The following is a 57,671-nucleotide window of genomic DNA, read 5'->3' on the forward strand; positions in this document are numbered from 1 at the left end:
TGCGCGGCCTGCCAAATCCGCCATGCTGGCGAGGCCGCGCAACCGGCCGTCTCAAAGCAGGCTACCGAGCGGGCCGTTCATCCTACGAGCCACGCCTGCCGCGCTGCTCCAGCGAGAAAGACGAAGCCCCTGCGCGAGGATGACGGGCCGGCGTCAGGGAGCCCGCCACAATGATTAACGACCGGCCGCCTGCGACCGAAGGCCGCCCTTGCTCTCGATGAAGCTTATGATGCGATCGAGGCCGTCGCTCTTCTTCAGGTTGGTCATCACGAAGGGCCGCTCGCCACGCATTCGCCTGGCGTCGGTGTCCATCTTTTCCAGCGACGCGCCGACATAGGGGGCGAGGTCGATCTTGTTGATCACCAGCAGGTCGGACCGCGTGATCCCGGGACCGCCCTTGGAGGGAATCTTGTCGCCCGCGGCAACGTCGATGACATAGATCGTCAGGTCGGCCAATTCCGGCGAGAACGTCGCGGCGAGGTTGTCGCCGCCGGATTCGATCAGCACCAGGTCAAGATTGGGAAACTTGGCCCGCATGTCGGCGACCGCCGCGAGATTCATCGAAGCATCCTCGCGGATCGCGGTGTGCGGGCAGCCGCCGGTCTCGACGCCCGCGATACGATCCGACGTCAGCGACCCCGACCGCACCAGGAACTCGGCATCCCATTTGGTGTAGATGTCGTTGGTGATCGCGGCGATGTCGTAGCGTTCACGCATTGCCTTGCAGAGCAGATCCATCAGCGCGGTCTTGCCGGAGCCGACCGGGCCGCCGACACCGACGCGCAACGGACCGTGGGAAGTGGGCATGTGAGATTCTCTCTCCGTTATCGTCGTCCCTGCGAAAGCAGGGACCCATAGCCACCGAATTCCATTGGTGTAAACGGCTGGGGGCCCAACCTCGCATACCCACAAAGGCCTGTGGTTAAGGGTCCCCGCTTTCGCGCTAGGGCATCTACATGTCTTCCGGAGTCTTCTCAACGACTTAGCTTAGCAACGCAGAGAAACGCCGCACTTTTGCTAAGCTCTGCTCGCGAAATGGCGTCATCGAGTGGCAAGCAAGTCCTTGATCGAGAGTCACTTTTCGGTCCGGAAAAGATGTGTAGATGCCCTAGCGCTTTCGCGGGGACGACAGCTGGATTGTGTCGCACATCATGACCGGAACAGCCTCGTATACTGCGTCTCGTGGCGCAAGCTTGCGAGATCGGCGCGGAAGGTCGCGCTGCCGAGATCGTCGAGCGATGCCGCCGCAGCTCGCCGCGCGGTCGCTGTCACATCAGGCTCGAGATCGGCCAGCACGCGCTGGCTGTCGGTTTGCCCGAGTGGGATCAGCCGGCTGCCCGCGGAAATCCAGTTCGACACCACGGCGTGGAGGAAGGCGTGCAGCGATGGCGCGAGCCGGATGCGGTGCGCCGCGCTGACGAGGCCGACGGCGACCGGATAGACGATCGGGCCGCCGCAGGCCGCAATGATCGCGTCGAGGCCGGGTGAACTCCAGGCCGCCCGCGCAATGTCGATGAAGGCGCGGCCCTGCGTCGTGGTCTCGAGCTGCCGTTCGCGCGACGGTGCAAGCGCAGCCGCGAGCTCGGCCACTTCGCTCAATGCGGCATGATCCTGATCGGACACCGCGCGATGGCTTTGCGCCAGCAAGACGCTGTCGCAGAAGCCGCTGCCGTCGGTCAGCATCGCCGCCAGCCAGCCGCGGAGCGATGCGGCGTCCGTAATGTCGCCGGCCTCCACCGCCCATTCGATGCCGCTGGAATAGGAGAACGCGCCGACTGGAAACGACGGCGACAGCCATGTCATCAGCCGGTACAGCGCCCCCGACTCGCCCTCCGTCATCCCGTCGCTGACCGCGGCGGGAGCCGGCTCATTTGTGGTCATGAGCATGGGAGTGGTCGTGATGGTGATGATGATCGTGACCACAATGGGCGTCGTGGTGGTGATCATCGCCGTGACGATGATCATGGGCATGATGGTGATCATGGCCATGATCACGCGCATGGCCGCGGGCGTGATCGTGCCCGGTATGGCCGTGTGCATGCGGCTCCTCGGCATGCCCGTGCCCGGCATAAGCCCCGCCTTCGGGATCGAACGGCGCTTCGATCTCGATGACGCGGGCGCCCAGTCCCTTCACCATCGCCTCGATCACGTGATCCCTGCGGATGCGCAGGCCCTTCGGCATGATCTGCGTCGGCAGATGGCGGTTGCCGAGATGCCAGGCGACCCGGATCAGGTGATGCGGATCGCTGCCGCGGATTTCCACCAGCGGCTCCGGAGCGGCGACCACCTCGATGAGGCGGCCATCCTCCAGCACCAGCGCATCGCCGCCGCGCAACGCCACGGCGGCCTCGAGATCGAGCAGGAACTCAAGCCCGCGCGTCCCCGTCATCGCCATCCGCCGCCGGTGCCGGTCGTCGAAATCGAGCACGACGGTGTCGGCCGGCGGCTCCTTCCAGCGGTAAAGTCCCAGAACCCTGGTCGCGCGGATCATGCTCGTCTGCCTCGATATCCCGACGTTCGGTGGCTTCATCACTCGAGACGGCGCTTCGCGCCTCCTCAGGATGAGGTCTTAGATCCTCATGGTGAGGAGCGCGGCGCTGCCGCGCGCCTCGGACCATGGGGCCACCAAACGGGTCCACATTAGAACTTCTCGACCTTGCCGTCGCTGATGATCTCGATCACCGTCGGCCCGGTCTTCATTTGCGACGAATATTCCCGCCACACTTTCATGTGCGGTGCGCGAGCATGCGCATTGAGATCGTCGCGGCTCTCCCAGCGCTCGACCACCACATAGAGGTTTGGATCGTTGACGCTGACATGGCCGTCATAGGCGAGGCAGCCCTTCTCCTTGCGGGTCTCGACCGTGCAGTCCTTGTGCCCCTTGATGAAGTCCTCGCGGCTCTCCGGTTTCATCGGCGTGGTGGCGATGACATAGATCATGGATTGGCTCCTTGTTCTTCTTGACTAGCGGACGTCGACCTTCTCGGGCGTGATCACCTCGATCTTCGGCGGCGCGGCCATGCATTTCACCGCGACCCGGCCGAACGTCTTCATGTGCTCGGCGGCGCGATGCGGCACCAGCGCCTCGGCATTTTCCCACTGCTCGACGAACACCATCTTGCTGTTGTCGGTGACGCTCTCATGCAGGTCGTAGGCGATATTGCCCGCCTCCTTGCGGGTCTCCTTGATGCAGGCCGTTGCCGCGGCGATGAATTCGGCGCGGATCTCGGGCTTGATGGTCAGCGTGGCAACGACGTAAATCACGGAAATTCCTCCCGGTTTTCTTTTCTGGCTGGAGTCTTATTTTTTGACGCGTTTTCTTTCCGCGAACCGGAAATCCACTTCGCTCGAAAACGCTCTGGTTACCGGGAGCGGTTTTAGAACATAAAGTAACGCTGTGCCATGGGCAGCACCTCCGCCGGCGCGCAGGTCAGGAGCTCGCCGTCTGCGCGTACCTCATAGGTCTCGGGATCGACCTCGATCTCGGGGGTGGCATCGTTGTGGATCATGCTCTTCTTGGAAATCTTGCCGCGGGTGTTCTGCACCGCGTAGAGCTTTTTGCTGATGCCGAGCTTGCGGGCGAGGCCGCCCGCTGCGGCCGCCTTCGACGTGAACACCACCGATGAGGCGGTGAGCGACTTGCCGAACGCGGCGAACATCGGCCGGTAGTGCACCGGCTGCGGCGTCGGGATCGACGCGTTGGGATCGCCCATCGGAGCGGCCACGATCGAGCCGCCCTTGATGATGCAGTCCGGCTTGACGCCGAAGAAGGCCGGCGACCACAGCACGAGGTCGGCGAGCTTGCCCTTCTCGATCGAGCCGATCAGCTTCGACACGCCATGCGCGATCGCAGGATTGATGGTGTATTTGGCGATGTAGCGCTTGACGCGGAAATTGTCGTTGTCGTTGCCCTTGTCCTGCGGTAGCGCCCCGCGCTGCTTCTTCATCTTGTCGGCGGTCTGCCACGTGCGGATGATGACTTCGCCGAGCCGGCCCATTGCCTGCGAGTCCGACGACATCATCGAGAGCGCGCCGAGATCGTGCAGGATGTCTTCGGCAGCGATGGTCTCCTTGCGGATCCGGCTCTCGGCGAAGGCGAGGTCTTCGGCGATCGAGGGATCGAGGTGATGGCACACCATCAGCATGTCCAGATGCTCATCGATGGTATTGCGGGTGAATGGCCGCGTCGGGTTGGTCGAGGACGGCAGCACGTTCTTCAGGCCGGCGATCTTGATGATGTCGGGCGCGTGGCCGCCGCCGGCGCCTTCGGTGTGGAAGGCATGGATGGTGCGCCCCTTGAACGCCTTCACCGTATCCTCGACGAAGCCGGATTCGTTCAGCGTGTCCGAATGCAGCATCACCTGGACATCGTGATCGTCGGCGACCGAGAGGCAGGTGTCGATCGCCGACGGCGTGGTGCCCCAATCCTCGTGCAGCTTCAGCGCGCAGGCGCCGGCCTTGACCATCTCGACCAGCGCCGCCGGGCGCGACGAGTTGCCCTTGCCCGAGATGCCGAGATTGACCGGAAAGGCATCGAACGACTGGATCATCCGGCCCATGTGCCACGGGCCGGGCGTGCAGGTGGTGGCGAAGGTGCCGTGCGACGGGCCGGTGCCGCCCCCTAACATCGAGGTGACGCCGCTCATCAGCGCATGCTCGATCTGCTGCGGGCAGATGAAATGGATGTGGCTGTCGAATCCGCCGGCGGTGAGGATCTTGCCCTCGCCCGCGATCACATCGGTGCCCGGACCGATCACGATGGTGACGTTGGGCTGGATGTCGGGATTGCCGGCCTTGCCGATCGCGGCGATCATCCCGTCCTTGATCGCGACGTCAGCCTTGACGATGCCCCAGTGGTCGACAACCAGCGCATTGGTGATGACGGTGTCGGCAGCGCCCTGCGCGTTGGTCGCCTGCGACTGCCCCATGCCGTCGCGGATCACCTTGCCGCCGCCGAACTTCACCTCTTCGCCATAGGTGGTGAGATCCTTCTCGACCTCGATGATCAGGTCGGTGTCGGCGAGCCGCACCTTGTCGCCGGTGGTCGGGCCAAACATGTCGGCATAGACGGAACGCTTGATCTTGACGGCCATGTCAGCCCCCTGCTTCTGCGAGCGCAGCCCTTGCGCGCGCAACGGTGTCGTCGAAAATGCGGTCAAGCCGCGGATTGATGCCCCGGCAACCTGCGGCCACCTGCTCGGCCCAGGCTGCATAATCGGCGAGATCGGCGCGCTCGTCCTGGCTTGGATGCGGCACAATCCGCGCACCGATATTGCTGACCTTGTCGGCGATCTTGATCAGCTTCGCGCCAGGCGATTTGTGCGTGGCGTCCTCGATCTGCTTTTGCCGGCGCGCAGGCTTCGAAAGGCTCATGTCGTCGGTGCATTCGACGACGAACGAGGCGACGCTCTCGCTGAATTCACGCGCCAGTTCCTCGCGGGTGGTCCCGGTGTCCTCGATGGTGTCGTGCAGCCAGCCCGCCGCCACCAGCTCGGCATCGGCGCCATCGGTGACGGCGGCGAGCAGGTTCGCAACCTCGGCAAGATGGTTGATATAGGGCTCGCTCCCCCGCCCCTTGCGCGCCATCCCGTTATGACGGCGCGCAGCAAACTCGGCAGCTTCGGAGATCAGACGGATCGCGGGGAGCATCGGCTTACGGCGCTCCGTTTCGATTGTACTCGCACTTGGCGCAGGATCGAGAAGTAACTTCCGTCAGCGCTCGGGGCTTACCCCTCTCCCCAGCCCTCCCCCGCATCCGCCTTCGCCGAGGCTTCGGCGGACAAGAGGAGGGAGGGAGCCTGACCGACGTGCTCACCTCACTGCACCTCACCGCTTCTCTCCATCGCATCACTGCTCCTCCGCGCCAGCGCGAGCAAGTGGATCGCCATCAGATGTAAGGGAATCACCGGCGGAAGGGTTCCCTCCCCCCTTGCGGGGGAGGGTTAGGGAGAGGGGTGCCGCTTGCTCGGCCGCTTCCATGATGCTCAGCGCCACACCTTCCAGATTTCTCAACACGTCGTCGTTGGTGAAACGCAGGACCCGATAGCCGCGCGACGCGAACCATTGATCGCGCCGTTCGTCGCGCCTGATGCGTTCCTCGAAATCGTGGCTCTCGCCGTCGACCTCGACCACGAGCTTGCAGGAATGCGCGACGAAATCGGCGATGTAGTTGCCGATCGGGGTCTGGCGACGGAACCCCAGCCCTGCGAGACGGTCGGCCTTCAAGTGACGCCACAGCAGCATTTCCGCGCGCGTCATGGTACGGCGGAGCTGTTTGGCGCGAGTGCGCTGACTGTCGCCTACCTGAGTATGCGGCATACCCCTCTCCCCACCTTCAGCGCAACCTCCACTGCCGGAGTTCGGGGCTTACCCCTCTCCCCACCCCTCCCCCGCAAGGGGGGAGGGAGCCCGCCCGCGGTGCTCACCTCACCGTCGATTATCGCCAAAGTTCTCATCGCGTCAGGTCAAGCTCACAACTTGCCCTTCACCTCGGCGCGGAAGCCGTGGATCACGCGCTTGCCGGCGAGCGCCACGAGCTGGACGTCGCGGGTCTGGCCGGGCTCGAAGCGGACGGCGGTGCCGGCGGCGATGTCGAGGCGCATGCCGCGAGCGCGCTTGCGGTCGAATTTCAGCGCCGGGTTGGTCTCGAAGAAATGATAGTGCGAGCCGACCTGGATCGGCCGGTCGCCGGTGTTGGCGACCGACAGCGTCACGGTCTTGCGGCCGGCATTGAGCTCGATCTCGCCGTCCTTGATGAAGAGTTCACCGGGGATCATGTCGCGCTCCTATCGGATCGGGTCGTGCACGGTGACGAGCTTGGTCCCATCGGGAAATGTCGCCTCGACCTGGATGTCGTGGATCATCTCGGGGATGCCGTCCATCACCTGATCGCGGGTCAGCACCTTGGCGCCGGCCTGCATCAGCTCGGCGACCGTGCGCCCGTCGCGCGCACCCTCGACGATGAAGTCGGTGATCAACGCGATAGCCTCGGGATGGTTCAGCTTGACGCCGCGCTCGAGCCGGCGGCGCGCTACCATGGCCGCCATCGAGACCAGGAGCTTGTCCTTTTCGCGGGGAGACAAATTCATGCGAGCACTCTGTCGTTCAGGGACCTAGTTGAGCCACAGCCGCGGCAGCGCGGCGATGGAGGCACGACCGAGCACAGCGATCATGTCGGCGCGCAGCCGGGTGGCATCTTGGGCACAGAAGCGCGCCATTGCAAAGCCATTCCAGGCGGAGATGCCGACTTCGCCGCCGAAGCTCTCGGATGCCTCGCGGATGCGCTCGACCAACGCCGTGTCTCCAGGCACGATCAGCGCGGTGCCGATCGCCGTGCCGCCGCCGGCGACCGCAGGCTTGGCGAGTTTCTCGCCGATCTCGCCCTCGAGACGGACCGTCTCGGCAAACACCAGGCGGCCGCCGCGGCGCATCCGCCAGCGGTCGATGAACTCGCCATGGCGCATGGTCTCGCCCATCGCGGCGCGGCCGAACACCACGATCTCGCAGAGCAAGAGCGAAGCATCTTCGGCAAGATCGATGTCGAAGCGGCGCTGGATGCGGGCGCGATCGAACAGGATCGTCTCCTGCGGCAGCCAGGCGAGATGTGCGCCCGGCCCTGCCTTCAGCGCGATATTCAGCCGAGCGGCCGCGCTCTCATTTTGCGTGGACGCGTTTTCTTCACGCGAACCGGTACCCACTTCGCTCGAAAACGCTGTCGATGCGCGATAGACCTTTTCTGCCGCGGCCGTGGTCAGCGTCAGGCGAGCCTCCTCACCGGCCGTGATCGCGATCTCGAAGTGGTCGCCGCCTGCAATGCCGCCGGCGGTGTTGACGAACATCGCCGACAGGCCGTCGTCCTCCGGTGACGGGAAGCGCACCCGCAGCGAGCCCGACTCGTGCAGATCGCCGCGCCGGGTGACGCCGTCCTTGCTGTGCACGTCGAACCGCACCGTGCCCTGGGCGCGGTTGGCTGCGAACGTCGCCGCCGCTGCACCTGCGATCCCGATCCGCATTCCCCCAAAGGCTCCCTCGCGCGCGCCGCAAGACGCGGCGCCACATCGTGTTCACAGCGCCATCTGGCGGCTGATCTCGGCGGGATCGAGGTTCGCGCGGTCGCAGGCATATTTCACCGCACCCCGGTCCATCACGGCAAAACTGTCGCCGAGTTCGCAGGCAAAGTCGAGATATTGTTCGACCAGCACGATCGCGATGTTGCCGAGGTTGCGCAGATAAGAGATGGCGCGGCCGATATCCTTGATGATCGAGGGCTGGATGCCCTCGGTCGGCTCGTCGAGCAGCAGCAGCTTTGGCCGCATCACCAGCGCGCGGCCGATCGCGAGCTGTTGCTGCTGGCCGCCGGAGAGGTCGCCGCCGCGGCGGCCGAGCATGGTCTCCAACACCGGAAACAGCGAGAACACGTCGTCGGGGATGTTGCGGTCCTCGCGCTTCAGTGGGCCGAAGCCGGTCCTCAGGTTTTCTTCCACCGTGAGCAGCGGAAAGATCTCGCGGCCCTGCGGCACGAAGCCGATGCCGCGCCGCGCCCGCTCATAGGGCTTCAGCGCGGTGATGTCCTTGCCGTCGAAATTGATCGCGCCGGAGGCGATCGGATACTGCCCGACCATGGCGCGCAGCAGCGAAGTCTTGCCGACGCCGTTGCGCCCGAGCACACAGGTCACCTTGCCAGGCTCGGCGGTCAGCGAGACGCCGCGCAAGGCCTGCGCCGCGCCGTAATAGAGGTTGATGTTGTCGACCTTCAGCATCGCTTAACGCCCCAGATACACTTCGACCACCCGCTCGTTCGACGACACCTGGTCGATGGTGCCCTCCGCCAGCACCGAGCCCTCGTGCAGGCAGGTCACCTTGACGCCAAGCTCGCGGACGAAGGTCATGTCGTGCTCGACCACCATGATAGTGTGGTTCTTGTTGATCTGCTTGAGCAGCTCGGCGGTCAGATGGGTCTCGACATCGGTCATGCCGGCGACCGGTTCATCGACCAGCAGCACCTTCGGGTCCTGCGCCAGCAGCATGCCGATCTCGAGCCATTGCTTCTGGCCGTGCGACAGGCTGCCGGCAAGGCGGTTGCGCGCATCGGTCAGGCGAATGGTCTCGAGCACCTTGTCGATCCGTTCGGACTCGGCCTTGCTGCCGCGCCAAAACAGGGTGCCGCGAACGGAATGATCGACATTGAGCGCGAGCAGCAGATTGTCCTGCACGGTCTGGCTCTCGAACACCGTCGGCTTCTGGAATTTCCGGCCGATGCCGAGCTCGGCGATGCGGGTCTCGTCCAGCCGGGTCAGGTCGACGGTGCCGTCGAACAGCACCGTACCCTCGTCCGGCTTGGTCTTGCCGGTGATGATGTCCATCATCGTGGTCTTGCCGGCGCCGTTCGGACCGATGATCGCCCGCATCTCGCCGGGCTCGAGCGTCAGCGACAGGTTGTTGATGGCGTGGAAGCCGTCGAACGAGACGTGCACGCCGTCGAGATAGAGCATGGCCGAGGTGGCGCGGGTATCCATCACGTTCATGGGCCTACTCCGCCATCTTCGGTGCGCCGACGCCGTCCTCGCGCGCGGCACTCTCGGCATCGGGCCAATCGCGCTGCGCCTTCCACGGCTCCCACCAGGAATTGAAGGTGCCGACGATGCCCTTGGGCAATAGCAACGTGACCAGGATGAACAGCGCGCCCAGCATGAACAGCCAGTACGGCGCGAGCGGCCCTGAGGTGAAGTAGGTCTTGGCGTAGTTGACGACGATAGCGCCGATCGCAGCGCCGACCAGCGTGCCGCGGCCGCCGACCGCGACCCAGATCACGGCCTCGATCGAGTTGCCCGGCGCGAACTCGCTCGGATTGATGATGCCGACCTGCGGCACATAGAGCGCGCCGGCGACGCCGGCCATGCAGGCCGACAGCGTGAATACGAACAGCTTATAGGATTCGACGCGGTAGCCGAGGAAGCGGGTGCGGCTCTCGGCGTCGCGCACCGCGATCAGCACCTTGCCGAGCTTCGAAGTCACGACCGTACGGCAGATCGCGAAGGCGATGATCAGCGCGAGGCAGCTCAAAAGGAACAGCGCGCAGCGCGTGCCCTCGGCCTGGACATTGAAGCCGAGGATGTCCTTGAAGTCGGTCAGGCCGTTGTTGCCGCCGAAGCCGAAATCGTTGCGGAAGAAGCCGAGCAGCAGCGCATAGGTCATCGCCTGCGTGATGATCGAGAGATAGACCCCGGTGACGCGGGAGCGGAAGGCGAGCCAGCCGAAACAGAAGGCGAGCAGCCCCGGCACCAGCAGCACCATCAGCGCCGCGAACCAAAACTTGTCGAAGCCGTGCCAGTACCAGGGCAGCTTGTCCCAGTTCAGGAACACCATGAAGTCGGGCAGAATCGGGTTGCCGTAGACGCCGCGGCTGCCGATCTGGCGCATCAGGTACATGCCCATGGCGTAGCTGCCGAGCGCGAAGAACGCGCCGTGGCCGAGCGAGAGGATGCCGCAATAGCCCCAGATCAGATCGATCGAGAGCGCCAGGATGGCGTAGCAGACATACTTGCCCCACAGCGCCACCAGATAGGTCGGCACATGGAGCACCGAGCCCTGCGGCAACAGCAGGTTGGACAGCGGGATCAGCACGCCGAGACCGGCGACGATCAGGATGAAGCTGGTCGCGGCGCGGTCCAGCGAACGGGTGAGGATGTGCGGGCTCATGCTTCCACCGCCCGTCCCTTGAGCGCGAACAGGCCGCGCGGTCGCTTCTGGATGAACAGGATGATCAGCACCAGGATCGCGATCTTGCCGAGCACCGCGCCGGCCACCGGCTCCAGGAACTTGTTGGCGATGCCGAGCGTGAAGGCGCCGACCAGCGTGCCCCAGAGATTGCCGACGCCGCCGAACACCACGACCATGAAGCTGTCGATGATGTAGCTCTGGCCGAGATTGGGGCTGACATTGTCGATCTGCGACAGCGCCACACCGGCAATACCGGCGATCCCGGAGCCGAGCCCGAAGGTCAGGGCATCGACCCGCGAGGTGGCGATCCCCATCGAGGCCGCCATGCGCCGGTTCTGCGTCACCGCGCGCATCTCGAGCCCGAGTGCGGTGTAGCGCAGCATCGCGAGCAGGATGGCGAACACCGCGAGCGTGAAGCAGAGGATCCAGAGCCGGTTATAGGTGATGGTGATCTGGCCGAGCTCGAACGCGCCGCTCATCCAGGATGGGTTGCCGACCTCGCGGTTGGTCGGCCCGAACACCGTGCGCACCGCCTGCTGCAACACCAGCGACAGGCCCCAGGTCGCGAGCAGGGTTTCCAGCGGGCGGCCGTAGAGGAAGCGGATGATGGTGCGCTCGATCAATACGCCGATGCCGCCCGCGACCAGGAAGGCGAGCGGCACAGCGATGAACAGCGAATAGTCGAACAGAGCGGGATAGCGGCCGCGGATCACCTCCTGCACGACGAAGGTGGTGTAGGCGCCGAGCATCACCATCTCGCCATGGGCCATGTTGATGACGCCCATCACGCCGAAGGTGATGGCAAGCCCGATCGCGGCGAGCAGCAGCACCGAACCGAGCGAGATGCCGTACCAGGCGTTCTGCACCGCCGACCACATTGCGAGATTGCTCTGGATCGAGGAGATCGCGGAGCTGGCGGCTTTTGCGACCAGCGGCGGCTGGTCGGTGCCGACATCGTTGAGCAGCGCCAGCGCCTCCTGGTCGCCGCGCGCCTTGATCACGGCGACGGCGTCGAGCTTGTCGCTGTCGGACGCATCGGACTTGAACAGGATGATGGCGGCACGCGCCTCGGCGAAGGCTTGCCTGATCGATTTGTTGGTCTCCTTGGCAAGCGCGCCCTCCACGGTCGGCAGCAGATTCTCCTCGTGGCTCTTGAACACCGATTGCGCGGCGGCAAGCCGCTTGGCCGGATCCGGTGACAACAAGGTCAGACCGCCGAGCGCGGCCGCTATGGTGCGGCGCAGGCGGTTGTTGACGCGGACATCCGCGACGTTGTCCGGCAGCTTGTCGACGGCGGCGCCGGTCGCGGCGTCGATGATCTTGCCGTCGCTCCGCGTGACGAACACCTTCTTGGTGTCCGGATCGGCCGACAGCCGGCCATCCTGCAGCGCGCCGAGGATCGGCGATGCCAGCGGATTGCCCGAGGATGCGACCTCGCCGATCGCAGCTTCAGTGTCAGAGAAGTCGTCATTGGCGAATTTGGCGACCGAATCCTCGAACGGCCCAGCGAGCGCCGGCGCGACGAGGCAGGTCAGCAGCAGGACAGATAGCAGCAGCGCGCGAACGCGGTCAAAACAATCAACAAGCACGTCGATAACCCCGGCAGGAGTGTGAGGAGAAGGCGGCGAGCGATGCCGCCTTCTCCGGTGTCTTGGAAGGTCGTGTTGTGTCGTGGATCAGCTCAGAAGCACCGACTTAGGAGCCCTGGCCGCCGCACTTGTTGGTCTTGGTGTTCCAGTTGCCGCACTTCTTGCCGACCCAATCGCCGATCAGGTCCTTGGAGCCCTCGAGCTCCTTCGACCAGGCGTCGCCGGCCACCAGACCCGGGGTCTTCCAGACCACGTCGAACTGGCCGTTGCCCTTGATCTCGCCGATGAACACCGGCTTGGTGATGTGGTGGTTCGGCAGCATCTTCGACACACCGCCGGTCAGGTTCGGCGCCTCGATACCGGGGAGCGCGTCGATCACCTTGTCCGGATCGGTCGACTTCACCTTCTCGACCGCCTTCACCCACATGTTGAAGCCGATGTAGTGCGCCTCCATCGGATCATTGGTCACGCGCTTCGGGTTCTTGGTATAGGCCTGCCATTCCTTGATGAACTTCTCGTTCGCCGGCGTCTTGATCGACTCGAAGTAGTTCCAGGCGGCGAGATGGCCGACCAGCGGCTTGGTGTCGATGCCGGCGAGCTCTTCCTCACCGACCGAGAACGCGACCACCGGGATGTCGGTCGCCTTGATGCCCTGGTTGCCGAGCTCCTTGTAGAACGGAACGTTGGCGTCGCCGTTGATGGTGGAGACCACGGCGGTCTTCTTGCCGGCCGAGCCGAAGGTCTTGATCTTGGAGACTTCGGTCTGCCAGTCGGAGAAGCCGAACGGCGTGTAGTTGATCATGATGTCATCGGGCGCAACGCCCTTCGACTTCAGATAGGCCTCGAGGATCTTGTTGGTGGTGCGCGGGTAGACATAGTCGGTGCCTTCAAGCACCCAGCGCTTCACCTTCTCTTCCTTCATCAGGTAATCGACAGCCGGGATCGCCTGCTGGTTCGGCGCCGCGCCGGTGTAGAACACGTTGCGCTCGGACTCTTCGCCCTCGTACTGCACGGGATAGAACAGGATGTTGTTCAGCTCCTTGAACACCGGGAGCACGGACTTGCGCGACACCGAGGTCCAGCAGCCGAACACGACCGCGACCTTGTCCTTGGTAATCAGCTCACGCGCCTTTTCCGCAAACAGCGGCCAGTTCGATGCGGGGTCGACCACGACGGCCTCGAGCTTCTTGCCGAGCACGCCGCCCTTCTTGTTCTGCTCGTCGATCAGGAAAAGGATCGTGTCCTTCAGCGTGGTCTCGCTGATGGCCATGGTGCCGGAAAGCGAATGGAGAACGCCAACCTTGATGGTGTCGTCGGCCGCTTGCGCGGGCGAGAACGGCGAGGACGCAGCCAGACCCAAAACCAGGCCGGCCGTCGCCGCGAGGGCGCGGCGACGGGTCATCGTCGCTATATCGTGAGTAAGCTGAGTAAGCATGAAATGTCATCTCCCTGACGCAGGCGTGAACGCTGCGAAACGGCCCGTCTGGCCGCCTGCGGTTAAGGGAATCGCAAGAACCGTGCCACGGGCTGTGCACGCGATAAGCCAATGAACCAGTTAGATAATTTCACGAGTTCCGGGGAAATACGGAAATCGACTGCCCATTCATTGGGCCGCGCAAATGGACGCCGAAAGGGCAATCTGATTATTTTATGAGCAAATTTGGCCTTTTGGCTAAATTTCCGGCACGCACCCGCGTCAGTGTGCACGACGATCGGGCTGGGCGATCCACGATCTCGCATTTGCGGCATCTTGAAAGCGCCGTGTTCCTGGGCCATATCTGAGGCGTCGCCGCGAGAATCGCGGAGCGACCCGCGAGCTGCGTGTTCCTGGCCGTCTCAACGGCTTCTGGCTCGCCCTATCAGCCAACCCAGCCAGATGCCCTAGACACGCGGGTGTCCCGATGCCCTCGTGCGATCCCGGCGATATCGGCTGGGACGACGACTGCTTTTATGGAAAGACCAATCTTTTGACTTCCTTTCAGGATTTCGGCCTCGCCGATCCCATCGCGCGCGCGCTGCGCGAGGAAAACTATCTCACGCCGACGCCAATCCAGGCCCAGACTATCCCGCTTGCGCTCGCCGGCCGTGACGTTGTCGGCATCGCCCAGACCGGGACCGGCAAGACGGCCTCTTTCGCGCTGCCGATCCTGCATCGGCTGCTCGAGAACCGGGTCCGCCCGCAGCCCAAGAGCTGCCGCGTGCTGGTGCTCTCGCCCACCCGTGAGTTGTCTGGGCAGATCCTCGACAGCTTCAACGCCTATGGCCGCCACATCCGCCTCACCTCGGCGCTCGCAATCGGCGGCGTGCCGATGGGCCGTCAGGTCCGTGCGGTGATGCAGGGCGTCGAGGTCATGGTGGCGACTCCCGGCCGCCTGCTCGACCTCGTGCAGAGCAACGGACTGAAGCTCAATCAGGTCGAGTTCCTGGTGCTCGACGAGGCCGACCGCATGCTCGACATGGGCTTCATCAACGACATCCGGAAGATCGTCGCCAAGCTGCCGATCCGGCGGCAGACGCTGTTCTTCTCGGCCACCATGCCCAAGGACATCGCCGAGCTCGCCGAGGCGATGCTGCGCGACCCTGCCCGTGTGGCGGTGACGCCGGTGTCGTCCACCGCCGACCGGATCGCCCAGCGCGCGATCCAGGTCGATTTCGCCGCCAAGCCGGCGGTGCTGGCCCAGCTCCTGAAGCAAGAGCCGGTCGACCGCGCCCTGGTCTTCACCCGCACCAAGCACGGCGCGGACAAGGTGGTGAAGGGTCTCGCCAAGGCCGGCATCGAGGCCAACGCCATTCACGGCAACAAATCGCAAAACCACAGGGAACGCGTATTAGCGGCGTTTCGTTCCGGCGAGGTCCGCACGCTGGTCGCGACCGATATCGCCGCGCGCGGCATCGATGTCGACGGCATCAGCCATGTCGTGAATTTCGACTTGCCCAACGTGCCGGAAACCTACGTCCACCGCATCGGCCGCACCGCACGTGCCGGTGCCGACGGGGTCGCGATCTCGCTGATCGCGGGCGCTGAGGAAATGGGCTATCTACGCGATATCGAGCGGCTGATCCGCATCGCGGTGCCGCGGGAAGACCGCCGCACGCCGGGCCACCGCGACGCCGCGGCGCCGGCGCAGCCTTCCCAACCGCACCGGGGCGGCCGCTCTGCGCCACGCGCACATAATGTCCGTGGGAATGAGGCCGCTCCAGGCGCAAAAGGCCCTCGCCGTCGCCGCCGTCGAGGTGGTAATAATGGGGCGCCGCAGACGAACCGGGGCGAGTCGCCACGTCCGTCGCAGGCCGGCAGCAGCGAAAGCATTCAGGGCGTCGCCTTCTTGCATCGCGAGAGCCGGCCGAAATCGCAACCCAACCGCAACAAGCAACCGCAGCACTAGCCGTCGCTCGATCTGGAGAAACACATGGCTAAGGAAGAGCTGATCCAGTTCGAAGGACTGGTGACCGAAATCCTCCCCGACGCTCGTTATCGGGTCCAACTCGATGCCGGACACGAGATCGTTGCCTACACCGCCGGCAAAATGAAGAAGAACCGCATCAAGACGCTGGCCGGCGACCGCGTGACGATCGAGATGTCGCCCTACGACCTCGAAAAGGGCCGATTGATCTTCCGTCACAAGGACGAGCGCCCGAGCTCCCCCGGCGGTCCGCCGCGGGGTGGCCAGCAGCGCGGCGGCCAGTTCCGCCGCCGCTGAGCGAAACTTTTGCAACTGCTGCGCGCATGACATGCCGATGTCCTGCGCAATAAATGGCCGGCGCAGGCGCCGCCAAAAAATCGCGCACGTCAGGATTGTTTTGAACCGTTCTATCGAATAATATCGGGTATCGATTTTCGGCCGGACGACATTAGCTAACACCGGTACAGCCGGTTCAGACGCTGACGACCCTTCCAAAAATTCGATCTCACCACCCCGCCGACCAAGCGGGCTTTGAACTGTCTATCTGAGAAGGGACTACCCACGTGAGCATGGGAACCGTGAAGTGGTTTAACGCGACCAAGGGTTACGGCTTCATCCAGCCGGATGAAGGCGGGAACGACGTGTTCGTGCACATCAGTGCTGTCGAGCGCGCCGGCCTTGGCACTCTGCGTGAAGGCCAGAAGATCTCCTACGAGATCGTGGCTGACCGCCGTTCCGGCAAATCCTCGGCCGACAACCTCCGCGCCGCCGGATAAGCCGATTTCCGGAGCGCGTGAAGCTCCGGCAATTGCCGTCCAAGACAACAAAGGCCGCATCCTCGGATGCGGCCTTTTTTGTCTGGCTCACTGACGAGCGATCGCGGCAGCGGCCTGGAGCATTTTCGGTTTCTGACTGAAGCTTCACGCTACTTCGCTCGAAAGCGCTCTAATTGGTCGGACAACCCGTCGTCGGCACAGTTCCGGAGCTTCCCGTGTAGTACACGCAGGCCGACTGGCGGGGGCGGGTATAGGCGACGTCGCTGAGGTTGATGCCAGCCGACGACATCACCCAGCCGACTGTCGGCTTGTAGAGGTAGTTCACCTCGCTGAAGATCAGATAGGCGCCTCCGACCTGCAGCGCGGGAGGAATCGTGACGGTGCTGGCCGTGGCGCGCGGTGCCGCGCCCTGGCTCCACTGCACGCGGGCGGCCAGCGTGTTGGGATCGACATAGAGCTCGGAAATCGTCATGTTCGCCGGCGTCGCCGAATAGGGCGTCATGATGCCGATGCTGGCATTGAAGAAGTTGCTGAGATCGCTATCGGCCACCGCGGTCGACTGCGAGGTCAAATCGGACAACGTTCGCGCCACCAGCGTCACCTTGCGGTCGACGGCGACACCGGACGAGAACTCGACGGTGCCGAAGAACATCACCAGCATCACCGGCAGCACCATCGCAAATTCGACGGCCGCGAGCCCGCGTCCGTCGCGCGCGAAGCGGCGCAGGCGAAGCCGGATGCGTGATATCCGCTGCATGGTCCGCATCAGAAGGGCTCGTTCTTGAAGGCTGCGGTTGCCGTCAAGAGCCGCTTGTTGTTGTTCAGGTTGGCGGCGTTGAAGCCGAGCCCGGTCACGAACAGCGGCCATTGATAGAACAGGCGGACCACGACGATGTTGCCGGCGCCACCGATATTGTACTGCATGGCCGGAAGGAAGTTGCCGCTCGAATCGATCGGCGGAGTGATGTTGACAGAGCCGAACTGGTTCGCGGGATAGCTGCGAACGTCGACATAGATGCCGTTCTGGCAATCGAACAGAATGTTGATCTGATTGCAGACGAAGGCCTTGAACTGCGCCTGAGTGCAGGGCGTCGAGCAGCCCGTGACCTGCCCGTTCTGCGCCTGGCCGGTCAGAATCGTGCGCGCGGAATCCTGCGTCACGGTCTCCAGCACCTGGCCGGCGAAGAATATCATCGCCGTCTCGATGATCGCGAAAAGCAAGCCGAAGAACAGCGGCGCGACCAGCGCAAACTCGACGACGGCCGAACCGCGGCGATTGCGGCCAAAGCGTCGGAGACGTTTGAAGGAAAAGAGACCGGGCAGCGACATCAACGACCCCAGATGACTGGCGGCAACAACTAGCGAAGACTCATTGTTGAAGTGTTTCCCCGGATCGAGACGGGGCGGCCCGTTCCGTTAAGTCAATCCTAACCGTGTCGGATTGCCGGCCCGCGATCGACGGTGGCCCCGGCGTCCGCGAACGCGCCGGGGTTAAGGAGTCTCAGTTCGTCGGCTTGGCTGCAGCGGCGCCCGAACCGGCGGCCTGGCTGCTCAGCGTGCCGGCCTGGTCCATCGTCGCCTTGAAGTAGGTCTCGCCGTCGCCGAGGGTGACGCGGCGCTGGCAGACCGGCATGCAGCTATATGTCTCGCGGTCGACCCCGCGATAGACAGTGACGAGCTGATCGGTCGGGCCTTCGACCTGGATCTGGCGATCCACCAGCACCTGGCCGGTGCGGTCGAGCGCGATGAAGTTGGTCGCGCCGTAGCCCTTGCCGGTGACGACGACCACCCCGCCATTCTGCAGCGTCACGTCGGCGATCAGCGGATTTCCGACGACGATGGTGGCGATACCCGAGGGCAGCTTGACGAGCTTAGCCTGGTCAACATTGACCGCGATCCGGTCAGGATCCGGCGCAGCCGTGGAGACGGTGGGCCACAGCAGCATGACTGCGGCCAGGGAGATGAATCCAACGCGCGCGACGGCGCGAATACAGTGGGACTGAAACGACATACTCTACCCCGGGACGTTGACAGCCGGCAAAAGCGATACGCAGCGGACCGGCGCCCGACGTGGCAAATCTGACCGCAATTCATTTAAGAAGAGCAAAAATGGCCACGCCAATTGAAGCGGATGCCGCGACGCCTCGGTCGACTATCGTCTAGCCGAATCCTGCCACCGGCGAGAAGACTGGCCGGCACGCGACGCCGGGCCAATCGCATCTCGTCGCGCTTTGGGACGGCACGGATCGGGACGGCTGAGCAGCATCGCCACCTGAACCTTTCCGTTTCAGATTATCGCAATCTTAAGGGGTCTCGCGCAGCTTCCGCCGAGCGAACCGCGAGGGGCCCACGTGTCGTCGATAGGGATCGAGAAACGCACCGCCAGCTCCGGCGTCCGCGGCCTGACGCTCGATCCGGTCCGCATCCGGTCCGCCCTGGGACGCTGGTTCATGTTCAGCGACTACGGTGCGGCCGCGCAGCGACATATGGCCATCGTCTGGTCCTGCGTGCTGGGGTACGTCCTCGTCGACGTGATCTGGCTGCAAGGCTCGAGGTTGGCGTTCGCACCCTCGAACTGGACCGTCCTTCTGCAAGGCGTCGCCTACAGCGCGTTCGCCGGTGTCTTTATCGCTGTTGCATCCGGCCGCCTTGCCGGAGACCATCGGCGCCCGGCGGTCTTGCTGCGACGGGTTCTGCTTCTTACGGAATTGCTGTGGCGTACCGCCCTGCCCATCGGCGGACTGCTGGTCGCGGGGGCGCTGTTGACCTACTTGATCACCGCCGCAAACCTGCCCGCGCGGGACGACGTGTTGGCGGACATCGATCACCTGCTCGGCTTCGACTGGCCGAGCTTCCTGCAGGCAGCGAATGCGAGCCCACTGGTCGTGAAGCTGCTGGTCAGGGCCTACAACGCCCTCGGTCTGATCTCCGAGTTGGTCCTGATCTCGATGGTGCTGCGGCGACGCGGGGACAGGATCGCGGAATTCCTGGCCGTGCTCAGTCTGAGCACTGTGGCGGTATGCATCGGCATGGCACTGGTGCCGGCGGCCGGCGCCTTCGCGCATTTCCGCCCCGCCCCGCACCTGTTCGCGAACTTCTCGGCCGCGTGCGAGATGTGGCCGTTCTATCGAAGCTTCGTCGCTCTTCGCGACGGAACGCTTTCCGTCTTCGATCTGTCGGCCCTTGACGGCATCGTCAGCTTTCCTTCGTTCCACACCATGCTGGGGGTGATGACGGCCTACGCCGCGCGCGATACGCGCTGGCTCCTGATCCCCGTGCTGGCGGTGAATGGAACGATGATCCTGGCAACGATGCCGGTCGGAGGTCATCACCTCTGCGACGTGCTGGCCGGCGCCGCCCTGACCATTGGTGCAATCCTTCTGGTCCGTCGCCAGAGTACGGCGACGCCGATCCACCTTCAGCACGCGCCGGCCGGCGCCTGACCGATCGACGCAGATCGCGCGTATGTCGAAGCGCCCGCATCGGCGCGGCAGCAGTAGCCATAGCCGGGACTGGTCAATTGGCGGTGCGCGCGTAGACCACCGCGTGATCGTCAGCGTAGACACGCTGCCAGCCGCCGATGTGATCCAGCAGCTTGATCGCAGGCGTCGTCGGCTCCAGCATCACGGCATCGATGCTGTAAGTGCGGAGTAGATCGATGAAGCAATCGACATCCTTTAGCTGCAGCGCACGGTAATAGGCGACATCGAACGCCTCGCCATACAGCTCGGCACGGCCGTCGACGAACACCGGCACCTGTCGCCAGATCAGGTAGCCGCCGAACGGAAGGTCGTTAAGGACCCGCCTGAGGTTGCGCGCCTTCAACAGGTCGACCGCGGCCTCAGGCGATTGCGCGGCAGGCGGCGCGATGCGATCGCTTCCGGCAACAGCCCAGGTCGAGCCGCAGAGCGCGACCAGCAGCGCGACTGCCGGTGCGGCCCTGAGCCGAACCACGCGAGCCGCCTGCAAGCCGAACTGGGCCGCCACCGGCGTCAGGACGACCATCGGCAGCAACAGGGCGAAGATCTCGATATTCCGGACGTGGGACAACGCCATGTACAGCAGGCCGAGCACAAGAGCGATCCGCGGCGGCGGCAGCCTCACGCCGCGGTAGAGCGCGGCGGCGATCAGGGCGATAACGGCAAACTCGAAACCGCCGCTGCGGCCGAAATCCACCGGCATCCATTCCCCGATGAGATGCAACAGTTCACCGAGACTTAGAATCTTCAGCGAAGCGAAGATCGAACCCCAGCCATAGGGCGTCACGCAGCACGCGGCCAGCGCGGCGATCCCGAAGCCGGTCCAGCGCAGCGCCAGCGGCGGCCGCTGCGCTGGCGCGGCGTTCCAGATGGCGTCGAGTGCGAATGCGCCGACCAGCACCAGGCCGAACAGGAATCCGCCGTGTAGATTGGCCCAGAGCGCAATCAACGGCAGCAGCCAGAACGACGGCGCCTGGCGGTGCTCGCTGGCGCCCATCAGACCATTGGTCCAGGCGATCATGACCGGCAGCACCAGAACGTGCGGACGGGCCAGCAGGTGCGAGGTCGACAGCGCAAATGCGGCGAGCGCAACCACGCTCGCATAGATCGAGGGCATCCGGCAGCTCAGTATGGCGGTGAGGTGCGCGAACGCAGCGGCGATGCAAATCGCGGCCAGCGCCGCGGGTCCGGTCCATCCGGCCAGATCGTAGGCCAACGCGTACAGAACCTGCGAAAGCCATGACGACGACATCCATGGTTCGCCGGCCCTGGTGAACGAATAGATATCGACCGACGGCACCGTGCCGTGATCCAGAATCCATCGGCCGACGGCGATCTGCCAGTAGGTGTCGGAGTCGGCAAGCATGCTGCTGCCGGCGAACAGCAGCAGCCCATAGATGCCGCACGCCACCAGAAACCAGGCGGGCACCTCGCCGAGGACCGAGGCTCTGTCCCGTGGAATGGTTGCGTTCTCTGAGCTCATGGCGGCATAGGCCGGACAATCAACTCATTGACGAAACGGGTAGGCCAGTTGTCCGCCGATCTCGGCGGGAATTGCCTTGTCGTCGGCACCGTAATTCGCGGGCAGCACGTTGTCGGGCATCCGGAATGTTCCGAACAGGATATCCCAGATCGGGAAGGTGCCGGCAAAGTTGGTGTCGCCGCCTTCATCGACGCTGGTGTGATGCCAGCGGTGAAAGACCGGCGTCGCGATTACGTATTTGAACGGACCCAGCGTCCAGTTCAGGTTGGCGTGGACAAAGGCTGAGTGGAATGTGGTGAACGGGCCGACCCACAGCATGATGTTCGGCGAGATGCCCGCCATCAGCAGGACGACATCAACCGAGATCGTTCCGATCAGCAAGTTCACGGGGTGGAAGCGCGCCGCGGAAATCCACTCGAGATCCTCTGACGAGTGATGGATCGCATGGTATTTCCAGAAGTCACCGCCGTGAAACATCCGGTGCAGCCAGTAGAGCATGAAGTCCGACGCAACCAGGAAGAGGATCGCCTGCAGTGCAAGCGGAAGCTTCGACAGCGGCCCGTGTCCGTTGTCATAGAATGCGATCAGTTCGTCCGCGCCGTGCACGTTGAAGACAGCCGCGGCACCAACGACCAGCAGCCCGATGCGAAACACGCGCGCGAACACCGGCACGAAGAACCAGTAGCAGATGTCGGTGACGAGCTCGCGCTTCTGCCACCACGGCTTGCCGGGATTGCAGGCCCAGAAGTGAGTCAGCACGGTGAAGATGACCGCCAGCATTGCCGTGATCGGCATGACCTTGATCATGGTCTGGCCGAGCATCTCGATGACTTCAAGAGGGAGTGTGGGCATGGCGGCCTCGTCCAATGGCAGCCCTGATGGGTATCGAGTTGCGCTTAAAGACCCGTGAATCCTGGTCGACCCTGAAATCCCGGAACAATTCGCGATTTTCGCAATCGGCTTAATGCCAAATTTACTGTGCGCAACAACTGCGGGGTCCGGCCATTTTTGCGCGATCAAATTAACTGCGCCGCAATTGTCGAAACCTAGGGTGCCGCGATGGTCACGGTGCTGAGAACGCCGGCCAGACCAACTATAGTTCGACCAGCCACGTGTACACAGGAGTCATTTATGAAGAACCTTGTTTCGCGCTTCGCGAAGGACGAGTCCGGCGCGACCGCTATCGAGTATGGACTGATCGCAACCGGCATCGCGATCGCGATCATCGCTGCGGTCAACGGCGTCGGCACGGCGCTGTCCGGGAAGTTCGTCACGATCTCGACCTCGCTCAAGTAAGCCGTTCCGGCGAGTTTGCCTCAAAGGTCCCGGTGCTCCCGGGACCTTTACTGTTTTGGGCCGTCGCTCCCCTCTTCTTCAAAGGCTGCGAACGGCTCTTTCCCGATTGTTCACCATTGGCAGCTAGCGTCGGATTTCGACCCCAGCTCCGGCTTGATGGCGTTTTCATCCATGATCCTCGACATCGCGCGCTTGATGCTGTTTCCGGCCTTGATGGCATTCGCGGCAGCGAGCGATCTGCTGACCATGACGATCCCGAACCGGGTGTCTCTGGCGCTGCTCGCCGGCTTCGCAGTCCTGGCGCCGCTGTCGGGGATGGGAGTTCACGACATCCTCAGCCATGTCGGCGCCGGCGCGCTGGTGCTCGCGGTGGCGTTCGCCATGTTTGCGATGGGATGGGTCGGCGGCGGCGACGCCAAAATCGCGGCGGCGGTCGGCCTCTGGTTCGGCTTCGAGCACCTGCTCGAATACCTGGTCCTGGCATCGCTGTTCGGCGGCGTGCTGACCATGCTGCTGTTGCAGTTCAGGCTGTGGCCGCTGCCGTATCGGCTCGCCTCGCAGACGTGGCTCGCCCGCCTGCACGACAAGCGGACCGGCATCCCTTACGGTATCGCGCTCGCGCTCGGTGCATTGCTGGTCTATCCGGAGACCGTCTGGATCAAGACGATCGATCTCGCCCATCTCGCCATGCGCTGAGAACCACGGGTAACCAGCCGTTAAGCCGATTTAGATACGCCTCATTAACCATGCTTTGACGAATAGCTGGTCAACTCCCATCACGGCGGCGGCAGCGTCGCGGTGTCATGTGGAAAGTGAAGCGTGATGAATACGGCCCGCATTGTCGTCCTCGCTATCGCAGGCTGCGCCGGCCTCGCCGCGCTCTATCTGGCGAGCGGAAGCGACAACAAGCCTGCCCCCGTCGCAGCCCCCGTCGCGCAGCTCCCGACGGTCGATATTCTGGTCGCACGGTCCGATATCGGTCTCGGCCAGACTGTGAAGCCTGACGACCTGCAGTGGCAGACTTGGCCAGCGGCGACCGCCAGCAACAGCTTCATGCGCCGCGACACCCGTGCCGACGCCATCAAGGACGTCACGGGCTCGATTGCCCGCGCCCCGTTCATCCAGGGCGAGCCGATCCGCGAGCAGAAGCTCGTCAAGGCCGACGGAAGCGGATTCATGGCAGCAATCCTGCCGAGCGGCATGCGCGCCGTATCAACCGAAATATCGCCTGAAACGGCAGCCGGCGGCTTCATCCTGCCGAACGACCGGGTCGATGTCCTGCTGTCCCGACGGGACAAGAATCCCGACCGCGCCGGCGCCGACGTCGTCAACTCCGAGGTGATCCTGACCAATGTCCGCGTGCTCGCGATCGATCAGGCTCCGAAGGAGAAGGACGGCACCAACGCCGTGATCGGCAAGACCGTGACGCTGGAGCTGAAGCCCGAGCAGACCGAGACGCTGGCGCGCGCGCGCCAGAGCGGTACGCTGTCGCTCGCGCTGCGCAGCATCGCGGATCTCAACGCGACCGACCTGCCGACCGATGACAACCACAACAGACGCGGCGAGACGGTGAACGTCATCCGCTACGGCGTTGCCAGCCAGGCAACGATGCAGAAGTGACGATGAGGGCACAGGGGATGAGCTGCGGGGCAACTCAACGGGGGATGCGGACTTCTGTGGTCCGTGCCCTGTCGTTTTCGGCGGTCGCAGCATTCACGCTCAACCCGGCGCTGATCCCGGTTATGGCAAGCGATTATCGCGTCCCGGCGCCGATTTCCGCCGACGGCCAGATGAATGCGCGCTTCCTGTCGCTGGGCATCGGCAAATCCGTGGTGATCGATCTGCCGCGGGACATCAAGGACGTGCTGGTCGCCGATCCCAAGATCGCCAATGCCGTCGTCCGCTCGGCGCAGCGCGCCTACATCATCGGCGCGACGGTCGGGCAGACCAACATCGTGTTCTTCGACGCCGCCGGCCAGCAGATCGCCGCCTATGACATCGCCGTCAAGCGCGACCTGAACGGCATACGTGCCGCATTGCGACAGGTGATGCCCAATGCCGACATCCAGGTCGAGGGCATCGGCGACAGTATCATGCTGTCGGGCACCGCATCGAGCCCGATCGAGGCGCAGCAGGCCAATGATATCGCAGCGCGGCTCGCCGGCGGCGCCGACAAGGTCGTGAACTCCATCGCGGTCCGCGGCCGCGACCAGGTGATGCTGAAGGTCACGGTTGCCGAAGTCTCGCGCAGCCTTGTCAAGCAGCTCGGCATCGATCTTACCGCCAACCTCAACTACGGCACGGCGGTCGTGAAGTTCAACAACAGCAATCCGTTCACGGCGAACACCGCGCCGCTGGTGCCGACCAACGAGATCACCACCTCGTTCGGCGCGACGCCCTCGGTCTCGGCGACACTCCGCGCAATGGAAAGCGCGGGCATCGTACGGACGCTCGCCGAGCCGAACCTGACGGCGATCTCCGGTGAATCGGCGACCTTCATCTCGGGCGGCGAATTTCCAATTCCGACCGGCGTGACCTGTCAGACGTCGTCGACCGGCACGATCGGCAATTGCGTCCAGACCGTCAGCTTCAAGAAATTCGGTATCTCGCTGAACTTCACGCCGGTGGTGCTCACCGAAGGGCGGATCAGCTTGCGGGTGATGACGGAAGTCTCCGAAGTCTCGAACGAGAATGCGCTGACCGGCGGCCAGGGCGGAACGACGATTCCCTCGATCAAGACCCGCCGCGCCGAAACCACGCTGGAAATTCCATCGGGCGGTTCGATGGCGATGGCCGGCCTGATCCAGGACCAGACCAAGCAGGCGATCAACGGGCTTCCCGGCCTCGCCTCGCTCCCGGTGCTCGGCACGCTGTTCCGCAGCCGTGACTTCGTCAACAAGCAGACCGAGCTGATGGTGCTGGTCACGCCCTACGTCGTCCGCGCGGTGGCGCAGAAGGATTTGTCGCGACCGGATGACGGCTTCGCCAACGCGTCCGATCCACAGGCCGACCTGCTGGGCAGCATCAATCGCATCTACGGCGTACCGGGACGCACCGACCCGGCGCGGAATTACCGCGGCACTTACGGCTTCATTACCGACTGAGGCGGGGACGATGACGCAGACGACATTCATGACACCCGCCGGTTGGACGCGCGCGCTCTGTCTCAGCGGGGCGCTCCTCGGTCTTTCCGTGGCACTCGGCGCCTGTCAGCACACCAACGACGACAGCCTCGCGATGATCAATGCGCCGGCCGACTACCGCCAGCGTCATCCGATCGCCGTCACCGAGGCTGATCGCTCGATCGTGGTCTTCGTCGGTCGCGGCCGCGGCGGCCTGACCGCCGAGCAGCGCGCCGAAGTGATGGGCATGGCGCGGGACTGGATGCGTGAGGGCACCGGTGCCGTCAGCATCGACGTGCCCGTCGACACCCCGAACGCCCGCGCCGCTCAAGATTCGCTGCGCGAGATCCAGGCCACGTTCGCCGCCGCCGGCGTGCCGCCGCGCGGGGTCATCGTCCGCAAATATCATCCCGACGATCCGCGCCAGATGCCGGCGATCAGGGTGAACTATCCGAAGATGACGGCGGTCGCCGGACCGTGCGGCCTGTGGCCGGAGGATCTCGGCCCGTCGATCCACAACAAGTCCTACATCGAGAACAAGCAGTACTACAATTTCGGTTGCGCCACGCAGCGCAACTTCGCGGCCATGGTCGAGGATCCGACGGATATCGTGCAGCCGCGCGCCGAAACTCCGGCCTATACGCCGCGTCGTAACATCGCCTTCGACAAGTACCGCAAGGGGACCACCACCGCGACGACCTATCCCGAGTCCGACAGGGCCAAACTCAGCGACACTGGCAAATGATCACCTACGCGAGACAAAACTCCGAAGAGCAGCCGGACGTCACCTCGCCCGCGGAGGATCATATTGCGCCGGCGCCGCGGGTTTCGGTGCAGGCGTTTTGCGAGACGGTCGAGACCGCTGCCGCCGTGCAGTCGGCGGGCGAAGATCGCCGGCTGGCCAAGGCGCACCTCAAGATCCAGATGGGCGGGATGGCGGCAGCCATCGAGGCCTATCGCTCGGCGCCGACGCCCAACGTCATCGTTCTCGAAACCGAAGCCCGCAACGACATCCTGGCCGGCCTCGATCAGCTCGCCACGGTCTGCGACGCCGGCACCCGCGTGATCGTGATCGGCCGCGTCAACGACGTCACGCTGTATCGCGAGCTGGTGCGCCGCGGCGTCAGCGACTATGTGATCGCGCCGGCGCAGGCGATCGACGTGGTGCGCGCGATCTGCAATCTGTTCTCGGCGCCCGAAGCCAAGGCGGTCGGCCGCATCATTGCCATCGTCGGCGCCAAAGGCGGTGTCGGCGCCTCCACGATCGCCCACAACGTCGCCTGGGCGATCGCCCGCGACCTGGCGCTGGATTCCGTCGTCGCCGATCTCGATCTCGCTTTCGGCACCGCTGGCCTCAATTACAATCAGGACCCGGCGCAAGGCATCGCGGATGCGGTGTTCTCGCCCGACCGCGTCGATACCGCCTTCATCGACCGCCTGCTGTCGAAATGCACCGACCATCTGAGCTTGCTGGCGGCGCCGGCGACGCTCGACAAGGTGTACGATTTCGGATCCGAAGCGTTCGACGCGATCTTCGATACGCTGCGCACCACGATGCCCTGCATCGTTCTCGACGTGCCCCACCAATGGTCGGGCTGGACCAAGCGGGCGCTGATCGCAGCCGACGACATCCTGATCGTGGCCGCGCCCGACCTTGCCAATCTGCGCAACGCCAAGAACATGTTCGACCTGCTGAAGGCGGCGCGACCGAACGACCGCGCCCCGTTGTACTGCCTGAACCAAGTCGGAATGCCGAAACGCCCGGAGATCGCGGCCGGCGAGTTCGCCAAGGCGATCGAAAGCCAGCCGATCGTCGCCATCCCATTCGATCCGCAAATCTTCGGTTCGGCCGCCAACAACGGCCAGATGATCGCGGAGATCTCCGCCAATCATCGCGCCGTCGAGATGTTCCTGCAAATGGCGCAGCGGCTGACCGGCCGCGGCGAGACCAAGAAGCCGAAGAGTTCGTTCCTGTCACCCCTGCTCGACAAGCTGCGGGCGAAGTAGCGGCCCGCGTGGAGACGAGACGTCGTGTTTGGTAAGCGTAGCGGAAGCGATTCGGACCTGCGGGCGCCCAAGCCCGCATTTCAGACCCCGGAGCCTTCCGGGCCGTCGGCGATGCCGCGCGAGTCCGCCGCACCGGCGATATCGTCGCCGCCGCTCGCCCCGGCGAAGCCGGCGCCCGCTCCCACCATCGAGACCCGCCGCTCGGACAACTATTATCAGGTCAAGGCGACGATCTTCGGCGCCCTGATCGAGGCGATCGACCTCGCCCAGCTCGCCAAGCTGGACAGCGAATCGGCGCGCGAGGAAATTCGCGACATCGTCAACGAGATCATCGCGATCAAGAACATCGTGATGTCGATCGCCGAGCAGGAGGAGCTGCTCGACGACATCTGCAACGACGTGCTTGGCTATGGACCGCTGGAACCCCTCCTGTCGCGCGACGACATCGCCGACATCATGGTGAACGGCGCGGGCACCGTGTTCATTGAAGTCGGCGGCAAGATCCAGCGCACCGGCATCCGCTTCCGCGACAACCAGCAGCTTCTGAACATCTGCCAGCGCATCGTCAGCCAGGTCGGCCGGCGCGTCGACGAATCCTCGCCGATCTGCGACGCGCGTCTCGCCGACGGCTCCCGCGTCAACGCCATCGTCCCGCCGCTCGCGATCGACGGCCCCGCGCTCACCATCCGCAAGTTCAAGAAGGACAAGCTGACGCTGGAGCAGCTCGTCAAGTTCGGCGCGATCACGCCGGAAGGGGCGACCATCCTGCAGATCATCGGCCGGGTCCGCTGCAACGTGCTGATTTCCGGCGGCACCGGCTCCGGCAAGACGACGCTGCTGAACTGCCTGACCAATTACATCGAGCACGACGAGCGTGTCATCACCTGCGAAGACGCCGCCGAACTCCAGTTGCAACAGCCGCATGTGGTGCGGTTGGAAACCCGCCCGCCGAACATCGAGGGCGAAGGCCAGGTCACGATGCGCGAACTGGTCCGCAACTGCCTGCGTATGCGCCCGGAGCGCATCATCGTCGGCGAAGTCCGCGGACCCGAGGCGTTCGACCTGTTGCAGGCGATGAACACCGGCCATGACGGCTCGATGGGCACGCTGCACGCCAACAATCCGCGCGAGGCGCTCTCGCGCTGCGAATCTATGATCACCATGGGCGGATTCTCGCTTCCATCCCGCACGATCCGCGAGATGATCTGCGCCTCGATCGACGTCATCATCCAGGCCGCTCGCCTGCGCGACGGCTCGCGCCGCATCACCCACATCACCGAGGTGATGGGCATGGAAGGCGACACCATCATCACCCAGGACATCTTCCTCTACGACATGATCGGCGAGGATGCCAACGGCAAGATCATCGGCAGGCACCGCTCGACCGGCATCGGCCGGCCGAAATTCTGGGAACGCGCGCGCTACTACAACGAAGAGAAGCGGCTTGCGGCAGCGCTCGATGCCTCCGAAGCGCCGCCGCCGACCTGAGGAAGCGCAAGATGCAGATGCAAACCCTTGCCGTGGCGTTCCTGGCCGCAACAACCGTGGGCGGCCTCGCCTGGGTCTTCCTGTATCCCTATCTGTCCGGGGAAAAGAAGGCCGAGTCCCGGCGCGCGTCGGTGGCGCGCTCCGAGACGAGCGCCGCGCGCGGTCCCGAACGCTCGCAGCGCTCACGCCGCGAGCAGGTCGAGGGATCGCTGAAGGAGCTGGAGGCGCGGAGCCAGAAGGACAAGAAGATCCCGCTCGGCATGCGCATCTCGCAAGCCGGACTGGAATGGTCCGAGCAGAAGTTCTGGATCATCTCCGGCGTGCTCGGCTTGTTCGGGTTCGGCGCGGCATTCCTGGCCGGCGGCGGCCTGCTCGGCGCGGCCGGCATCGGCTTTGCGATGGGCTTCGGGCTGCCGCGCTGGCTGCTTAGCTTCCTGAAGAAGCGGCGGGAAAAGGCATTTCTGAAGGCGCTGCCCGACGCCGTCGACGTCATCGTGCGCGGCATCAAGGCCGGTCTGCCGCTGTTCGAATCGATCAAGGTAGTCGCCGCCGATTCGCCGGAACCGCTACGCAGCGAATTTCTCGCCATCATCGAAACCCAGGCGATCGGCATGCCGCTCGCCGAGGCCTGCTCCCGGCTCTATGAACGCATGCCGCTGCCCGAGGCGAACTTCTTCGGCATCGTGATCGCGATCCAGCAGAAATCCGGCGGCAACCTGTCGGAGGCACTCGGCAACCTGTCGAGAGTGCTGCGCGACCGCAAGAAGATGGCCGAAAAGATCCAGGCGATGTCGATGGAAGCCAAGGCTTCGGCCGGCATCATCGGATCGCTGCCGCCGATCGTCATGCTGCTCGTGTTCATCACGACGCCCGATTACATCGCGCTGCTGTGGACCCATCCGACCGGCCAGTTGATGCTGGTGTGCTGCGCCGTCTGGATGTCGATCGGCGTTCTCGTGATGAAGAAGATGATCAACTTCGATTTCTGACGGTGCAGCATGATCGAGTTCCTTGTCGCTAAGCTCCACGACGTCAGGTTCATGACCATGCTGCTTGCCTTCTTCGCGGCAAGCGCCACGGTCTATACGCTGGTGATGCCGCTGTTCGCCGGAGGCAACCTCAACAAGCGCATGAAGGCCGTCGCCAGCGAGCGCGAGCGCATCCGGCAGCGTGAGCGCGACCGCCTGGCCAAGACGGAGAAGGTGGCGCTGCGGCAGACGCCGAAGCAGATCGTCTCCAAGGTGGTCGACGACCTGAACCTCACCAAATGGCTGGCTCAGGAGGCCGCGCTCGAGAAGCTGGTGATGGCGGGCTATCGCGGCCACGCCCCCTACGTGACGTTCCTGTTCGCGCGCGCGGTCGCCCCGATCGTGCTTCTGCTGGCTGCCATCGTCTATACATTCTTCATCGTGGGTGCCGGCTGGTCGATGCCGATCAAGATCGGCATCTGCGTCGCGGCAGCCTATGCCGGTCTGCAGGCTCCGATGCTGTTCCTGAGGAACGCCATCGCCAAGCGTCAGCTCTCGATCAAGCGCGCCTTCCCCGATTCGCTCGACCTGCTGCTGATCTGCATCGAGTCAGGCATGTCGGTCGAAGTCGCCTTCCGCAAGGTGGCCCAGGAGATCGCCGGACAGTCACTGGCGCTGTCGGAGGAGTTCGCGCTGACCACGGCGGAGCTCTCCTATCTGCAGGATCGCAAGGCCGCCTATGAGAACCTGGCGCGTCGCGTCGGGCTCGAGGGCGTCAAGTCGGTGTGCCTCGCCCTGCAGCAGTCGGAACGCTACGGCACGCCGCTCGGCCAGAGCCTGCGCGTGATGGCACAGGAAAATCGCGACATGCGGATGAACGAGGCCGAGAAGAAGGCGGCGGCGCTGCCGCCCAAGCTGACCGTGCCGATGATCCTGTTCTTCCTGCCCTGCCTGTTCATCGTGATCCTCGGTCCGTCCTACATCAAGCTGACGGCGATCTATTAGGACGCGCGGACACACGGAAACGACGACGCCCGGCTTGGCCGGGCGTTGCTTTTGCGGGTTACATCGGACAGACCGCAGCCTTGCTGATCGCCTCTGCTTCAGTCGTCCTGGGCGACTACCGGAGCGGATTTCGACGCGGTGCGCGGACCGTCCTTACGGTTCAGCATGTCGCGCAGATAGGCGACATTGGCCTCCGCCTCGCCCGGTGGCAGATCGGCCTTGACGATGCTTTCGGCTTCCGTGAAGCGGCCCTGCAGGCCGACGACGAGCGCCAGGTTTTGCCGTATCCGCCCGTCGCTGCGCGCGCCGGCATAGGCACGGCGCAGCGTCTCCTCGGCCTTGGGCAGATCCTTGGTCAGCATGTAGGAGAGGCCGAGATTGGACAGCACCGACGGTTCGTCCGGGGCGATCCTCAGCGCGCTCGCGTAGTAGCGGCGCGCCTCGTCGTGACGGCCCATCTTGTCGAGCGTCGTGCCCTGCACCGACAGAATGCGCCAGTCCGGATTGTCCGGGCTGTGCGCACGGCTCAGCACGTCGAAGGCGGCCTGCGAATTACCGTTGTCGGCGAGCGCGCGGCCGTAGGCGGCAAGCAGCAGCCGGTTGCCGGGATTGGCGATGGTCGCTTGTTCCAGCACGGCGCAGGCCTGCGCGCGCTGGCCGGTGGCCCGCAATGCCTGGCCGTACGCCAACGCAGCGTCGACATCCTTCGGATTCTTGCGGTAGCGCTCGCCATAAACTTCCGCGGCCCGGTGCGGATCATCAGGCGCGGATGGCGTCCGGGTCGCCAGGGATCCCGTCACGTCGGACATGGTCTGACAACCGCCGAGGCCCGCAGCCAGGATCGCCACGACGGCCGCGGAAACGACATGCCGGGCAGCAAGCCGGCCCAGGTTGGACTGTCCACGCATGGCGCTTTGACTCACGAAATCGGGCAAATGGAACGAGCCGAATGGGCCAGCAATAGACTGTTAAGCCTAACGTCTGGTTAATTGGGTTCCGTCGCGAACGCGGCGACGAGGTCCGATTCTGCCGGTGCCGCCAACCGCTGCCGCGCTACCATCCACGGCGAAAGGCGTGTAGTAGCGACCTACGACGCCAGAATAGCCGAGAATCGCATGTCATCCGTGTTCGAAACCGCACTTGTAACCGACGCGATCCCGATCACTTTCGTCACCAAGACGACATGGGATGCGATCCGGAGCGAGTTGCCCGCGCCGGCGCGGCAGTTCGCCGAGGCCAACGGCTTTGCGGCCAAGCCCGGCAAATGCCTGGCACTGCCGGCATCCGACGGCAGCATTGCGCAGGTGCTGTTCGGCCTCGAGGAGGACAGCCACAAGGCGCGCGATCCGTTCCGGCCGGGCGCTTTGCCCGGCTTGCTGCCGCCGGGCGTTTACCGCTTTGCCAACGCGCCGCACGACATCAGGCTTGCCGCGCTCGCCTTCGCACTCGGCTGCTACCGCTTCAGCCGCTATCGCAAGAAAGAGGCGCCCGAAGTGCGGCTGGTGCCGCCCGAGGGGGTCGACGCCGCCGACATCACACGCATGGCGAATGCGGCGGCACTTGCGCGAGACCTCATCAATACGCCGTCCAACGACATGGGCCCGGCCGAGCTCGCGGGCGCGGCGCAGGAACTGGCGACGCGGTTCGGCGCCGGCTTCAACTGCATCACCGGCGCGGCGCTGGAGCAGGGTTTTCCGCTGATCCACGCCGTCGGCATGGCTTCGGCGCGCGCCCCCCGGCTGATCGATCTGACCTGGGGCGATCCGGCGCATCCGAAGGTGACGTTGGTCGGCAAGGGTGTTTGCTTCGATACCGGCGGGCTCGATCTCAAGCCGTCGAGCGGCATGCTGCTGATGAAGAAGGACATGGGCGGCGCTGCCAACGTGCTGGCGCTGGCGCAGATGGTGATGGACGCCAAGCTGAAGGTGCGGCTGCGCGTGCTGATCCCGGCGGTCGAGAACGCGGTCGCCAGCAACGCGTTCCGCCCGCTCGACGTCTTCCGGTCGCGCAAGGGCATCACCGTCGAGATCGGCAACACCGATGCCGAGGGGCGGCTGGTGCTCGCCGACGCGCTGGCGCTGGCCGATGAGGAGAAGCCCGATCTGCTGATCGATCTGGGCACGCTCACAGGTGCGGCGCGTGTGGCGCTGGGACCGGATCTGCCGCCGTTCTATACCAACGACGAGACGCTCGCCGGTGACATCGCCGCCCTCGCCAAAAGCGAGAACGATCCGCTGTGGCGCCTGCCGCTGTGGCCGGCCTACGACGCCTGGCTGGACTCCAAGACCGCCGACATCACCAACGCGCCGTCGGGCGGCTTCGCCGGCTCGATTACCTGCGCGCTGTTCCTACAGCGCTTTGTCGAGCACGCGAAAGCCTGGCTGCATGTCGATATCTATGGCTGGACGCCGACCGCGAAGCCCGGCCGCCCCGAGGGCGGCGAGTGTCAAGCCGCGCGTGCGATCTACAAGCTGCTGAGCCAGCGCTATGCATGACCCGCGCCTGACTCCGGTCCGCGATGACCTTGCCGCGAAATATCTCGAGGGCAGGGTCAAAGCCGCACGCTTCGTCGAGGGCGAGGAATTCGAGGTCGGCGAGGCCATTGCTCCGCTCCGCTGCGCGCCGGGCGCCGATGCCGAACAGATGACGCAGGCGCTCAAAGGCGAGCGCGTCACCGTCTACGACCGCAACGGCGAAGGCTGGGCGTGGGGCCAGCTCACTGATGACGGCTATGTCGGCTGGATCCCCGAGGCTACGCTGACCAAGCCCGGTCCTGCGCCGACCCACAAAGTGACGGCGCTTCGCACGCTTGCCTTTCCGGGACCGTCGATCAAGCTGCCGCCGGCCGACGCGCTGGCGATGGGAACGAAGCTGACTGTCGTCCGCGAGGACGGCGCCTTCGCCGTGACCCGCGAAGGCTGGCACCTGCCACGCCTGCATCTTAGCCCGCTCGATTCGGTGGAACGGGACTTTGTCGCGATCGCCGAGCGTTTCGTCGGGGCGCCGTATCTCTGGGGCGGCAAGTCGAGCCTCGGCATCGATTGCTCCGGCCTCGTGCAGGTCGCGCTGACCGCGGCCGGCACCGGCTGCCCGCGCGACAGCGACATGCAGCAGGATGGACTCGGCCGCGACCTGAGCGCAGCCGAGCAGAAGCATCTGCAGCGTGGCGATCTGATCTTCTGGAAAGGTCATGTCGCTATCGTGCGCGACGCCTCCACCATCGTGCACGCCAACGCGCATCATATGGCAACCGTGATCGAGCCCACGCAACCCGCCATCGCGCGGATCAAGGCCGCCGGCAGCGAGGTCGTTACGATCAAGCGGCTGTAGGCAGATTCTGTAGGATGGGTGGAGCGCAGCGAAACCCGTCGGGCTGCAAACGGCGCGGCAAGATGATGGGTTTCGCTTCGCTCTACCCATCCTACTCGGATCACTACGTCGCCACCGCTCCCTCGCCGTCGGTCTCCAGCCGGAACGCGGCGGCGAACAGTGCGCGGGTGTAGTCGCTCTTCGGATTCTTGAACAGCACGGAGGCCGGTCCTTCCTCCTCGACCTTGCCGGACTTCATCACGATCAGGTGGCTTGCGAGCGAGGCCACCACGCGCAGATCGTGCGAGATGAACATGTAGGTGAGATCGCGCTTGCGCTGCAAATCGCGCAACAGGTCGACCATCTGCGCCTGGAGCAGCATGTCGAGCGCCGAGGTCGGCTCATCCAGCACGATGAAGTTCGGCTCCAGCACGACCGCGCGTGCGATCGAGATGCGCTGGCGCTGACCGCCGGAGAATTCATGCGGATAGCGGAAGCGCCAGTTGGGATCGAGGCCGACGTCCTGGAGTGCCTTCACCACCCGCGCCTCGCGCTCCTCGCGCGATAGCTGCGGCTGGTGCACTTCGAGCCCCTCGGCGATGATATCGGCTACCGACATGCGTGGACTAAGCGAGCCGAACGGATCCTGGAATACGATCTGCATGTCGCGGCGGAACGGCCGCATCTGCTTGAAGCGCAGGCCCTGGATCTCGTTGCCGAGGAACACGATCGGTCCGTCCGACGAAATCAGCCGGAGCAACGCCAGCCCCAAGGTGGTCTTGCCGGAGCCGGACTCGCCGACGACGCCGAGCGTCTCGCCCTTGCGCACGGCAAGACTGACGCCGTCGACCGCCTTGATATGGCCGACGGTGGAGCGCAACAGGCCGCGCTTGATCGGAAACCAGACCTTGAGATTGTCCGCCGACATCACCACCGGCGCGCCGGGCTGCGGCGGCGCCGGATCGGGCTTCGGCTCGGCCGCGAGCAGCGCGCGGGTATAGGCGTGCTTCGGCGCGGTGAAGACCTGCTCGACCGGGCCCTGCTCGACGATCTTGCCGTTGTTCATCACGCAGACCGTGTCGGCGATGCGGCGGACGATGCCGAGATCGTGGGTGATGAACAGCAGGCTCATGCCGAGCCGGGTGCGGATTTCCGCGAGCAGCGTCAGGATCTGCGCCTGCACGGTGACGTCGAGTGCCGTGGTCGGCTCGTCCGCGATCAACAGATCGGGCTCGTTGGCGAGCGCCATCGCAATCATCACCCGCTGGCGCTGACCGCCCGACAATTGGTGCGGATAGCTCTTGAGCCGCGTCTCCGGTTCGGGGATGCCGACCTGGCGCAGCAGTTCCAGCGTCCGCGCCCGAGCCGCCGCGCCGCCGATGCCCCGGTGCAGCGACAGGATCTCGCCGATCTGCGCTTCGATGGTGTGAAGCGGATTGAGCGAGGTCATCGGCTCCTGGAAGATGATCGAGATGTCATTGCCACGAACCTCGCGCATCTCTCGGTCGGACGCGGTCAAAAGGTCCCGGCCGCGAAAGCGGATTGCACCGGAGGGATGCGACGCCACGGGATAGGGCAGCAGCCGCAGGATCGACAGCGCGCTGACCGATTTTCCCGAGCCGGACTCGCCGACCAGGGCCACGCACTCCCCGCGCTTGATCGAGAATGAGATCCGGTCGACCGCGACCGAGCGACCGAACGCTACCGAGAGTTCGGAAACATCGAGCAGCGGCTGGTTGATGGCATCCATGCGTCAGCCCTTCGAGAACGTCTTGCGCGGATCGAAGGCATCGCGCGCGGCTTCGCCGATGAAGATCAGCAGCGACAGCATGATCGCGACCGAGAAGAAGCCGGTGAGACCGAGCCACGGCGCCTGCACGTTGGCCTTGCCCTGCGACAACAATTCGCCGAGCGACGGCGATCCGGGCGGCAGGCCGAAGCCGAGGAAGTCCAGCGCCGTCAACGTCATCACCGAGGACGACACGATGAAGGGCAGGAACGTCATGGTCGCGACCATCGCGTTCGGCAGCAGGTGGCGGAACATGATCACCGCATTGGAGACGCCGAGCGCACGCGCCGCCTGGATATATTCGAAGTTGCGCCCGCGCAAAAACTCGGCACGCACCAGGCCGACCAGCGAGACCCATGAGAACAACAGCAGAATGCCGAGCAGGATGAAGAAGCCGGGCGGCAGCACCGCCGAGATGATCAGGAGCAGATAGAGCGAGGGAATCGCGGTCCAGACCTCGATCAGCCGCTGGAAGGTGAGGTCGATCCAGCCGCCGAAATAGCCCTGCACGCCGCCGGCGGCGACGCCGACGATCGAGGACAGGATGCTCAGCGTCAGACCGAACAGCACCGAGATGCGGAAGCCATAGATCAGCCGCGCGAGAACGTCGCGGCCCTGATCGTCGGTGCCGAGCCAGTTATATTCGAGGTCACGGCAGCTCTTGAGTCCCTTCCGCTGCACCACGTCCTTGCACTGCGCCTCGGTCAACCACCAGGTCGGCGGCGATGGCGCCGGGGTCGGCAGATCGAGGTTGCGGGTGTCATAGGAATAGCGAATCGGCGGCCAGATCATGCTGCCGCCCTTGGCGGCGATCTGCTTCTGCAGATAGGGATCGCGATAGTCGGCCGCGGTCTCGAAATCGCCGCCGAAGGTGGTCTCGGCATAGCTGAACAGCACCGGCCAGTAGTAATGGCCGTCATACTTGACGACGAGCGGCTTGTCGCTGGCGATGACGTTGGCGAACAGCGACACCACGAACAGCACGAGGAAGATCCAGAACGACCAGTAGCCGCGGCGGTTCGCCTTGAAGTTCAGCCAGCGCCGCTTGTTCAGCGGCGACGGCGCGAAGCCGTGGCGCGTGGCAGGCACCGCCTCGCCGAGCGGCGATTGCGTCGTGGTCTCGACCGGCTTTGGCGCGAGCATCGTCATCAGACCTCCCGCGCCTCAAAATCGATCCGCGGATCGATCCACATATAGGTGAGATCGGAGATCAGATTGACCACGAGACCGACCAGCGAAAAGATGAACAGCGTGCCGAACACCACCGGATAGTCGCGATTGAGGACGCTCTCGAAGCTGAGCAGGCCGAGCCCGTCGAGCGAGAAGATGGTCTCGATCAGGAGCGAGCCGGAGAAGAAGGCGTGGATGAACGCGGCCGGGAAGCCCGCGATCACGATCAGCATGGCGTTGCGGAAGACGTGACCATAGAGCACCTGCCGCTCGCTGCAGCCCTTGGCCCGCGCCGTCATCACATATTGCTTGCGGATCTCGTCGAGGAACGAGTTCTTGGTGAGCAGCGTCATGGTGGCGAAGGCGCCGAGAGCCATCGAGATGATCGGCAGCGTGATGTGCCAGAAATAGTCGATGATCTTCCAGTACCAGGGGAATTGCGACCAGCCGTCGGACGTCAGTCCGCGCAACGGGAAGATGTTGAAGAATGAGCCACCGGCGAACAGGATGATCAAAAGGATCGCGAACAGGAAGCCCGGAATGGCGAAGCCGATGATGATCACCGCCGAGGTCCAGGTGTCGAACCGTGATCCGTCCTGGACCGCCTTGCGAATTCCGAGCGGAATCGAGATCAGATAGGTCAACAGCGTCATCCAGATCCCGAGCGAGATCGAGACCGGCAGCTTCTCCTTGATGAGCTGGATCACGCTGATGTCGCGGAAATAGCTCTTGCCGAAATCGAAGCGGGCGAAATTCCAGACCATCAGCGCGAAGCGCTCCGGCGCCGGCTTGTCGAAGCCGAACTGAACCTCGAGCTTCTTGATGAAGTCCGGATCGAGGCCCTGCGCGCCGCGGTATTTCGAGTTGATCGCGCTCGCTGCGGCGCTGTTCTGGCCGCGCTGTGCGGCGAAATCGCCGCCGCCGCCGGACACGCGCGAGGTGCCGCCGGTATCGGCGCCGTTGATCTGCGCGATGACGCGCTCGACCGGTCCGCCCGGGGCAAACTGCACGACCACGAAGGAGACGAACAGGATGCCCAGCAGCGTCGGCAACATCAGGAGAATGCGACGGGCGATATAGGCGCTCATCGGCTACTTCGCCTGTTCCAGCTTCGCGGCCTTGGCCGCATCGTACCACCAGTTGTCAGGCGCGCCGACGCCCGACGCATATTTCGCCGGCTTCTCCGGATGATCGAACTGATCCCAATAGGCGATCGGGTGCGTGTTGCGGTACCACTGCGGCACCCAATAGCGGCCGGCACGAAACACGCGATCGAAGGCGCGGCAGGCGACCGTCAGCTCATGGCGGCTGTTCGCGCCGATGATCTTTTCGATCAATGCGTCGATCACGGGGCTGGAGATGCCCGCCAGATTGTAGGAGCCCTTGGTCTTGGCCGCCTGCGAGGAAAAGAACGGGCGCATGCTGTCGCCGGGTGTTGCCGACGAGCTGAAACGCTGCATGGTCAGGTCGAAGTCGAAATCCTCCACCCGGGCGCGATACTGCACGGCATCGACCAGGCGGAACGTCGCATCAATGCCGAGCGTCCCGAGATTCTTGATGAAGGGCCCGTGGTGCGGCTGCAGCGAAGGCTCGTCGGCCAGAAATTCGATGGTGAACGCCTCACCGTTCGGCAGCACCCGCTTGCCGTCCTTGATCACACAGCCGGCCTCGTTGAGCAGTTGCGCCGCCTTGCGCAGCAACGTGCGATCCTGGCCCGAACCGTCGGACATGGGCGGCACGAACGGCAGGGCGAACACCTCGTCCGGCATCTGGCCGCGGAACGGCTCGAGCAGCGCGAGCTCTTCCGGCGAAGGTGGTCCTTCCGCCACCATGTCCGAATTCTGGAACGGCGAGACCGTTCGCGCATAGGCATCGTACATGATGGTCTTGTTGGTCCACTCGAAATCGAAGGCGTTGATCAGCGCCTCGCGCACGCGGGAATCCTTGAACTTGTCGCGGCGGGTATTGATGAACCAGCCCTGTGCGCCGGACGGCGTGTCGTCGGGCAGCGTCTCACGCCTGACGCGGCCGTCCTTCACCGCGGGGAAATCGTAGCGGGTCGCCCAGACCCGGGCGGTGAACTCCTCGCGGAACAAGTAGCTCTTGGCGGTGAAGCCTTCGAAGGCGACATCGCGATCGCGATAGAATTCGTAGCGTACGGTGTCGAAATTGTAGCTGCCGCGATTGACCGGCAGGTCGGCGGCCCACCAGTCCTTGACGCGATCGAATTCGATAAAGCGATTGACCTCGAACTTGCCGACCTTGTACGGCCCTGAGCCCAGCGGCGCATCGAGCGTCGATTCATCGAACGGCCGCGTCGCGTAGTAGGCCTTCGAGAAGATCGGCAGGCCCGCGACGAAGAGCGGCACGTCGCGCGCGCGATTGGGCGCGAAGGTCACGACGACGGTCGCATCGTCGCCCGCCTCGGCCTTCACGAAGTCGCGCAACTGCACGATGATCAGCGGATGGCCCTTCTCCTTCAGCACGTTGAGCGAGAACGCGACATCCTGCGCGGTCAGCTTCGAGCCGTCGTGGAAGCGCGCCTCGGGCCGCATGGTGAAGCGGTAGATGAGCTTGTCCGGCGAGATCTGCACCGATTTCGCGGCATAGCCATACATCGCATCGGGCTCGTCATTGGCGCGCGACATCAGCGTCGCGAAGGTCATGTCCATGCCCTGCGCGCCTTCGCCTTTCAAAACGTAGGCGTTGAGTGAGTTGAAGGTGTAGTAGGACTGGTTGTTGCTGCGCACCGACGGGATCAGCGAAAACAGCCCGCCCTTCGGCGCCTTCGCATTGACGTAGCCGAACTGCTTAAAGTCCGCCGGATACTTCAGGTCGCCGAACACCGACATGCCGTGCATCTCGGTTCCGTTGTCGGCGGCTGCAGGGGCTGCGCGAAATCCTGCAGCACTCAACGCACCGATGCCGAGACCGAGTGCGTGCCGACGGGTGAGTAGCGCCATGCGCAAATCCTTAAACCTATGAACTCTTGAGCTTGGCCGCCTTGTCGGCGTCGTACCACCAGATCAACGGGAATCCCGAAAGACCGTATTTCGGCAACTCGGCCGGGCGACCGAACCGGTCCCAGCGTGCCGTGCGCACCTTCGGATAGTTCCACTGTGGGACCACGTAATGATTCCACAACAACACGCGGTCGAGCGCTTTGGTTGCAGCGACGAGATCTTCGCGGTCCGTCGCAAAGATCACCCGCTCGATCAGCTTGTCGATTGCCGGGTTCTTGATGCCGACGATATTGCGGGATCCCGGCGCGTCGGCGGCCTTCGTTCCCCAGAATTCGCGCTGCTCGTTGCCGGGAGACAGGGATTCCGGCCAGGACCCGACCACGATGTCGAAATCCCAATCGCGAAGCCGGTTCTCATATTGAATTGGATCAATCGTGCGCACACTGACCGACATTCCAAGCCGCTCGAGCGAGGGCTTGTAAGCCAGCATGACCCGCTCGAAGTTCGGATCCTCGCTAAGCAATTCGATCGAGAACGGCTCGCCGCTCTTTGCATTCACCAGCTTGCGGTCGCGCACCTCGTAGCCGGCCTCCTTGAGCAGGCGTAGTGCCTCGCGAAGATTGTCGCGCACGGCTTCGGGATTTCCGCCAACCGGATTCGTGTAGGCCGTGGTGAATACCTCGGCCGGCACCTGCCCACGCAACGGTTCGAGAATGGCGAGCTCCTTGCCATGCGGCAGGCCTGTCGCCATCAGCTCCTCGGCGCCGTCGAAATAGCTGGTGATGCGCTTGTACTGGCCGAAGAAGAGCTGCTTGTTTATCTCCTCGAAATCGAAGGCAAAGTTCAACGCCCGCCGGACGCGCGGATCAGCGAATTTGGCGCGACGCAGGTTCGGAGCGAAGGCCTGCATGATACCGGAACTGCGGTTGGGAAACTCCTCCAGCACCACGCGTTTGTCGGTGACGGCCGGAAAATTATAGGCGGTCGCCCAGGCCTTCGCGCTGTTCTCGGTACGCCAATCGATCTGATCGCCCTTGAACGCCTCGATCGCAACCGTGGGGTCCCTGAAATACTCGTAGCGCAGCTCGTCGAAATTGTAGCAGCCGACATTGGTCGGGAGATCGCGCGCCCAGTGGTCCTTGACCCGCTCCAGAGTCACGGTCCGTCCCGCGACGAATTCCTTGATGCGATAGGGCCCCGATCCGAGCGGCTTCTCCAGCGTTGTCGCGGAGACATCACGCTTGCGCCCTTGGCTGTCGGTGCCCTCCCACCAGTGCTTGGGCAGGATCGTCAGTTGGCCCACGATCTGCGGCAGTTCGCGATTACCCGGCATGTCGAAGACAAACTTCACTTCGCGATCGCCGACCTTCTCCGCTCGCACCACATGGCTGTAGTAGGCGGAAAACATCGGATGATGCGTCTTGAACGCGCCGAGCGAAAAGATCACGTCTTCCGGGGTGACAGGCGCTCCGTCATCCCACTTGGCCTGAGGGCGCAGCCGATAAACGACATAGGAGAAATCGTCGGGATAACTCGCAGCCTCCGCCAGCAATCCATACTCGGTTGAGACCTCGTCGAGCGAGGGCGTCGTCAGCGATTGATAGATTTGCGCAACACCGCCGGCGATCGAGCCCTTCACGCCCGAGACGACGATGTTGAAATTGTCGAAGGTGCCGATGGCGATTTGCCGGACGAGGCCGCCCTTCGGGGCATCCGGATTGACATAGTCAAATCGCTTGAAGTCGGCGGGGTATTTGACGTTGCCGAAGAGCGACAGACCATGCCGCCATTTGAGCCCGCTCGGGGCGTCATCCGCGAAGGCCGGCGTGACCGACAAGCCGGAGTTGAGCCCAAGCGCGGGAGCCATTGCGGCCAGCGCGCTGCCTTGAAGAAGATGTCGTCGGGTGATCGCCAAATTCGTCTTTCCTGCTTGCGGCCCCCGGTTACATGGGACCCAATATAAGGCAACGGTTCGACAAATTACGTTGCTTTTTCCTCATGATAATAACCCAGGAACCGTCCCGCTGCGGCGAAACGTCCCGATAACAAGCCCGCGACACCCGATGCCCCATGCGAAAACGGCCAGGCATTGCCTGGCCGTTTCGTTCCCGCTTGATCGCGAAAACCAAATCGCTACTTCGAAGCCGTCGGGAGCGGAGCGGGATGCTCCGAATTCGAGTTCAGATAGGCGATGATGTCGGCGCGCTCGCTGTCCTTCGGAACGCCGGCAAAGCCCATCGCGGTGCCGGGGATGAAGCCCTTCGGATTGGTGAGGAACTTATTGAGGTCGTCAAAGGTCCAGGTGCCGCCCTTGGCCTTCATCGCGGCCGAGAAGTTGAAGCCGCGGCCCTCGCCCCTGGGCTCGTTGACGATGCCGTAGAGGTTCGGACCGACGCGGTTCGGACCGCCCTTCTCGAAGGTGTGGCAGGCCTGGCACTTCTTGGCCGCGGCGGCGCCCTTCTCGACGGAGGCGGTCTGCAGGAGCTTCTCGATCGGCTCCGACTTGGCCGCAGCAGCCTCGCCGCCACCAGCAGGGGCCTCCTCCTTCACCGCGATCTCAAAGCCAGGCTTCTCCGGCGCCTTCGGCGTGAACACCGCGCCAGCGGCAAAGCTCGTCACCAGGACAACAATGCAGGTGCCGAGAAGCGCACCGAGAATCTTATTGAGTTCGAAGGAGTCCATTTCGGGTCAGGCTCCGGGCCTTGAATGTCGACTTCAGGCCGGGAATACGGCCGCGCGGAAGGACCTGGGAATCGGCCTATCGCACCGCCCCCCAAGCAGCGTTTGAGATATCGGTTTGCCCGCGCTCTGGCAACCCGTATAAACGCGCCGGATTCAACCCCCTCCCCATCAATTTCCGTAGGCCGGACGGGCCCCGACACGAATGACCGAACCGCGTACCCTGGTGCTGATTCCCGCCCGCCTGGCCGCCACGCGGCTGCCGAGAAAACCGCTCTTGGACATCGCGGGCCAGCCCATGATCGTCCATGTGCTGCGGCGAGCGGAGGCGGCCGGTATCGGCCGGGTTGCGGTCGCCACCGACACATCGGAGATCGCCGACGCGGTGAAGGCGGCAGGCGGCGAGGTTGTGATGACCAGCGCCGACCATCCGTCCGGCTCGGACCGTGTCCACGAGGCGATGACGATCCTCGATCCGGACGGTACGGCCGAGATCGTGGTCAACCTGCAGGGCGATTTCCCGACCATCACGCCCGAAACCATTCGCAGCGTGATGCCGGCACTGGCCGACCCCGCCGTCGATATTTCGACGCTCGCCTCGCAGATCCACACTGAGGACGAGGACCGGGCCCCCAGCGTGGTCAAGGCGGTCGGTTCGCCGATCGGGGCGAACCGGCTGCGCGCGCTTTATTTCACCCGCGCCACCGCGCCCCATGGCGACGGGCCGCGCTACCACCATATCGGCCTCTACGCCTATCGCCGCGCCGCGCTGGAGCGTTTCGTGCGGCTGCCGCCCTCACCGCTGGAATTGCAGGAGAAGCTCGAGCAGCTTCGCGCCCTGGAGGCCGGGATGCGGATCGACGTCACCATCGTCGACACCGTCCCGCGGGGCGTCGACACTCCCGCCGACCTCGAAACCGCCAGGCGGATACTTTCCAAAGCCTGACCGGGTGCTAAAAGGCCCCGCAGGAAAGAGACCATGACCAAGAAGCTGAAAATCGCGTTCCAGGGCGAGCCTGGCGCCAATTCCCATATCGCGATCGTCGAGGCCTATCCGAACGCCGAGCCGATGCCCTGCGCGACGTTCGAGGACGCGCTGGCCGCGATCTCCTCGGGCGAGGCCGAACTCGGCATGATCCCGATCGAGAATTCGGTCGCCGGCCGCGTCGCCGACATCCACCATCTGCTGCCGGACTCCGGCCTGTTCATCGTCGGCGAGTGGTTCCTGCCGGTCCGCCACCAGTTGATGGCGATCAAAGGCACCAAGCTCGCCGACATCAAGACCGTGGAGAGCCATGTCCACGCGCTCGGCCAGTGCCGGCGCATGATCCGCAAGCTTGGCATCCGGCCGCTCGTCGCCGGCGACACCGCCGGCAGCGCACGCGACATCGCCCACCGCGGCGATAGCAGCGTGGCGGCGATCGCCTCGCGGCTCGCCGCCGAGATCTACGGTCTCGACATCCTCGCCGAGGACATCGAGGACGAGGCCCACAACACCACCCGCTTCGTGGTGCTGGCGCGCGAGGCCAAATGGGCCGAGCAGGGCTCGGGACCGCTGGTCACCACGTTTGTCTTCCGAGTGCGCAACCTGCCCGCGGCGCTCTACAAGGCGCTCGGCGGCTTTGCCACCAACGGCGTCAACATGACCAAGCTCGAGAGCTACATGGTCGACGGCAACTTCTTCGCCACGCAATTCTATGCCGACGTCGACGGTCACCCCAACGACCGCGGACTCGCCTTTGCGCTCGAGGAATTGAAGTTCTTCTCGCGCGAATTCCGCATCGTCGGCGTCTATCCCGGCCATCCGTTCCGCGCGACCTTCAGCGAGCGGCAGGACTGAGCCGCACGCGCGCTCTTTCCAAGCGTCGTTCCGGCGAAGGCCGGGACCCATACGCCGCAGCGGACGTTGCGGGTGGGACTCGTCGTTCAAGAATGGCGCAACAATCACCATAGGTGGTTATGGGTCCCGGCCCCCGTGCGCAATTGCGCACTAGGCCGGGACGACGATCATTACGCCGCCCTCTTCAGCCCGAACGCCTCGGCGAGCAGGCTGTAGGACTTCTTCCGCGCCTCGTGGTCGTAGACCGCGGTGATCACCATCAACTCGTCGGCCTGGGTCGCTGCGATCAGTGGCTGCAGCTTGGCCATCACGGTCGCGGGGCTGCCGACGAACAACCGCGAGCGGTTGCGTGCGATCGAGGCGCGATCGGCGTCGGTGTAGGGATAGGCCTCCGCCTCCTCGACGCTTGGCAGCGGCAGATACTGGCCGCGGTCGCGGCGCAGCCGATTGAGATCCATCGACATCGCGAGCGTCTCGGCTTCCGCATCGGTCTCGGCCGCGACGACGGCGACCGCGAGGATCGCCGCCGGCGCGGCGCGCCAGCCCGACGGCGTGAAATGCGCGCGATAGTTGGTCATCGCGGCAACCGCGTCATGGGTCGCGAAATGATGCGCGAAGGCGAAGCCCATTCCGACCTGCGCGGCGAGCTCGGCGGAATAATCGCTGGAGCCGAGCAGCCAGATCGGCGGCAGCGGCGCATCGTCCGGCATCGCCACCACCTTGTTGTAGGGATGGCCGGCGGGAAAATCGCGCGTCTCCCACAAGGTCAGCTCATGCAGTCGTTCGAGGAAATCGTCGCCCTCGCGGCGGTCGAGCCGGCTGCGCAGCGCGTAGGCCGTGGCACCGTCGGTGCCGGGCGCACGGCCGAGGCCGAGATCGATGCGGCCGGGAAACAGCGCCTCCAGCATCTTGAAGCGCTCGGCGACCACCAGCGGCGCGTGATTCGGCAGCATCACGCCACCGGAGCCGACACGGATGTTCTGCGTCACCGCCGCAATCTGCCCAATCATCAGGTCGGGCGCCGGACTCGCAACCGAAGCGAGGTTGTGGTGCTCGGCAAGCCAGTACCTGGTATAGCCGAGCTCATCGACGTGGCGCGCCAGGTCGATGCTGTTACGCAGCGCGGCGGCCGGCTTGGTGCCTGACGTGACGACCGACAGGTCGAGGACGGACAGCGGGATCATGGCGAACAACCTAGTGTGGCTGGCAGAGTCAACAAAGGCCCCGGCGGCGCAGGTCGATCCCGCTCCGAACGGTCGGTACCCGTGGCCGGCATCGCGCAAATTTGGGACGAAATATAATAGTTCGCTAGCAGCGATCACCTTCCCCACACCCATAGCCAAGTAAGCCGGTCAGGCACTTGATTTTTATACAACATTTTCAATATCTTAATCTTTTGACGATGCCCGACCTATCTACCCACTCTCCTTGCCTGCCAAGCGGATCGAACCACATATCGGCCCATAGTGGGCAATTTCCCATATCGGATGGGCTGTATGGAGAGGACCATTTCGCTTATCTTGAGGCCTCCATATTCGAGCCAGACGCTGCCCACGTGTTGCGGAGCCCTTGCGTATCATGACCGAGATCACCTCGCCCGCTTCGAACGGGCACCGCGCGCCCAAAGTCCCCAAGATCTCCTTCGAGTTCTTCCCGCCGAAGACCGAAGAGATGGAGCGCAATCTGTGGGACACGATCAACCGCCTGGCGCCGCTGACGCCGAACTTCGTCTCGGTGACCTATGGCGCCGGCGGCTCGACTCGCGAGCGCACCCATTCGACCATCACGCGCATCCTGCGAGAGACTGCACTGCTGCCGGCCGCGCATCTGACCTGCGTCGGCGCCGCGCGCGGCGAGATCGACGAGATCGTCGACCGCTATTACGAGGTCGGCGTTCGCCACATCGTCGCGCTGCGCGGCGATCCGCCGGGCGGTATCGGAACGCCCTATTTCACCCATCCGGACGGCTACCAGGGCTCGGCCGAGCTCGTCGCCGGGATCAAGAAGCGCCACAGCGATATCGAGATCTCGGTCTCGGCCTATCCCGAGAAGCATCCGGAAGCCGCCAGCTTCGAGGCCGACATCGACACGCTGAAGGCCAAGGTCGATGCCGGCGCGACGCGCGCGATCACCCAGGTGTTCTTCGACAACGACCTGTACCACCGCTATGTCGACAGGGTGCGAGCGCGCGGCATCGAGATTCCGATCGTGCCGGGCATCATGCCGATGCACAATTTCAAGCAGGCCCGCAATTTCGTGACCCGCGCCGGCACCAGCGTGCCGGACTGGCTCGCCGAAAAATTCGACGGCCTCGACAATGATGCCGAAACCCGCAAGCTGGTTGCCGCCACCGTGGCTGCCGGCCAGGTGCAGAAGCTGTTCAAGCACGGCGTCGACACCTTCCACTTCTACACCATGAACCGCGCGGACCTCGTGTTCGCAATCAGCCATCTGCTCGGCATCCGGCCGAACGGTGCCCAGAAAGCTGCCTGACCCATGAAAGTGCCTGTTTCTCCCAAGCGTAACGCTTTGCTTGCGGCTGCCCGCGAGCGCATCCTGGTGCTCGACGGCGCCATGGGCACCATGATCCAGGGCTTGCAGTTCGACGAGACTGCCTTTCGCGGTGCGCGCTTCAAGGACTTCCATCGCGACATCAAGGGCAACAACGACGTCCTGATCCTCACCCAGCCCAAAGCGATCGAGGACATCCACGCCGCCTACTTGCGTGCCGGTGCCGACATCGTCGCGACCAACACCTTTTCCTCGACCTCGATCGCGCAGGCCGACTACGATATGTCGGACCTCGCCTACGAACTGAACCGCGAGGGCGCGAGGCTGGCGCGCGCCGCCGCCGAACGCGTCACGGCCGAGGACGGCAAGCAGCGTTTCGTGGCCGGCGCGCTTGGCCCGACCAATCGCACCGCGTCGATCTCGCCCGATGTCTCCAATCCCGGCTACCGCGCGGTGACCTTCGACGATTTGCGTAAGGCTTACGGCGAGCAGGCCCGCGGTCTGCTCGACGGCGGCGCCGATATGCTGCTGGTCGAGACCATCTTCGACACGCTGAACGCCAAGGCCGCGCTCTACGCGATCGCCGAGATCATCGAAGAGCGCGGCATCGACGTGCCCGTGATGATCTCCGGCACCATCACCGACAAGTCCGGCCGCCTGCTTTCCGGCCAATTGCCGGAAGCGTTCTGGCATTCGGTGCGGCACGCCAGGCCGATCACCATCGGCTTCAACTGCGCGCTGGGCGCGGAGGATCTGCGCAGCCATATCGCGGATATCGGCCGCGTCGCCGACACGCTCGTTTGTGCCTATCCGAATGCCGGCCTGCCCAACGAGTTCGGCCAGTATGACGAGACGCCGGACTACATGGCGCGACTGATCGGCGAGTTCGCCCGCGACGGCTTGGTCAACATCGTCGGCGGCTGCTGCGGCACCACCCCCGACCATATCGCCGCGATCGCCAGGGCCGTAGCCCCGCACAAGCCGCGCGTGGTGCCCGAGATCGCGCCGCGGCTGCGGCTGTCCGGCCTTGAGCCCTTCACCCTGACCGACGCCATCCCCTTCGTGAATGTCGGCGAGCGCACCAACGTCACGGGATCGGCGCGCTTCCGCAAGCTGATCACCGCGGGCGACTACACCGCAGCCCTCCAGGTCGCGCGCGATCAGGTCGAGAACGGCGCCCAGGTGATCGACGTCAACATGGACGAGGGCCTGCTCGATTCGGAAGCGGCGATGGTGACGTTCCTCAACCTCGTCGCCGCCGAGCCCGACATCGCCCGCGTGCCCGTGATGGTCGATTCCTCGAAATTCCACGTCATCGAGGCCGGCCTGAAATGTATCCAGGGCAAGCCGATCGTGAACTCGATCTCGCTGAAGGAAGGCGAGGAGAAGTTCATCCATGAGGCGACGGTCGCCAAGCGCCACGGCGCCGCGGTGGTGGTGATGGCGTTCGACGAGAGCGGGCAGGCCGACACGTTCACGCGCAAGACCGAGATCAGCAAGCGCGCCTACGACATCCTGGTCAACCGCCTCGACTTCCCGCCCGAGGACATCATCTTTGATCCGAACATCTTCGCGATCGCGACCGGGCTCGAGGAGCACAACAATTACGGCGTCGACTTCATCGAGGCGACGCGCTGGATCCGGCAGAACCTGCCCGGCGCCCACATCTCGGGCGGCGTCTCCAATCTGTCGTTCTCGTTCCGCGGCAACGAGCCGGTGCGCGAGGCGATGCACTCGGTGTTCCTGTATCACGCGATCCACGCCGGCATGGACATGGGAATCGTCAATGCCGGGCAGATGATCGTCTATGACGACATCGATCCCGAGCTGCGCCAAGTTTGCGAGGACGTGATCCTCAACCGCGATCCGGGTGCGTCGGAGCGGCTGCTGGCGCTAGCCGAGAAATTCCGCGGCAAGGAGAAGCAGACCAAGGAGGCCGATCTCGCCTGGCGCGAATGGCCGGTCGAGAAGCGGCTGAGCCATGCGCTGGTGCACGGCATCACCGAGTTCATCGAAGAGGATACCGAGGCCGCCCGGCAGAACGCGTCCCGCCCGCTCGATGTCATCGAGGGGCCGCTGATGGCCGGCATGAACGTGGTCGGCGATCTCTTCGGCGACGGCAAGATGTTCCTGCCGCAGGTGGTGAAGTCCGCGCGCGTGATGAAGCAGGCGGTCGCCTATCTGATGCCGTTCATGGAGGAGGAGAAGGCGCGCAACCTCGCCAACGGCGTGACCGGCGACGGCCGCAGCGCCGCCGGCAAGATCGTGCTGGCGACCGTGAAAGGCGACGTCCACGACATCGGCAAGAACATCGTCGGCATCGTGCTCCAGTGCAACAATTTCGAGGTCATCGACCTTGGCGTCATGGTGCCCGCCAACAAGATCATCGAGACCGCGAAGGCGGAGGGTGCCGACATCATCGGCCTGTCCGGCCTGATCACGCCCTCGCTCGACGAGATGAGTTTCCTCGCCGGCGAGCTGGAGCGGCAGGGCCTGAAGCTGCCGCTTTTGATCGGCGGCGCCACCACCAGCCGGGTGCACACCGCGGTCAAGATCGATCCGAATTATCGCAGCGGGCCTGTGGTGCACGTCAATGACGCGAGCCGCGCGGTCGGCGTCGCCTCCTCGCTGCTGTCGCCCGAGAAGAAGCAGGCCTATGCCGCCGAGGTGCGCGCCGAATACGCCAAGATCTCCGCGGCGCATTTCCGCGCCCAGGCCGACAAGAAGCGGCTGAAGCTTGCCGAGGCACGCGCCAACAAGGTCGCGATCGACTTCGCCGCTGCGCCGCCGAAGCAGCCGGCCTTCTTCGGCCTGAAGAGCTTCGATGCCTACGACCTCGCCGAGCTCGCAGAATTCATCGACTGGACGCCGTTCTTCCAGACCTGGGAGCTGGCCGGCCGCTTCCCGGCGATTCTCGACGATCCCAAGATCGGCGAAGTCGCCCGCTCGCTCTATGACGACGCGCGCAAGATGCTCGACACGATCATCAAGGAGAAGTGGTTCACCGCTCGCGCCACCATCGGCTTCTGGCCGGCCAACACCAGCGGCGACGACATCGAAGTCTATGCGGACGAAACTCGGACGAACAAGATCGCGACCTTCCACACCCTGCGCCAACAGCTCGAGAAGCGCGAGGGCCGCTTCAACGCCGCGCTGTCGGACTTCATCGCGCCGAAGGAGTCGGGCGTAGCCGACTATATCGGCGGCTTCGTCGTTACCGCCGGGATCGGCGAGGATGCAGTCGCCGATCGCTTCAAGAACGCCAACGACGATTACTCCTCGATCCTGTGCAAGGCGCTGGCCGACCGCCTGGCCGAGGCCTTTGCCGAGCGCATGCACCAGAGCGTGCGCAAGGAGTTCTGGGGCTATGCGCCCGACGAGGCCTGGACGTCGGAGGAGCTGATCCTCGAGAAATATGACGGCATCCGCCCGGCGCCGGGCTATCCGGCGCAGCCCGACCACACCGAGAAGCGGACATTGTTTGCTCTGCTCGATGCCGAGAACACCGCCGGCGTGAAACTCACCGAGAGCTTTGCGATGTGGCCGGGCTCCTCGGTCTCGGGGCTCTACTTCTCGCATCCGGAGAGCTTCTACTTCGGCGTCGGCAAGATCGAGCGCGACCAGGTCGAGGACTACGCCGCGCGCAAGGACATGACGCCCGCCGAGATCGAGCGCTGGCTCGCGCCGATCCTGAACTACATCCCGTCGCAGGATGGAACCAAGGAGCCTGCGATCGCGCCGGCCGCCACGCCGGCCAATGACGTTGCGGAAGCTGATCTCGCCTCGCACCCGCAGGGCTGCACCTGCGCCGTGCATCTGGCTTGGCGCAAGAAGAAGGTGGGCGCGGGGTAACTCTTCCTTCCTTTCTCCCCTTGTGGGAGAAGGTGTCGCGGACGCAGTCCGCGAGGGATGAGGGGTCTCTATCCACGGACACAAACCCCTCACCCGTCCGCGATGCTTCGCATCGCGTCCACCCTCTCCCACAAGGGGAGAGGGGAAGAATCGCGGAGTGAGCTGCCCATGCAATTCTTCTCCTTCTGGCGGTCGCTGGCGAGCTTTCGGGTGCGGATCGCGCTCAACCTGAAACAGGTGCCGGCCGAGGTGATCGTGGTCGATCTCGATGCGGACGCGCACCGCACTGACGCCTATCGCAAGCTCAATCCGCAAATGGCGCTGCCGGCGCTGGTGACCGACGACGGCGACGTGCTGGTGCAGTCGCTCGCGATCATTGACTATCTCGACGAGACCCATCCGGACCCGCCACTGCTGCCGGCCGATGCACTCGGCCGGGCCCGGGTGCGCGCGCTGGCACTGATGGTCGCCTGCGAGGGCCATCCGCTGCTGACGCCGCGGGTGCGGCGCTATCTCGACCGCGAGCTCGATTTGCGCGACAGCCAGCAAAGCGCCTGGCGGCGGCACTGGACGGTCGAGACGCTGGTCGCGCTCGAAGGCCACCTCGCCGGCGACAAGGCGACCGGTCAGTTCTGCCACGGCGATATGCCTGGTCTCGCCGACATCTGCCTGGTCAGCCATGTCACCGCGGCGGTCAACCAGCAGATCAGCCTGTCGCCCTGGCCGACCGTGAAGCGCATCCACGAGACCGCGATGGCGCTGCCGGCCTTCGCCAAGGCACATCCGTCCGCGCAGCCCGACACGCCGGAGGCGATGCGGGCGAAGTAGGAGCGGGCGAGCCGCAGCTTTTGCATACAGACCTCTCTGCCCGTCGTCCCTGCGAAAGCAGGGGACCCATACTCCGCAGCGGATATTGTGAACGGGGCTCGTCGTTCCGGCCTCGCACAACTATGACCATTCGTAGTTATGGGTCCCGGCCTTTGCCGGGACGACGCCGCGGATAGTTCTCACGCGAAGTCTCAACACCGTCATTGCGATGAGCCAACGGGGCGCGCGACCGCGCGCCCGATGACAGGCTCCACGACGAAGCAATCCATGCTTTCGCGTATGCGCGCGATGGATTGCTTCGCTTCGCTCGCAATGACGAATCGGTTCCGCGCTCGACGCTGACGCGCCGCCCCCGGGGTGACGACTGGAGAGATGCCCCTCGGACCCTACCCCTTCGGCGGCGCCAGCGGCTGGACGATCTCCTTGAACGCCGGCAATGCCTCGCAACGCTCGCCGTGGGCCTTCAGCGCCTGGTAGCGAGTGTCGAACAGATGCGGATGCGCCTCGCCGGTGAAGCGCAGCGCACAGGCCACCGCGATGTCAGAATGCCCGATGCGCTCGCCGAACAGATAGGGCGTCGTGATCGTGCTGCGCTCCTTTTCCAGCGCGTCGAGTGCGCCCGTGATCTGCGCCTCGCAACGATCGACCCAGAGCTTGAGCTGCTCCTTGCGCAGCACGCTCTCGTAGACGAGGCTCACCGACTTGTCGCCGAGCCCGGTGGCGAGCGTGCAGATCCGGAGCTGGTGACGCCGCGCAGCTCCCTTCGACGGCAGCATCGCGCGCTCGGGTCCGACGGTCTCGTCGAGATAATCGAGGATCGCCGCCGAATCGATCAGCGCCTCGCCGTCATCGAGCACCAAGGTCGGCACCCGCCGCAGCGGGTTATAGGGCGCGATCAGCTCGGCATCGCCGAAGGTCGACCACGGCTTGTGCTGAAACGTGAAGCCATAAAGCTTGAGCGCGATCGCCGTGCGGCGAACGAAGGGCGAGTCGTATTGGCCGATCAGGAACATTGTTGAATACTCATCATTGCCGGGCTTGACCCGGCAATCGATCGTTTCAAGAGCTTCCTTGAAGATGGATGCCCGGGTCAGACCCGGGCATGACGATGCGATTGGCGGGTTGCGCTTTGCACCATCCTAGCCGAGCGGCGCCGCGTTGCAATATACGACACGAAGCATGCAGCTACTCACTCGATCACCGGCACATGCCGCGCCACATCGCGCGGCGTGGTGCCATCGAGCCGCGGATCATTCGCGACCTCGATCTGCCGCCGGAACGGACGAAAGCCCGAGCGCTGGTAGAAGGCGAGCGCGGATGGATGATCGAAGGTGCAGGTGTGCATCCAGACACGCCCGACGTCGTTCCTCCAGGCGAGTTCAAGCGCGCGGTTCATTAGGTAACGGCCCGCGCCGGTGCCGATCAGCTTTGAGGTGACGCCGAAGAAGACGAGCTCGCACTGGCCGGGCTCGCGGAAATCGAGTTCGAGCAGGCCTTCGTCGCTTCCATCAGCGCTCAGCGCATGGACCTCGACGCCGGGCGTGTGGATCAGCACGGCGAGTGTCGCATCGCTCATCCGCGCGCGGGAGAACCACAGCCACTCCTCGCCGACGCGGCGATAGAGATCGCGGTACCAGTCGAGCGCGGGCCGCTCGACCCGGCGCAGGCGCCATGCGCCGGGCGGGTCGTCGCGCCGCGATGGACACGCGGTCATCTCGAGATGCGTGACGACGGCGGCGATCTTGCCGGCGGGGACATCGGAGTAGCCATCGGGCTGCGGCATCAAGTGACCTCCGTTTCCTACGTTGCAGGCGATACTCGACCTGCAGGAGCAGGTGAAGCAAGCCGAGATATCAGCCAAACATTCGCAGTCGTCCCTGCGACAGCACTAGGGCATCTACACATCTTTTCCGGACCGAAAAGTGACTCTCGATCAAGGACTTGCTTGCCACTCGATGACGCCATTTCGCGAGCAGAGCTTAGCAAAAGTGCGGCGTTTCTCTGCGTTGCTAGCTAAGTCGTTGAGAAGACTCCGGAAGACATGTAGATGCCCTAGAGCGGTTCCCGATCAGGTTGGCTCGTATCCAGCGGCTTTGAAGTAGTTGACGCATTCGCGGGACGTGAAGCAGTCGAGGCAGCGCCCGATTGCGCTCCACAAGCCTTCGACGGTGCGCGCGGCAGCCGTGCGCAGCAGCGCTTTCAGCTTGGCGAAGGCGTTCTCGATCGGATTGAGGTCGGGGCTGTAGGGCGGAAGATAGAGGAGCTTTACGCCGGCAGCCTCGATCGCCGCGCGCACGCCGGCGCCCTTATGGCTGCCGAGATTGTCCATGATGACGATATCGCCTTTCCGCAATTCGGGGACCAGCACCTGATCGACATAGGCCTGGAACGCGCGCCCATTGATCGGTCCATCAAGAACCATCGGCGCGACCATGCCTGACAGCCGCAGGCCGGCGACGAAGGTCGTCGTCTTCCAGTGGCCGTGCGGAATGGCGGCATGCAGCCGTTCGCCGCGAGGCGCCCGCCCGCGGGTTCGCGCCATATTGGTCGACGCCCATGTCTCATCAATGAAGACGAGCTTGTCGGGATCGAGGTCGATCTGGCCATCGAACCATTGCTCCCGCTTCTTTAGGACGTCTGGCCGCTCCTGTTCGGCGGCGTGCGCGGTCTTTTTTTGAGCGTGATCTTGCGGCGCTGAAAGAAGCGCGACAACGCCGAGACGCTGAAGACGTGTCCATCGGCCGCGAGCGCCGCCTTCAGCTCCTCCAACGTGCTGTCCGGCCTGGTCGCAAGCAGCGCAAGGATGCGCTCGGCCTGCGCTTCGATCGCCTGGGAGCGTCGGTCGCCGCCCTGCGGCTTTGGCGTCACCTCGCCCGTCGCGCGCGCTTGCGCCACCCAACGGATCGCGCTCGATACTCCCACACGGAAGTGCGCCGCAGCCGCTCGACACGACATGCCGCCCTCAACGGCGCCGACCACACGCTTGCGAAGATCGACTGAAAGAGATGCTGCCATACCCGCCGGCCTCCTTCACCGGCAGGCAGCTTGAATCAGAACCAGCCCGATTTGGGAATCCCAAACGATTCAATCCGGTCGGGACCCGCTCTAGTGCGACAGCAGGGACCCATAACCACAGGACGGTGTTGTCGCGAAGGCTCTGGCCACAGCGTTGCCAATCAATTCGCAATCGTGGTTATGCGTCCCGGGTCACGCTTGCGCTTGCCCGGGACGACAGCGGAATTTTTGGAGTGTTCCCTCACTCATCTTGGCGTCAGCGTGATCGCTTCGGCGGTCGCGGCCTCCACGGCGCCGCGGCTGTAGAGCAGCGGCACGTATTGGCCGGTGGCCCATAGCGGCGCGAGGTCGCGGTAGTGGCCGCTGAAGGGATCGCCGGATTGACCGGGAGTGTTGATGGTGCGGCTGGCGTCCCAATTGCCGACGTCGAGCACCATGCGGAACGAGGCGCCGGAGATCAGGTGATAGTCGGAACGGCGGTAGGTGGCCGCGCGCGGCACGTTGGCGGCGCCGCCGAAGGCGAGCGGGCCGACCAGCATCTGCGTGGCGGTCGCCTTGTCGGCGAGCGGCATCAGTGCGTGACTGAACTGTGCGACGTGCAGGCGGCCCCAGCGCCAGGTCGACGCATCGGGCCCGAGCTTGGAGATGACATCGGCAACGGCCTCGCCGAGGCTATCGCGCAGCACGCGATCGCGCTCGCCTGCGGGATCGCTGCCCAACGCGCTATCGGGCTTTTCGAGATAGGCCACGATCGCGGAGATGCTGGAGGCTTCCGGGGCGATCATATCCGCGGCCTTCGGCGCTGTAGTCTTGAGCAGCACCGGGCCGAGATGGTTTGCGATCCAGACCTCGTAGACCGCGGCTGCCGCACTATCCGCGGTATCGCGCGCGTCCCATGTCTTCAGCAGATCAAGGCCCTTCTTGACGTTGGCATCGTCGGAGGACAACGGCTTCAGCAGGGCGACCAGCCGGCGCGCCAACATGCCGGTGTCGTCGTTCTGCAGGTTCATCGAATCCGCCAGCGACACCTTGTTGTTGTTCTCCAGCACCTCGGTGATGCGTTGCCAGCGCGCGCTGTCGGCCCATTCGAAGCCGACCCGGCGCGCATCGACCGGATAGTCCGCCGGCAGGTTCATCTGGTTGGCGGTGGCGATGAAGCCCTGCTTCGGACGGTAGAGCTTCGGCAGATCGTCGAGCGACAGAAAGCCCTGCCACTCGTAGCGGCCGTCGCCGGGCACCGGCATGAGGCCGTCATAGCTGACGCGGCGCGGCGTCTTGCCGGCGGCGACCCAGCCGATATTGCCTGACGTGTCGGCGTAGACTTGGTTCTCCGACGGCGCGCCCCAGCGGCGCATCGCGGCGAGGAAGCCATTCCAGTTCTTCGCGGTCATGTAGTCCGACGAGCCGAAATAGGCCGAGGTGCCCGGCTCGAACCAGATCGAGCGCACGGCGAAGGCGCGCTTGTTGGCGGCGTCGACATAGATCACCGGGCCGTGGCGGGTGAACTTGAGCTCGAGGTCGCGGGTCTCCTCGCCCTTCACCTGCTCTTTCTCGTGGACGATGCGCATGTCCTCCCAGCCCGAGCCGTAGCGATACTGGTTCGGATTATCGGGATTGAGCTCATAGACGTAGAGATCTTCCTGATCGACGTTGAAGATGGTGAGGCCGAACGCGATGGTGTCGTTGTGGCCGATCGAGATGCCGGGCAGCGCCGGCTCGCCCGCGCCGATCACGGAGATGCCGGGCGCGTTGAGGCCGACGATGTAGCGCAGCGACGGCACCGAGTGCTCGCGGTGCGGATCGTTGGCGAGGATCGGCCGGCCGGTCGCGGTACGCGACGGCGCGATCACCCAGTTGTTGGAGCCGATGGTGTCGCGCTGCTGGTCGGCCTGGCTAAGGAAAGTGTCGGGATCATGCGCCAGCGCAGCCTTCTGGTCCTTTGGCGCGGCGAACTTCACCGGGCGGGTGGCGAGATCATAGGCCGCGAGCACGGCCTTCGGCACGCTGCAGGGATCGAGGCCATCGGGAATCTTCGTGGCCCAGGCCGGCTCGAGCTTGACGCGGAAGCGATCGGCATCGAGGCCGGCGGCGCAGGCGACCAGCGAGCGCTTCACCTCGGAGGCAACGTTGCGCGTGAGGCCATGGCTGCGGATGCGGACCACGTCCTCCGCCGACCACAGATCGGGCATGGTGCCGGCGATGCGGAATTCGATCGGCAATGCGCGCTTGCCGGCCCTGACGTCGGCGACATAAGCGTTGACGCCGGCGACGAAGGCCTCCGCATAGGATTTCGCTTTCGGGCCGTAGGCGGCCCATTCCGCTGTCATGTCGCCGCGATAGAGGAACAGGCGCAGCGCCTTGTCCTGCTCGGCATAAGCG

The 57,671-nt window shown here is 64.4% G+C and carries 53 protein-coding genes (1 of these 53 cut by a window edge); 20 read left to right on the plus strand and 33 right to left on the minus strand.

Translation table 11 applies throughout. From position 1 onward, the window contains the following. Positions 1–174: 174 nt before the first annotated feature. From ureG to urtA, 16 genes are all read right to left on the minus strand, one after another. Positions 175–807 (minus strand): urease accessory protein UreG, encoded by a 633-nt coding sequence (ureG, locus tag P6U30_RS35045; protein WP_407167230.1) that lies wholly within the window; start codon positions 805–807, stop codon positions 175–177. Positions 808–1,149: 342 nt separating this feature from the next. After that, complete coding sequence (locus P6U30_RS35050) at positions 1,150–1,887, minus strand: urease accessory protein UreF (RefSeq protein ID WP_407170617.1); 738 nt, start codon at positions 1,885–1,887, stop codon at positions 1,150–1,152. Next, complete coding sequence (locus P6U30_RS35055) at positions 1,868–2,491, minus strand: urease accessory protein UreE (protein ID WP_407167231.1); 624 nt, start codon at positions 2,489–2,491, stop codon at positions 1,868–1,870. Before P6U30_RS35055 ends, P6U30_RS35050 begins: the two co-directional genes overlap by 20 nt. Before the next feature lie 149 nt (positions 2,492–2,640). Next, positions 2,641–2,940 (minus strand): putative quinol monooxygenase, encoded by a 300-nt coding sequence (locus tag P6U30_RS35060; protein ID WP_407167232.1) that lies wholly within the window; start codon positions 2,938–2,940, stop codon positions 2,641–2,643. A gap of 24 nt (positions 2,941–2,964) precedes the next feature. Next, positions 2,965–3,264 carry a putative quinol monooxygenase gene (locus tag P6U30_RS35065; RefSeq protein WP_407167233.1) on the minus strand — a complete coding sequence of 100 codons (300 nt, stop codon included), beginning with the start codon at positions 3,262–3,264 and terminating at the stop codon, positions 2,965–2,967. Between the two features lie 113 nt (positions 3,265–3,377). Then, on the minus strand, positions 3,378–5,093 hold the full coding sequence (gene ureC, locus P6U30_RS35070) for an urease subunit alpha (protein WP_407167234.1): 1,716 nt from the start codon (positions 5,091–5,093) through the stop codon (positions 3,378–3,380). Position 5,094: 1 nt separating this feature from the next. After that, a complete protein-coding gene (locus P6U30_RS35075) occupies positions 5,095–5,649 on the minus strand; it encodes an HD domain-containing protein (RefSeq protein WP_407167235.1) in 555 nt (184 codons plus the stop codon). A gap of 198 nt (positions 5,650–5,847) precedes the next feature. After that, complete coding sequence (locus P6U30_RS35080; protein WP_407167236.1) at positions 5,848–6,318, minus strand: endonuclease domain-containing protein; 471 nt, start codon at positions 6,316–6,318, stop codon at positions 5,848–5,850. A gap of 152 nt (positions 6,319–6,470) precedes the next feature. After that, the gene (locus P6U30_RS35085; protein ID WP_066515712.1) at positions 6,471–6,776 is read right to left on the minus strand and encodes an urease subunit beta; all 306 of its coding nucleotides are present in this window, start codon (positions 6,774–6,776) and stop codon (positions 6,471–6,473) included. A gap of 9 nt (positions 6,777–6,785) precedes the next feature. Then, positions 6,786–7,088 (minus strand): urease subunit gamma, encoded by a 303-nt coding sequence (locus P6U30_RS35090; RefSeq protein ID WP_407167237.1) that lies wholly within the window; start codon positions 7,086–7,088, stop codon positions 6,786–6,788. A 24-nt stretch (positions 7,089–7,112) separates the two neighbouring features. Then, on the minus strand, positions 7,113–8,012 hold the full coding sequence (locus P6U30_RS35095; RefSeq protein ID WP_407167238.1) for an urease accessory protein UreD: 900 nt from the start codon (positions 8,010–8,012) through the stop codon (positions 7,113–7,115). Between the two features lie 51 nt (positions 8,013–8,063). Next, positions 8,064–8,759 carry an urea ABC transporter ATP-binding subunit UrtE gene (gene urtE / locus P6U30_RS35100; protein WP_280982619.1) on the minus strand — a complete coding sequence of 232 codons (696 nt, stop codon included), beginning with the start codon at positions 8,757–8,759 and terminating at the stop codon, positions 8,064–8,066. Positions 8,760–8,762: 3 nt separating this feature from the next. Beyond that, entirely contained in the window at positions 8,763–9,524 is a 762-nt protein-coding gene (urtD, locus tag P6U30_RS35105) for an urea ABC transporter ATP-binding protein UrtD (protein ID WP_407167239.1), read from the minus strand. A 4-nt stretch (positions 9,525–9,528) separates the two neighbouring features. After that, positions 9,529–10,698: an urea ABC transporter permease subunit UrtC gene (urtC, locus tag P6U30_RS35110; protein WP_407167240.1), complete on the minus strand. Its 1,170-nt coding sequence runs from the start codon at positions 10,696–10,698 to the stop codon at positions 9,529–9,531. Continuing rightward, positions 10,695–12,275, minus strand: coding sequence for an urea ABC transporter permease subunit UrtB (urtB, locus tag P6U30_RS35115; protein WP_407170618.1), 1,581 nt, complete (start codon positions 12,273–12,275; stop codon positions 10,695–10,697). The genes urtC and urtB overlap by 4 nt, the downstream gene beginning before the upstream one ends. Before the next feature lie 139 nt (positions 12,276–12,414). Continuing rightward, positions 12,415–13,743: an urea ABC transporter substrate-binding protein gene (urtA, locus tag P6U30_RS35120; protein ID WP_407149039.1), complete on the minus strand. Its 1,329-nt coding sequence runs from the start codon at positions 13,741–13,743 to the stop codon at positions 12,415–12,417. A gap of 532 nt (positions 13,744–14,275) precedes the next feature. Between urtA and P6U30_RS35125 the strand changes: the two genes are divergently transcribed. The 3 genes from P6U30_RS35125 (at position 14,276) to P6U30_RS35135 (ending at position 16,488) form a co-directional block, all read left to right on the plus strand. After that, the gene (locus tag P6U30_RS35125) at positions 14,276–15,694 is read left to right on the plus strand and encodes a DEAD/DEAH box helicase (RefSeq protein ID WP_407170619.1); all 1,419 of its coding nucleotides are present in this window, start codon (positions 14,276–14,278) and stop codon (positions 15,692–15,694) included. Positions 15,695–15,718: 24 nt separating this feature from the next. Then, positions 15,719–16,009 (plus strand): translation initiation factor IF-1, encoded by a 291-nt coding sequence (gene infA, locus P6U30_RS35130; protein ID WP_066515688.1) that lies wholly within the window; start codon positions 15,719–15,721, stop codon positions 16,007–16,009. A 266-nt stretch (positions 16,010–16,275) separates the two neighbouring features. Next, positions 16,276–16,488 carry a cold-shock protein gene (locus tag P6U30_RS35135; protein WP_016842648.1) on the plus strand — a complete coding sequence of 71 codons (213 nt, stop codon included), beginning with the start codon at positions 16,276–16,278 and terminating at the stop codon, positions 16,486–16,488. Positions 16,489–16,657: 169 nt separating this feature from the next. Here the strand turns inward: P6U30_RS35135 and P6U30_RS35140 are convergent, their stop codons facing one another. The 3 genes from P6U30_RS35140 to P6U30_RS35150 all read right to left on the minus strand — a co-directional run bounded on the left by P6U30_RS35140 (position 16,658) and on the right by P6U30_RS35150 (position 18,499). After that, positions 16,658–17,245: a TadE/TadG family type IV pilus assembly protein gene (locus P6U30_RS35140; RefSeq protein WP_407167241.1), complete on the minus strand. Its 588-nt coding sequence runs from the start codon at positions 17,243–17,245 to the stop codon at positions 16,658–16,660. Positions 17,246–17,253: 8 nt separating this feature from the next. After that, positions 17,254–17,817: a TadE/TadG family type IV pilus assembly protein gene (locus P6U30_RS35145; protein ID WP_407167242.1), complete on the minus strand. Its 564-nt coding sequence runs from the start codon at positions 17,815–17,817 to the stop codon at positions 17,254–17,256. Between the two features lie 172 nt (positions 17,818–17,989). Beyond that, positions 17,990–18,499: a pilus assembly protein N-terminal domain-containing protein gene (locus P6U30_RS35150; protein WP_407167243.1), complete on the minus strand. Its 510-nt coding sequence runs from the start codon at positions 18,497–18,499 to the stop codon at positions 17,990–17,992. Between the two features lie 340 nt (positions 18,500–18,839). On the opposite strand from P6U30_RS35150, the gene P6U30_RS35155 reads away from it, so the two are divergent. Next, the gene (locus P6U30_RS35155; protein WP_407167244.1) at positions 18,840–19,931 is read left to right on the plus strand and encodes a phosphatase PAP2 family protein; all 1,092 of its coding nucleotides are present in this window, start codon (positions 18,840–18,842) and stop codon (positions 19,929–19,931) included. Positions 19,932–20,004: 73 nt separating this feature from the next. On the opposite strand, the gene P6U30_RS35160 is transcribed toward P6U30_RS35155, so the two are convergent. Continuing rightward, positions 20,005–21,450 (minus strand): hypothetical protein, encoded by a 1,446-nt coding sequence (locus P6U30_RS35160; RefSeq protein ID WP_407167245.1) that lies wholly within the window; start codon positions 21,448–21,450, stop codon positions 20,005–20,007. Positions 21,451–21,474: 24 nt separating this feature from the next. Continuing rightward, positions 21,475–22,302 (minus strand): sterol desaturase family protein, encoded by an 828-nt coding sequence (locus P6U30_RS35165; RefSeq protein ID WP_407167246.1) that lies wholly within the window; start codon positions 22,300–22,302, stop codon positions 21,475–21,477. A 279-nt stretch (positions 22,303–22,581) separates the two neighbouring features. Here P6U30_RS35165 and P6U30_RS35170 point away from each other — a divergent pair, with 279 nt between their 5' ends. From P6U30_RS35170 to P6U30_RS35210, 9 genes are all read left to right on the plus strand, one after another. Then, the gene (locus tag P6U30_RS35170; protein ID WP_407167247.1) at positions 22,582–22,746 is read left to right on the plus strand and encodes a Flp family type IVb pilin; all 165 of its coding nucleotides are present in this window, start codon (positions 22,582–22,584) and stop codon (positions 22,744–22,746) included. 171 nt (positions 22,747–22,917) lie between these two features. Further along, positions 22,918–23,442 (plus strand): prepilin peptidase, encoded by a 525-nt coding sequence (locus tag P6U30_RS35175; RefSeq protein WP_407167248.1) that lies wholly within the window; start codon positions 22,918–22,920, stop codon positions 23,440–23,442. Between the two features lie 126 nt (positions 23,443–23,568). Further along, complete coding sequence (cpaB, locus tag P6U30_RS35180; protein ID WP_407170620.1) at positions 23,569–24,366, plus strand: Flp pilus assembly protein CpaB; 798 nt, start codon at positions 23,569–23,571, stop codon at positions 24,364–24,366. A gap of 17 nt (positions 24,367–24,383) precedes the next feature. Then, positions 24,384–25,850: a type II and III secretion system protein family protein gene (locus P6U30_RS35185; RefSeq protein ID WP_407167249.1), complete on the plus strand. Its 1,467-nt coding sequence runs from the start codon at positions 24,384–24,386 to the stop codon at positions 25,848–25,850. 10 nt (positions 25,851–25,860) lie between these two features. Further along, positions 25,861–26,613 (plus strand): CpaD family pilus assembly protein, encoded by a 753-nt coding sequence (locus P6U30_RS35190; protein ID WP_407167250.1) that lies wholly within the window; start codon positions 25,861–25,863, stop codon positions 26,611–26,613. After that, complete coding sequence (locus P6U30_RS35195) at positions 26,610–27,875, plus strand: CpaE family protein (protein WP_407167251.1); 1,266 nt, start codon at positions 26,610–26,612, stop codon at positions 27,873–27,875. The genes P6U30_RS35190 and P6U30_RS35195 overlap by 4 nt, the downstream gene beginning before the upstream one ends. A 24-nt stretch (positions 27,876–27,899) precedes the next feature. After that, the gene (locus P6U30_RS35200) at positions 27,900–29,363 is read left to right on the plus strand and encodes a CpaF family protein (RefSeq protein ID WP_407167252.1); all 1,464 of its coding nucleotides are present in this window, start codon (positions 27,900–27,902) and stop codon (positions 29,361–29,363) included. 11 nt (positions 29,364–29,374) lie between these two features. Then, a complete protein-coding gene (locus tag P6U30_RS35205; RefSeq protein WP_407167253.1) occupies positions 29,375–30,352 on the plus strand; it encodes a type II secretion system F family protein in 978 nt (325 codons plus the stop codon). 9 nt (positions 30,353–30,361) lie between these two features. Beyond that, positions 30,362–31,336: a type II secretion system F family protein gene (locus P6U30_RS35210; protein ID WP_407167254.1), complete on the plus strand. Its 975-nt coding sequence runs from the start codon at positions 30,362–30,364 to the stop codon at positions 31,334–31,336. A 98-nt stretch (positions 31,337–31,434) separates the two neighbouring features. On the opposite strand, the gene P6U30_RS35215 is transcribed toward P6U30_RS35210, so the two are convergent. Further along, positions 31,435–32,244, minus strand: coding sequence for a tetratricopeptide repeat protein (locus P6U30_RS35215; protein ID WP_407170621.1), 810 nt, complete (start codon positions 32,242–32,244; stop codon positions 31,435–31,437). A gap of 207 nt (positions 32,245–32,451) precedes the next feature. Here P6U30_RS35215 and P6U30_RS35220 point away from each other — a divergent pair, with 207 nt between their 5' ends. Further along, on the plus strand, positions 32,452–33,831 hold the full coding sequence (locus tag P6U30_RS35220) for a leucyl aminopeptidase family protein (RefSeq protein ID WP_407167255.1): 1,380 nt from the start codon (positions 32,452–32,454) through the stop codon (positions 33,829–33,831). Next, on the plus strand, positions 33,824–34,666 hold the full coding sequence (locus P6U30_RS35225; protein ID WP_407167256.1) for a C40 family peptidase: 843 nt from the start codon (positions 33,824–33,826) through the stop codon (positions 34,664–34,666). Before P6U30_RS35220 ends, P6U30_RS35225 begins: the two co-directional genes overlap by 8 nt. A 103-nt stretch (positions 34,667–34,769) precedes the next feature. Here P6U30_RS35225 and P6U30_RS35230 read toward each other — a convergent pair whose 3' ends face one another. The 6 genes from P6U30_RS35230 to P6U30_RS35255 all read right to left on the minus strand — a co-directional run bounded on the left by P6U30_RS35230 (position 34,770) and on the right by P6U30_RS35255 (position 43,249). Further along, entirely contained in the window at positions 34,770–36,395 is a 1,626-nt protein-coding gene (locus P6U30_RS35230) for an ABC transporter ATP-binding protein (RefSeq protein ID WP_407167257.1), read from the minus strand. Positions 36,396–36,398: 3 nt separating this feature from the next. Then, positions 36,399–37,583, minus strand: a complete 1,185-nt coding sequence (locus P6U30_RS35235) for an ABC transporter permease (RefSeq protein WP_407167258.1) — start codon at positions 37,581–37,583, stop codon at positions 36,399–36,401. Then, complete coding sequence (locus P6U30_RS35240) at positions 37,583–38,692, minus strand: microcin C ABC transporter permease YejB (RefSeq protein ID WP_407167259.1); 1,110 nt, start codon at positions 38,690–38,692, stop codon at positions 37,583–37,585. The genes P6U30_RS35235 and P6U30_RS35240 overlap by 1 nt, the downstream gene beginning before the upstream one ends. A 3-nt stretch (positions 38,693–38,695) precedes the next feature. Beyond that, positions 38,696–40,567, minus strand: a complete 1,872-nt coding sequence (locus tag P6U30_RS35245; RefSeq protein ID WP_407167260.1) for an extracellular solute-binding protein — start codon at positions 40,565–40,567, stop codon at positions 38,696–38,698. Between the two features lie 16 nt (positions 40,568–40,583). After that, positions 40,584–42,482 carry an extracellular solute-binding protein gene (locus tag P6U30_RS35250; RefSeq protein ID WP_407167261.1) on the minus strand — a complete coding sequence of 633 codons (1,899 nt, stop codon included), beginning with the start codon at positions 42,480–42,482 and terminating at the stop codon, positions 40,584–40,586. Between the two features lie 218 nt (positions 42,483–42,700). After that, entirely contained in the window at positions 42,701–43,249 is a 549-nt protein-coding gene (locus tag P6U30_RS35255) for a c-type cytochrome (protein WP_407167262.1), read from the minus strand. 202 nt (positions 43,250–43,451) lie between these two features. Here P6U30_RS35255 and P6U30_RS35260 point away from each other — a divergent pair, with 202 nt between their 5' ends. Further along, entirely contained in the window at positions 43,452–44,192 is a 741-nt protein-coding gene (locus tag P6U30_RS35260; protein ID WP_407167263.1) for a 3-deoxy-manno-octulosonate cytidylyltransferase, read from the plus strand. Between the two features lie 33 nt (positions 44,193–44,225). Then, positions 44,226–45,086: a prephenate dehydratase gene (locus P6U30_RS35265; RefSeq protein ID WP_407167264.1), complete on the plus strand. Its 861-nt coding sequence runs from the start codon at positions 44,226–44,228 to the stop codon at positions 45,084–45,086. Between the two features lie 170 nt (positions 45,087–45,256). On the opposite strand, the gene P6U30_RS35270 is transcribed toward P6U30_RS35265, so the two are convergent. Next, positions 45,257–46,270 carry an LLM class flavin-dependent oxidoreductase gene (locus tag P6U30_RS35270; protein WP_407167265.1) on the minus strand — a complete coding sequence of 338 codons (1,014 nt, stop codon included), beginning with the start codon at positions 46,268–46,270 and terminating at the stop codon, positions 45,257–45,259. Between the two features lie 394 nt (positions 46,271–46,664). Between P6U30_RS35270 and metF the strand changes: the two genes are divergently transcribed. From metF to maiA, 3 genes are all read left to right on the plus strand, one after another. Beyond that, positions 46,665–47,579, plus strand: coding sequence for a methylenetetrahydrofolate reductase [NAD(P)H] (gene metF / locus P6U30_RS35275; protein ID WP_407167266.1), 915 nt, complete (start codon positions 46,665–46,667; stop codon positions 47,577–47,579). Between the two features lie 3 nt (positions 47,580–47,582). Beyond that, positions 47,583–51,449, plus strand: a complete 3,867-nt coding sequence (metH, locus tag P6U30_RS35280) for a methionine synthase (RefSeq protein ID WP_407167267.1) — start codon at positions 47,583–47,585, stop codon at positions 51,447–51,449. A gap of 168 nt (positions 51,450–51,617) precedes the next feature. Continuing rightward, positions 51,618–52,277 (plus strand): maleylacetoacetate isomerase, encoded by a 660-nt coding sequence (gene maiA / locus P6U30_RS35285; protein WP_407167268.1) that lies wholly within the window; start codon positions 51,618–51,620, stop codon positions 52,275–52,277. A gap of 386 nt (positions 52,278–52,663) precedes the next feature. Here maiA and P6U30_RS35290 read toward each other — a convergent pair whose 3' ends face one another. The 4 genes from P6U30_RS35290 to P6U30_RS35305 form a co-directional block, all read right to left on the minus strand. Continuing rightward, positions 52,664–53,290 carry a glutathione S-transferase family protein gene (locus tag P6U30_RS35290; protein WP_407167269.1) on the minus strand — a complete coding sequence of 209 codons (627 nt, stop codon included), beginning with the start codon at positions 53,288–53,290 and terminating at the stop codon, positions 52,664–52,666. Between the two features lie 176 nt (positions 53,291–53,466). Further along, a complete protein-coding gene (locus P6U30_RS35295) occupies positions 53,467–54,060 on the minus strand; it encodes a GNAT family N-acetyltransferase (RefSeq protein ID WP_407167270.1) in 594 nt (197 codons plus the stop codon). A 285-nt stretch (positions 54,061–54,345) separates the two neighbouring features. Then, positions 54,346–55,292, minus strand: a protein-coding gene (locus tag P6U30_RS35300) for an IS630 family transposase (RefSeq protein WP_407167131.1) whose coding sequence is annotated in 2 segments (ribosomal slippage) — positions 54,346–54,956 and positions 54,956–55,292 — 948 coding nt in all. Because the reading frame shifts where the segments join, the coding sequence is not laid out codon by codon here. Positions 55,293–55,537: 245 nt separating this feature from the next. After that, positions 55,538–57,671, minus strand: partial view of a penicillin acylase family protein gene (locus tag P6U30_RS35305; RefSeq protein WP_407167271.1) — the 3' portion only. Its footprint extends 311 nt past the window's final position; the window shows 2,134 of its 2,445 coding nt (coding positions 312–2,445); the start codon falls outside the window, past its right edge; its stop codon occupies positions 55,538–55,540.

The sequence above is a fragment of the Bradyrhizobium sp. ORS 111 genome (genome assembly GCF_045571485.1).
Taxonomy (GTDB): domain Bacteria; phylum Pseudomonadota; class Alphaproteobacteria; order Rhizobiales; family Xanthobacteraceae; genus Bradyrhizobium.

Coding starts and splice junctions, on each gene's coding strand:
- ureG (WP_407167230.1), bottom strand. CDS start 807: ATGCCCACTTCCCACGGTCCGTTGCGCGTCGGTGTCGGCGGCCCGGTC.
- P6U30_RS35050 (WP_407170617.1), bottom strand. CDS start 1,887: ATGCTCATGACCACAAATGAGCCGGCTCCCGCCGCGGTCAGCGACGGG.
- P6U30_RS35055 (WP_407167231.1), bottom strand. CDS start 2,491: ATGATCCGCGCGACCAGGGTTCTGGGACTTTACCGCTGGAAGGAGCCG.
- P6U30_RS35060 (WP_407167232.1), bottom strand. CDS start 2,940: ATGATCTATGTCATCGCCACCACGCCGATGAAACCGGAGAGCCGCGAG.
- ureC (WP_407167234.1), bottom strand. CDS start 5,093: ATGGCCGTCAAGATCAAGCGTTCCGTCTATGCCGACATGTTTGGCCCG.
- P6U30_RS35075 (WP_407167235.1), bottom strand. CDS start 5,649: ATGCTCCCCGCGATCCGTCTGATCTCCGAAGCTGCCGAGTTTGCTGCG.
- P6U30_RS35080 (WP_407167236.1), bottom strand. CDS start 6,318: ATGCCGCATACTCAGGTAGGCGACAGTCAGCGCACTCGCGCCAAACAG.
- P6U30_RS35085 (WP_066515712.1), bottom strand. CDS start 6,776: ATGATCCCCGGTGAACTCTTCATCAAGGACGGCGAGATCGAGCTCAAT.
- P6U30_RS35090 (WP_407167237.1), bottom strand. CDS start 7,088: ATGAATTTGTCTCCCCGCGAAAAGGACAAGCTCCTGGTCTCGATGGCG.
- P6U30_RS35095 (WP_407167238.1), bottom strand. CDS start 8,012: ATGCGGATCGGGATCGCAGGTGCAGCGGCGGCGACGTTCGCAGCCAAC.
- urtE (WP_280982619.1), bottom strand. CDS start 8,759: ATGCTGAAGGTCGACAACATCAACCTCTATTACGGCGCGGCGCAGGCC.
- urtD (WP_407167239.1), bottom strand. CDS start 9,524: ATGAACGTGATGGATACCCGCGCCACCTCGGCCATGCTCTATCTCGAC.
- urtC (WP_407167240.1), bottom strand. CDS start 10,698: ATGAGCCCGCACATCCTCACCCGTTCGCTGGACCGCGCCGCGACCAGC.
- urtA (WP_407149039.1), bottom strand. CDS start 13,743: ATGCTTACTCAGCTTACTCACGATATAGCGACGATGACCCGTCGCCGC.
- infA (WP_066515688.1), top strand. CDS start 15,719: ATGGCTAAGGAAGAGCTGATCCAGTTCGAAGGACTGGTGACCGAAATC.
- P6U30_RS35140 (WP_407167241.1), bottom strand. CDS start 17,245: ATGCAGCGGATATCACGCATCCGGCTTCGCCTGCGCCGCTTCGCGCGC.
- P6U30_RS35145 (WP_407167242.1), bottom strand. CDS start 17,817: ATGTCGCTGCCCGGTCTCTTTTCCTTCAAACGTCTCCGACGCTTTGGC.
- P6U30_RS35150 (WP_407167243.1), bottom strand. CDS start 18,499: ATGTCGTTTCAGTCCCACTGTATTCGCGCCGTCGCGCGCGTTGGATTC.
- P6U30_RS35160 (WP_407167245.1), bottom strand. CDS start 21,450: ATGAGCTCAGAGAACGCAACCATTCCACGGGACAGAGCCTCGGTCCTC.
- P6U30_RS35165 (WP_407167246.1), bottom strand. CDS start 22,302: ATGCCCACACTCCCTCTTGAAGTCATCGAGATGCTCGGCCAGACCATG.
- P6U30_RS35170 (WP_407167247.1), top strand. CDS start 22,582: ATGAAGAACCTTGTTTCGCGCTTCGCGAAGGACGAGTCCGGCGCGACC.
- P6U30_RS35175 (WP_407167248.1), top strand. CDS start 22,918: ATGATCCTCGACATCGCGCGCTTGATGCTGTTTCCGGCCTTGATGGCA.
- cpaB (WP_407170620.1), top strand. CDS start 23,569: ATGAATACGGCCCGCATTGTCGTCCTCGCTATCGCAGGCTGCGCCGGC.
- P6U30_RS35185 (WP_407167249.1), top strand. CDS start 24,384: ATGAGCTGCGGGGCAACTCAACGGGGGATGCGGACTTCTGTGGTCCGT.
- P6U30_RS35190 (WP_407167250.1), top strand. CDS start 25,861: ATGACGCAGACGACATTCATGACACCCGCCGGTTGGACGCGCGCGCTC.
- P6U30_RS35195 (WP_407167251.1), top strand. CDS start 26,610: ATGATCACCTACGCGAGACAAAACTCCGAAGAGCAGCCGGACGTCACC.
- P6U30_RS35205 (WP_407167253.1), top strand. CDS start 29,375: ATGCAGATGCAAACCCTTGCCGTGGCGTTCCTGGCCGCAACAACCGTG.
- P6U30_RS35210 (WP_407167254.1), top strand. CDS start 30,362: ATGATCGAGTTCCTTGTCGCTAAGCTCCACGACGTCAGGTTCATGACC.
- P6U30_RS35215 (WP_407170621.1), bottom strand. CDS start 32,244: ATGCGTGGACAGTCCAACCTGGGCCGGCTTGCTGCCCGGCATGTCGTT.
- P6U30_RS35220 (WP_407167255.1), top strand. CDS start 32,452: ATGTCATCCGTGTTCGAAACCGCACTTGTAACCGACGCGATCCCGATC.
- P6U30_RS35225 (WP_407167256.1), top strand. CDS start 33,824: ATGCATGACCCGCGCCTGACTCCGGTCCGCGATGACCTTGCCGCGAAA.
- P6U30_RS35230 (WP_407167257.1), bottom strand. CDS start 36,395: ATGGATGCCATCAACCAGCCGCTGCTCGATGTTTCCGAACTCTCGGTA.
- P6U30_RS35235 (WP_407167258.1), bottom strand. CDS start 37,583: ATGACGATGCTCGCGCCAAAGCCGGTCGAGACCACGACGCAATCGCCG.
- P6U30_RS35240 (WP_407167259.1), bottom strand. CDS start 38,692: ATGAGCGCCTATATCGCCCGTCGCATTCTCCTGATGTTGCCGACGCTG.
- P6U30_RS35245 (WP_407167260.1), bottom strand. CDS start 40,567: ATGGCGCTACTCACCCGTCGGCACGCACTCGGTCTCGGCATCGGTGCG.
- P6U30_RS35255 (WP_407167262.1), bottom strand. CDS start 43,249: ATGGACTCCTTCGAACTCAATAAGATTCTCGGTGCGCTTCTCGGCACC.
- P6U30_RS35260 (WP_407167263.1), top strand. CDS start 43,452: ATGACCGAACCGCGTACCCTGGTGCTGATTCCCGCCCGCCTGGCCGCC.
- P6U30_RS35265 (WP_407167264.1), top strand. CDS start 44,226: ATGACCAAGAAGCTGAAAATCGCGTTCCAGGGCGAGCCTGGCGCCAAT.
- P6U30_RS35270 (WP_407167265.1), bottom strand. CDS start 46,270: ATGATCCCGCTGTCCGTCCTCGACCTGTCGGTCGTCACGTCAGGCACC.
- metF (WP_407167266.1), top strand. CDS start 46,665: ATGACCGAGATCACCTCGCCCGCTTCGAACGGGCACCGCGCGCCCAAA.
- metH (WP_407167267.1), top strand. CDS start 47,583: ATGAAAGTGCCTGTTTCTCCCAAGCGTAACGCTTTGCTTGCGGCTGCC.
- maiA (WP_407167268.1), top strand. CDS start 51,618: ATGCAATTCTTCTCCTTCTGGCGGTCGCTGGCGAGCTTTCGGGTGCGG.
- P6U30_RS35290 (WP_407167269.1), bottom strand. CDS start 53,290: ATGTTCCTGATCGGCCAATACGACTCGCCCTTCGTTCGCCGCACGGCG.
- P6U30_RS35295 (WP_407167270.1), bottom strand. CDS start 54,060: ATGCCGCAGCCCGATGGCTACTCCGATGTCCCCGCCGGCAAGATCGCC.